This window comes from Rheinheimera mangrovi, assembly GCF_003990335.1.
GTDB lineage: Bacteria > Pseudomonadota > Gammaproteobacteria > Enterobacterales > Alteromonadaceae > Pararheinheimera > Pararheinheimera mangrovi.
In genome coordinates this window covers 2,702,843-2,760,513 of record NZ_CP034683.1, presented here as the reverse complement: position 1 = coordinate 2,760,513, position 57,671 = coordinate 2,702,843, and the positions used below count along the sequence as shown (strand labels likewise).

At 46.5% G+C, this 57,671-nt stretch carries 49 protein-coding genes and 6 tRNA genes (2 of these 55 running past the window's edge); 29 read left to right on the top strand and 26 right to left on the bottom strand.

All coding sequences use genetic code 11. The annotated features are described in order from the left end of the window. The 10 genes from EK374_RS12345 to metK form a co-directional block, all read right to left on the bottom strand. On the bottom strand, nucleotides 1-865 hold the start of the coding sequence (locus EK374_RS12345; RefSeq protein ID WP_127023952.1) for a two-component system response regulator. 1,511 nt of this gene lie to the left of the window's left edge; 865 of the gene's 2,376 nt are visible here — the first part of the coding sequence; it begins with the start codon at nucleotides 863-865; its stop codon lies off the left edge, out of view. 4 nt (nucleotides 866-869) lie between these two features. Then, nucleotides 870-2,678, bottom strand: a complete 1,809-nt coding sequence (locus tag EK374_RS12340; RefSeq protein WP_127023949.1) for a PAS domain-containing sensor histidine kinase — start codon at nucleotides 2,676-2,678, stop codon at nucleotides 870-872. Between the two features lie 135 nt (nucleotides 2,679-2,813). Further along, complete coding sequence (locus EK374_RS12335; RefSeq protein WP_127023946.1) at nucleotides 2,814-3,074, bottom strand: DUF1653 domain-containing protein; 261 nt, start codon at nucleotides 3,072-3,074, stop codon at nucleotides 2,814-2,816. Further along, the gene (gene ruvX, locus EK374_RS12330) at nucleotides 3,064-3,498 is read right to left on the bottom strand and encodes a Holliday junction resolvase RuvX (protein WP_008897896.1); all 435 of its coding nucleotides are present in this window, start codon (nucleotides 3,496-3,498) and stop codon (nucleotides 3,064-3,066) included. Before ruvX ends, EK374_RS12335 begins: the two co-directional genes overlap by 11 nt. Continuing rightward, complete coding sequence (locus tag EK374_RS12325; RefSeq protein WP_127023941.1) at nucleotides 3,498-4,055, bottom strand: YqgE/AlgH family protein; 558 nt, start codon at nucleotides 4,053-4,055, stop codon at nucleotides 3,498-3,500. Before EK374_RS12325 ends, ruvX begins: the two co-directional genes overlap by 1 nt. A 21-nt stretch (nucleotides 4,056-4,076) precedes the next feature. Continuing rightward, nucleotides 4,077-5,045, bottom strand: coding sequence for a glutathione synthase (gshB, locus tag EK374_RS12320; RefSeq protein ID WP_206099197.1), 969 nt, complete (start codon nucleotides 5,043-5,045; stop codon nucleotides 4,077-4,079). A 23-nt stretch (nucleotides 5,046-5,068) separates the two neighbouring features. Then, on the bottom strand, nucleotides 5,069-5,797 hold the full coding sequence (rsmE, locus tag EK374_RS12315; protein ID WP_127023935.1) for a 16S rRNA (uracil(1498)-N(3))-methyltransferase: 729 nt from the start codon (nucleotides 5,795-5,797) through the stop codon (nucleotides 5,069-5,071). Nucleotides 5,798-5,907: 110 nt separating this feature from the next. Continuing rightward, nucleotides 5,908-7,467, bottom strand: a complete 1,560-nt coding sequence (locus tag EK374_RS12310; protein WP_127023932.1) for an AbgT family transporter — start codon at nucleotides 7,465-7,467, stop codon at nucleotides 5,908-5,910. Between the two features lie 368 nt (nucleotides 7,468-7,835). Further along, a protein-coding gene (locus EK374_RS12305) for an IS1182 family transposase (RefSeq protein ID WP_127019037.1) occupies nucleotides 7,836-9,184 on the bottom strand; the annotation gives its coding sequence in 2 pieces (ribosomal slippage) (nucleotides 7,836-8,716 and nucleotides 8,716-9,184; 1,350 coding nt in all). A 130-nt stretch (nucleotides 9,185-9,314) separates the two neighbouring features. After that, on the bottom strand, nucleotides 9,315-10,466 hold the full coding sequence (gene metK, locus EK374_RS12300) for a methionine adenosyltransferase (RefSeq protein WP_127023929.1): 1,152 nt from the start codon (nucleotides 10,464-10,466) through the stop codon (nucleotides 9,315-9,317). A gap of 352 nt (nucleotides 10,467-10,818) precedes the next feature. On the opposite strand from metK, the gene tkt reads away from it, so the two are divergent. The 16 genes from tkt (at nucleotide 10,819) to EK374_RS12220 (ending at nucleotide 22,584) form a co-directional block, all read left to right on the top strand. Then, nucleotides 10,819-12,816, top strand: coding sequence for a transketolase (tkt, locus tag EK374_RS12295; RefSeq protein ID WP_127023926.1), 1,998 nt, complete (start codon nucleotides 10,819-10,821; stop codon nucleotides 12,814-12,816). A 69-nt stretch (nucleotides 12,817-12,885) separates the two neighbouring features. Further along, a complete protein-coding gene (gene epd, locus EK374_RS12290) occupies nucleotides 12,886-13,899 on the top strand; it encodes an erythrose-4-phosphate dehydrogenase (RefSeq protein WP_127023923.1) in 1,014 nt (337 codons plus the stop codon). A 41-nt stretch (nucleotides 13,900-13,940) separates the two neighbouring features. Beyond that, nucleotides 13,941-15,125, top strand: coding sequence for a phosphoglycerate kinase (locus EK374_RS12285; protein WP_127023920.1), 1,185 nt, complete (start codon nucleotides 13,941-13,943; stop codon nucleotides 15,123-15,125). Between the two features lie 138 nt (nucleotides 15,126-15,263). Continuing rightward, nucleotides 15,264-16,328 (top strand): class II fructose-bisphosphate aldolase, encoded by a 1,065-nt coding sequence (gene fba / locus EK374_RS12280; protein ID WP_053424754.1) that lies wholly within the window; start codon nucleotides 15,264-15,266, stop codon nucleotides 16,326-16,328. 241 nt (nucleotides 16,329-16,569) lie between these two features. Next, complete coding sequence (locus EK374_RS12275) at nucleotides 16,570-17,343, top strand: DUF3450 domain-containing protein (RefSeq protein WP_127023916.1); 774 nt, start codon at nucleotides 16,570-16,572, stop codon at nucleotides 17,341-17,343. 6 nt (nucleotides 17,344-17,349) lie between these two features. Beyond that, the gene (locus tag EK374_RS12270; protein ID WP_127023913.1) at nucleotides 17,350-18,714 is read left to right on the top strand and encodes a MotA/TolQ/ExbB proton channel family protein; all 1,365 of its coding nucleotides are present in this window, start codon (nucleotides 17,350-17,352) and stop codon (nucleotides 18,712-18,714) included. Then, nucleotides 18,714-19,238 (top strand): MotA/TolQ/ExbB proton channel family protein, encoded by a 525-nt coding sequence (locus tag EK374_RS12265; RefSeq protein ID WP_127023910.1) that lies wholly within the window; start codon nucleotides 18,714-18,716, stop codon nucleotides 19,236-19,238. Before EK374_RS12270 ends, EK374_RS12265 begins: the two co-directional genes overlap by 1 nt. A 13-nt stretch (nucleotides 19,239-19,251) precedes the next feature. Then, nucleotides 19,252-19,653, top strand: coding sequence for an ExbD/TolR family protein (locus EK374_RS12260; protein ID WP_127023907.1), 402 nt, complete (start codon nucleotides 19,252-19,254; stop codon nucleotides 19,651-19,653). 1 nt (nucleotide 19,654) lies between these two features. After that, nucleotides 19,655-20,266, top strand: a complete 612-nt coding sequence (locus tag EK374_RS12255) for an energy transducer TonB (protein WP_127023904.1) — start codon at nucleotides 19,655-19,657, stop codon at nucleotides 20,264-20,266. Nucleotides 20,267-20,270: 4 nt separating this feature from the next. Beyond that, a complete protein-coding gene (locus EK374_RS12250) occupies nucleotides 20,271-21,536 on the top strand; it encodes a tetratricopeptide repeat protein (RefSeq protein ID WP_127023901.1) in 1,266 nt (421 codons plus the stop codon). 470 nt (nucleotides 21,537-22,006) lie between these two features. Continuing rightward, a tRNA-Ala gene (locus EK374_RS12245) sits at nucleotides 22,007-22,082 on the top strand. A 16-nt stretch (nucleotides 22,083-22,098) separates the two neighbouring features. Then, a tRNA-Glu gene (locus EK374_RS12240) sits at nucleotides 22,099-22,174 on the top strand. A 26-nt stretch (nucleotides 22,175-22,200) separates the two neighbouring features. After that, nucleotides 22,201-22,276: transfer RNA gene (locus EK374_RS12235), tRNA-Glu, on the top strand. A 34-nt stretch (nucleotides 22,277-22,310) separates the two neighbouring features. Continuing rightward, nucleotides 22,311-22,386 (top strand) — tRNA-Glu (locus EK374_RS12230). A gap of 24 nt (nucleotides 22,387-22,410) precedes the next feature. Beyond that, a tRNA-Glu gene (locus EK374_RS12225) sits at nucleotides 22,411-22,486 on the top strand. Nucleotides 22,487-22,508: 22 nt separating this feature from the next. Continuing rightward, a tRNA-Ala gene (locus tag EK374_RS12220) sits at nucleotides 22,509-22,584 on the top strand. 175 nt (nucleotides 22,585-22,759) lie between these two features. Here the strand turns inward: EK374_RS12220 and EK374_RS12215 are convergent. Continuing rightward, nucleotides 22,760-23,344 (bottom strand): arylesterase, encoded by a 585-nt coding sequence (locus tag EK374_RS12215; protein ID WP_206099196.1) that lies wholly within the window; start codon nucleotides 23,342-23,344, stop codon nucleotides 22,760-22,762. A 19-nt stretch (nucleotides 23,345-23,363) separates the two neighbouring features. On the opposite strand from EK374_RS12215, the gene EK374_RS12210 reads away from it, so the two are divergent. Together EK374_RS12210 and EK374_RS12205 are read left to right on the top strand one after the other, a co-directional pair. Next, complete coding sequence (locus EK374_RS12210; protein ID WP_127023895.1) at nucleotides 23,364-24,080, top strand: ABC transporter ATP-binding protein; 717 nt, start codon at nucleotides 23,364-23,366, stop codon at nucleotides 24,078-24,080. Continuing rightward, complete coding sequence (locus EK374_RS12205) at nucleotides 24,070-26,550, top strand: ABC transporter permease (RefSeq protein ID WP_127023892.1); 2,481 nt, start codon at nucleotides 24,070-24,072, stop codon at nucleotides 26,548-26,550. Before EK374_RS12210 ends, EK374_RS12205 begins: the two co-directional genes overlap by 11 nt. Here the strand turns inward: EK374_RS12205 and EK374_RS12200 are convergent. The 4 genes from EK374_RS12200 to EK374_RS12185 form a co-directional block, all read right to left on the bottom strand. After that, nucleotides 26,541-27,434 carry a TIGR01777 family oxidoreductase gene (locus EK374_RS12200; protein ID WP_127023889.1) on the bottom strand — a complete coding sequence of 298 codons (894 nt, stop codon included), beginning with the start codon at nucleotides 27,432-27,434 and terminating at the stop codon, nucleotides 26,541-26,543. The genes EK374_RS12205 and EK374_RS12200 overlap by 10 nt on opposite strands. A gap of 76 nt (nucleotides 27,435-27,510) precedes the next feature. Next, nucleotides 27,511-27,903 carry a lysozyme inhibitor LprI family protein gene (locus EK374_RS12195; RefSeq protein WP_127023886.1) on the bottom strand — a complete coding sequence of 131 codons (393 nt, stop codon included), beginning with the start codon at nucleotides 27,901-27,903 and terminating at the stop codon, nucleotides 27,511-27,513. Beyond that, complete coding sequence (locus tag EK374_RS12190; protein ID WP_127023883.1) at nucleotides 27,900-29,222, bottom strand: ATP-binding protein; 1,323 nt, start codon at nucleotides 29,220-29,222, stop codon at nucleotides 27,900-27,902. Before EK374_RS12190 ends, EK374_RS12195 begins: the two co-directional genes overlap by 4 nt. Next, the gene (locus EK374_RS12185) at nucleotides 29,223-29,900 is read right to left on the bottom strand and encodes a response regulator transcription factor (protein ID WP_127023880.1); all 678 of its coding nucleotides are present in this window, start codon (nucleotides 29,898-29,900) and stop codon (nucleotides 29,223-29,225) included. Between the two features lie 437 nt (nucleotides 29,901-30,337). Here EK374_RS12185 and EK374_RS12180 point away from each other — a divergent pair, with 437 nt between their 5' ends. Further along, nucleotides 30,338-30,652, top strand: coding sequence for a ComEA family DNA-binding protein (locus EK374_RS12180; RefSeq protein ID WP_127023877.1), 315 nt, complete (start codon nucleotides 30,338-30,340; stop codon nucleotides 30,650-30,652). Nucleotides 30,653-30,669: 17 nt separating this feature from the next. Here the strand turns inward: EK374_RS12180 and EK374_RS12175 are convergent, their stop codons facing one another. The 8 genes from EK374_RS12175 to EK374_RS12140 form a co-directional block, all read right to left on the bottom strand. After that, complete coding sequence (locus EK374_RS12175; protein ID WP_127023874.1) at nucleotides 30,670-31,893, bottom strand: EAL and HDOD domain-containing protein; 1,224 nt, start codon at nucleotides 31,891-31,893, stop codon at nucleotides 30,670-30,672. A 144-nt stretch (nucleotides 31,894-32,037) separates the two neighbouring features. Beyond that, the gene (putP, locus tag EK374_RS12170) at nucleotides 32,038-33,531 is read right to left on the bottom strand and encodes a sodium/proline symporter PutP (RefSeq protein WP_127023869.1); all 1,494 of its coding nucleotides are present in this window, start codon (nucleotides 33,529-33,531) and stop codon (nucleotides 32,038-32,040) included. Between the two features lie 166 nt (nucleotides 33,532-33,697). Then, nucleotides 33,698-35,341, bottom strand: coding sequence for a BatD family protein (locus tag EK374_RS12165; protein WP_127023866.1), 1,644 nt, complete (start codon nucleotides 35,339-35,341; stop codon nucleotides 33,698-33,700). Then, on the bottom strand, nucleotides 35,335-37,161 hold the full coding sequence (locus EK374_RS12160; RefSeq protein ID WP_127023863.1) for a VWA domain-containing protein: 1,827 nt from the start codon (nucleotides 37,159-37,161) through the stop codon (nucleotides 35,335-35,337). The genes EK374_RS12165 and EK374_RS12160 overlap by 7 nt, the downstream gene beginning before the upstream one ends. Further along, entirely contained in the window at nucleotides 37,151-38,143 is a 993-nt protein-coding gene (locus EK374_RS12155) for a vWA domain-containing protein (protein WP_127023860.1), read from the bottom strand. The genes EK374_RS12160 and EK374_RS12155 overlap by 11 nt, the downstream gene beginning before the upstream one ends. After that, nucleotides 38,143-38,601 carry a DUF4381 domain-containing protein gene (locus EK374_RS12150; protein WP_127023857.1) on the bottom strand — a complete coding sequence of 153 codons (459 nt, stop codon included), beginning with the start codon at nucleotides 38,599-38,601 and terminating at the stop codon, nucleotides 38,143-38,145. Before EK374_RS12150 ends, EK374_RS12155 begins: the two co-directional genes overlap by 1 nt. Beyond that, the gene (locus EK374_RS12145; protein ID WP_127023854.1) at nucleotides 38,588-39,529 is read right to left on the bottom strand and encodes a DUF58 domain-containing protein; all 942 of its coding nucleotides are present in this window, start codon (nucleotides 39,527-39,529) and stop codon (nucleotides 38,588-38,590) included. The genes EK374_RS12150 and EK374_RS12145 overlap by 14 nt, the downstream gene beginning before the upstream one ends. Before the next feature lie 10 nt (nucleotides 39,530-39,539). Continuing rightward, a complete protein-coding gene (locus EK374_RS12140; RefSeq protein ID WP_127026531.1) occupies nucleotides 39,540-40,493 on the bottom strand; it encodes an AAA family ATPase in 954 nt (317 codons plus the stop codon). Between the two features lie 214 nt (nucleotides 40,494-40,707). On the opposite strand from EK374_RS12140, the gene fadI reads away from it, so the two are divergent. The 5 genes from fadI (at nucleotide 40,708) to maoP (ending at nucleotide 47,456) form a co-directional block, all read left to right on the top strand. Continuing rightward, the gene (fadI, locus tag EK374_RS12135) at nucleotides 40,708-42,018 is read left to right on the top strand and encodes an acetyl-CoA C-acyltransferase FadI (protein ID WP_127023851.1); all 1,311 of its coding nucleotides are present in this window, start codon (nucleotides 40,708-40,710) and stop codon (nucleotides 42,016-42,018) included. Further along, on the top strand, nucleotides 42,018-44,159 hold the full coding sequence (gene fadJ / locus EK374_RS12130) for a fatty acid oxidation complex subunit alpha FadJ (protein WP_127023848.1): 2,142 nt from the start codon (nucleotides 42,018-42,020) through the stop codon (nucleotides 44,157-44,159). The genes fadI and fadJ overlap by 1 nt, the downstream gene beginning before the upstream one ends. 239 nt (nucleotides 44,160-44,398) lie before the next feature. Beyond that, complete coding sequence (locus EK374_RS12125; protein WP_127023845.1) at nucleotides 44,399-46,492, top strand: S9 family peptidase; 2,094 nt, start codon at nucleotides 44,399-44,401, stop codon at nucleotides 46,490-46,492. 187 nt (nucleotides 46,493-46,679) lie between these two features. Next, nucleotides 46,680-46,871 carry a hypothetical protein gene (locus EK374_RS12120; RefSeq protein ID WP_127023842.1) on the top strand — a complete coding sequence of 64 codons (192 nt, stop codon included), beginning with the start codon at nucleotides 46,680-46,682 and terminating at the stop codon, nucleotides 46,869-46,871. A gap of 237 nt (nucleotides 46,872-47,108) precedes the next feature. Further along, nucleotides 47,109-47,456 (top strand): DUF413 domain-containing protein, encoded by a 348-nt coding sequence (maoP, locus tag EK374_RS12115; RefSeq protein WP_127023839.1) that lies wholly within the window; start codon nucleotides 47,109-47,111, stop codon nucleotides 47,454-47,456. A gap of 116 nt (nucleotides 47,457-47,572) precedes the next feature. Here maoP and EK374_RS12110 read toward each other — a convergent pair whose 3' ends face one another. After that, nucleotides 47,573-49,768: a putative bifunctional diguanylate cyclase/phosphodiesterase gene (locus tag EK374_RS12110; protein WP_233280399.1), complete on the bottom strand. Its 2,196-nt coding sequence runs from the start codon at nucleotides 49,766-49,768 to the stop codon at nucleotides 47,573-47,575. A 96-nt stretch (nucleotides 49,769-49,864) separates the two neighbouring features. After that, nucleotides 49,865-52,636 (bottom strand): insulinase family protein, encoded by a 2,772-nt coding sequence (locus EK374_RS12105; protein ID WP_127023834.1) that lies wholly within the window; start codon nucleotides 52,634-52,636, stop codon nucleotides 49,865-49,867. Nucleotides 52,637-52,808: 172 nt separating this feature from the next. On the opposite strand from EK374_RS12105, the gene sixA reads away from it, so the two are divergent. Next, nucleotides 52,809-53,300, top strand: coding sequence for a phosphohistidine phosphatase SixA (gene sixA, locus EK374_RS12100; protein WP_233280241.1), 492 nt, complete (start codon nucleotides 52,809-52,811; stop codon nucleotides 53,298-53,300). Here the strand turns inward: sixA and smrB are convergent. Beyond that, nucleotides 53,284-53,820: an endonuclease SmrB gene (smrB, locus tag EK374_RS12095; RefSeq protein WP_127023831.1), complete on the bottom strand. Its 537-nt coding sequence runs from the start codon at nucleotides 53,818-53,820 to the stop codon at nucleotides 53,284-53,286. The two genes, sixA and smrB, sit on opposite strands and share 17 nt — an antisense overlap. 35 nt (nucleotides 53,821-53,855) lie before the next feature. Here smrB and prmB point away from each other — a divergent pair, with 35 nt between their 5' ends. From prmB to EK374_RS12075, 4 genes are all read left to right on the top strand, one after another. Beyond that, nucleotides 53,856-54,803: a 50S ribosomal protein L3 N(5)-glutamine methyltransferase gene (gene prmB, locus EK374_RS12090; protein ID WP_127023828.1), complete on the top strand. Its 948-nt coding sequence runs from the start codon at nucleotides 53,856-53,858 to the stop codon at nucleotides 54,801-54,803. A gap of 49 nt (nucleotides 54,804-54,852) precedes the next feature. Continuing rightward, on the top strand, nucleotides 54,853-55,950 hold the full coding sequence (gene aroC, locus EK374_RS12085) for a chorismate synthase (RefSeq protein ID WP_127023825.1): 1,098 nt from the start codon (nucleotides 54,853-54,855) through the stop codon (nucleotides 55,948-55,950). A gap of 91 nt (nucleotides 55,951-56,041) precedes the next feature. Continuing rightward, a complete protein-coding gene (locus EK374_RS12080; protein ID WP_206099194.1) occupies nucleotides 56,042-57,205 on the top strand; it encodes an MFS transporter in 1,164 nt (387 codons plus the stop codon). 46 nt (nucleotides 57,206-57,251) lie between these two features. Next, on the top strand, nucleotides 57,252-57,671 hold the start of the coding sequence (locus EK374_RS12075; protein ID WP_206099193.1) for an ATP-NAD kinase family protein. The gene runs 738 nt beyond the window's last position; 420 of the gene's 1,158 nt are visible here — the first part of the coding sequence; the start codon lies at nucleotides 57,252-57,254; its stop codon lies off the right edge, out of view.

Below are 57,671 nucleotides of genomic sequence, written 5' to 3'. Positions count from 1 at the left end.
CTTCCGCAGCACTATAGCCTGTCAGCAGGCTAAAGGCCGGGTTTACCGAAATGACTTCAGCCGCCTCGTCCAATACTACAATAGCCTCAGATGTGGTTTTAAACACAGTGTTAGCCTGGCGTAACTGCAGCTCTTCTTTTTGTTTACCAGTCACATCTCTGAGCAATCCACTGATCAGATGCTGATTTTGCTTGGTCTGAAAATGGCCAAATAATTCAAAGTACTGCAATGGTTTGATGTGAGCTGACATAAAAACAGTATTAAAATCCCTTTTGCGGGCAAAAAGCCGGTTCAGGCGTTGGTGTTCCTCATCGGCAAGCATAGCTTTTAACCGGGCAAGACCGCTAACTGATTGTTGCTGCGATGGCAGATTGTCAGTAAGGCTGCTGTCAATTTCCAGTTCGTCAGTGGATAAGTTCAACTGCCAATGACTCATTTTGGCCGCAGTCAGAGCTTGTTGCAGTTGCTGTTCTGAGCGGCGAACTTTCAGTTCGGCCTGATGCCGGAGCAATGCCATCCGAATGCTGGCATCCAGTTCCCTGCGGTTAAAAGGTTTGATCAGATAGCCATGCGGAAAAGACCTTTCAGCCTGCTCCAGCACATTTTCGTCACAGTAAGCGGTCAGAAAAATCACCGGCACATCCATTTGTTTTTTTAAATGTACCGCCGCTTCTGTGCCACGCATTTTATCAGCCAGTTGAATATCCATCAGTATCAGATCCGGTGGGCACTCTATGGCTTTTGCCACCACATCTTCACCACGAGCTATGGTGCCCGTGACTCTGTGTCCCAAATCTTCCAGTGTGTTTTTTAAATCCAGGGACACCACATATTCATCTTCGACTATCAGAATATTGCTCTGCATACTGTCATTCCTTAGTTGAATAAAAATAAATGGAGTAGTTGGTTCCGCCTTGGCGACTTAACTCCACCTGAGCACCCAACTGGGCAATAAAAGCCGGGATCAGCTGCATCCCTAAGGAGTTGCCCTGACCTAATTCAATTGAGGCTGGTAAGCCTACACCGTCGTCGCCAATTTCCAGCGTCAATTTGTTTGCTGTTTGGGCTAAGGTTAATGTCACCTTCCCTTTTTGTTGTTCGGGAAAAGCATGTTTGATACTGTTGGTCAAAATCTCGGTGGCTAATAAACCGCAAGGAATAGCTTGTTCCAGCGCCAGTACAATCTGCTCGTCCATTTGCACAAAATCAAAAGTGATGAAGTCAGCATTGGTTAGGGTTTGCCTGACTAACTGGCACAGTTGCCGTAAGTAATTTGCCAGAGGTACTGAAGAAAAATCACGCTTTTCGTACAGTAACTGGTGTGTCAGTGCCATAGTGCGAACCCGCAGCTGACTTTCCTGCAGCACTTGTTTTAGCTCGGGTGAGGCACCTCTGGATCGTAAACTTAGCAGGCTGGAGACAATCTGCAGATTGTTTTTCACGCGATGATGCACTTCGTTCAGTAACAGGGTGCGCTCAGCCAGCAGGGCGGTTTTTTCGTCAATAATGCGTTGTAAATTTTGCTGGGCAGCTTTTGCTGCAGATACATCTGTGATGGTGGCCAGCACAGCCGTTTTTTTATCGCCTTCGAGATAGGTAAGACCTATTTCCACCGGAAACTCCGAGTCGTCTTTGCGTTTGGCGTACAGTTCTCTGTGCTGCCCCATAGGCCTGGTGGTAGGGTCGAGCATAAAGCCCTGACGTAATTGGGGGTGATGCTTTTGGTATCGGTCTGGTAACAGAATTTCTATAGGCTGACCTATTAGCTGACCTGTTTCGTAGCCAAACATTTGTAACGCTCTGGTATTGGCCAGCGTAATAAGGCCTTGTGAGTCAATGGATACCAGGCCATCTGCTGTGCTGTCGAATACGCGGCGAAAGCGGGTTTCACTGTCCTGTAATTCTTGTTCGCTGCGTTTTCTGCTGGTGATTTCTATGCCGGAAGGAACCAGAAAACTCAGCTGGTGATGATCGTCATAAACCGGGGCCAGCATAAAGTCGATAATCACTATACTGTCTTTCATCTGAACTGTGATGTCAAAACGGCTAGTGTGGCCAGCTCTGGCATCCACCACTGCTTGTTCTATTCGTCTTGACGATTCAATATCGTGTTGCCACCAAAAACAGTCCCAGAATTTTTTATGGCGAACTTGTTCCAGGGTTAAACCTGCGAGTTCCAATGGCGGTTTATTTGCATCCAGTACAGTGCCATCTGGTGACAAAATACCAACAAAGGTGAACATGTTGTCGAGAATTTTGCGCAACCTGTCCAGGTCATCTTTTCTGGTTTGTTGTACAAACCAGTCCATGGTTCTGTTCAACGCAACCACAGCTATACCGCAGACTTGTTGCTCGGCGTTAAAAAGCGGAATATAAGAGCCTTGCCACTGTGTTACCGCTGTCGTTTCAGTGGTGGTAGCTCCCACATTGAAGTTGAGAATAGCTTTGCCTGTATCCCGCACCTGTTCCAGCAGCGGCATAATAGTACTCGACAAGTCGGGCAATACTTCAGGCACACTTCTGCCCAGGTGCTGTTCAATGGCGACACCATTAAATTCTGCCAGTATGGAGTTAATGCTGACGTAACGAAAAGATGTATCCAATACAGCAATGCCGGTTGGCAGGACTTTGCTGAGCGCATCCAGTGCCAGAGCTTTTAGTTCAGAACTTGATTCCATGTCAGTACACCTTAAATGCTATGTTTTGAACTTAGACACAAGAGCTTGTTTTATCAAGGTGATAACAAAAAACAAAAAAGCCCCGCAGGCGGGGCTCAGTGCTAGTGGCGTTGAGGTGTTCCAGGTTCAGACTGATCAGGAAAGAGGCGGGAACTCAGGTAAATTGCCTAATTCCGCAGGAACTTGTTCTGAGACAAAACTAAAGCGGGGTACCAGTTCACCAGCCACTTCAACATTGCTGATAAACATCTCCAGTGGCCTTACCCACAAGCCAAAGTCGCCGTATAAAGCGCGGTATAACACCAGTTCTTCATTGGTTTCGCTGTGTCGCACCAGTGACAGCACCTGATACAAAGGGCCTTTGTAGTGGCGATAGAAGCCGGTTTTAATCGCCATAAGCGCCGCCATTTTCAAACCAACTTTCTAAAATCAGTTTGGCTGACAAACTATCAACCAACTCTTTACTGAGTTTTTTAAAACCACCTTCAGCAAACAGCTGTGAACGGGCGTCTACCGTAGTTAAACGCTCATCCTGAGTTTTTACCTGCAGGCCATAACGACCATGCAGGCGATTAACAAATTTATGCACGCGGGCTGTGAAAGGCTGTTCAGTGCCGTCCATATTCAACGGCAAACCTACCACCAGGAGTTTAGGTTGCCATTCTTTAATTAGTGCTTCGATTTGATCCCAATTTGGAATGCCGTCCTGAGCTTTCAATGCTTTGAGCATAGTGGCTGTGCCTGTCATGCTTTGACCTACAGCCACGCCGATACTTTTTAAGCCATAGTCAAAAGCTAATACGGTGACGCTACTACTCATCAGGCGTGACCTGCTTCTGAGCTTAATTGCCAGACTTCAATGCCCATGGCATGTGCCGCACCTTGCCATTTTTCGGCATGGCTCATTTCAAAAATAATGTTGTTGTCGGCCGGTATCATCAGCCAGCTGTTTTCTGCCATTTCTTTTTCCAGTTGGCCAGCACTCCAGCCAGCATAACCCAGGGCCAGAATAAACTTCTCCGGCGCGTCTTCTGTGGTGAGTTTTTCCAGAATATCGCGGGAGGTAGTGACCATCAGATCGTTATTTAGCCGCATGCTGCTGGTGTAACCTTCTTTTGGTGTGTGCAGCACAAAACCTCTGTCGCTTTGCACAGGACCACCTGCACATACATGGGCGTTAGCAGCTGTGCATTCTGTATCATGCTCAATCTGAAGCTGGCTTAGCAGTTCAGTGATCTTGACTGGCATAGGGTGGTTAATCACTATACCCATAGCACCTTCCGCATTGTGCTCACAAATATAAGTGACGCTGCGTTTAAACATCGGGTCGTCAAGACCCGGCATTGCAATCAATAAATGATTCTGGAAATTGTCCATATAACCGCCTTAGGACCTGATTTAGTTTTGCTTTGATAACTGATTCTGCTTTAACAGTAGTTCAATCTGGTCAAATAACATGCCAGTGATATTCACTGGAAAGGCTGCTTCAATTTCGCGGATACAGGTTGGGCTTGTGACATTAATTTCAGTCAACCGATCACCAATAATATCAAGACCAACAAAAATCAGGCCTTTGGCTTTAAGGGTAGGACCTACAGCTCTGGCTATAGCCCAGTCGCTTTCTGTTAAAGGACGAGCTTCACCACGACCACCTGCCGCTAAGTTGCCACGGGTTTCACCGCTGGCCGGAATACGAGCTAAGCAATAAGGCACAGGTTCACCGTTCACTACCAGCACCCTTTTATCACCGTCTTTAATTTCCGGAATAAACTTTTGCGCCATGGCATAACGGCTGCCGTGCTCTGTCAGAGTTTCGATAATGACACTGACGTTGGCATCGTCCGGTTTTAAGCGGAAAATCGAGGCGCCACCCATGCCATCCAGAGGTTTTAAAATGACATCCTGCTCTTGCTGATAAAAGGCCTTTAGGCGCGCTGCGTCGCGGGTCACCAGAGTTTTTGGCGTATGTTGTGCAAACCAACTGGTGTAAAGCTTTTCGTTGGCGTCGCGCAGACTTTGAGGTTTATTTACAATCAGCGTGCCTTCATCTTCCGCTCTTTCCAGAATATAAGTGGCGTAAATAAATTCAGTGTCAAAAGGTGGATCTTTACGCATCAAGATCACGTCTAAATCGGATAAAGCGATGTCCTGAGCGCCACCAAAATCGTACCAATGTTCGCCATTTTGCTGCACAGATAACAAACGGGTGCGGGCACGAGCCTGACCTTCAATTAAATACAGGTCATTCATTTCCATGTAATGCAGCTGATAACCACGGGACTGAGCCTGCAATAACATGGCAAAACTGGAGTCTTTTTTGATATTGATGTCCGCGATAGGGTCCATCACTATGCCTAATTTAATCATCTTCACTCCTGCTTGGATCTGCTTCAGGCCAGATCACCAAATTGTAACTGTAATGCGCTGATGGCGGTTAAGGCCGCCGTTTCTGTACGTAATACCCGAGGGCCTAAACGAACGGCCATAAATCCTGCATCTTTGGTTTGGGCTACTTCGGTATCGGTAAAACCGCCTTCAGGACCTATAACTAACCGAATAGCCTGACTACCTGTTATGGTCTTAATGGAGTCTGAAGTCCATGGATCCAAGGTCAGCTTTAAATCTTTTGTCTCTTGTGCCAGCCATTTATGTAGCTGCAAAGCTGAGTGTACAAGTGGCACTACACTACGGCCTGACTGCTCACAAGCCGCTATCGCAATTTTTTGCCATTGTTCTGTACGTTTAGCCAGACGCTCTGCATCCAGTTTTACGCCACAACGTTCAGTAAAAAGCGGGGTGATTTCAGTGACGCCCAGTTCAACCGCTTTCTGGATCACAAAATCCATCCGGTCACCACGGGAAATACCCTGTCCTAAATGCAGTTTGAGGGGAGATTCCACTGGATTATCAGCTGCGCTGATGGCTTTGACCAACAATTGTTTTTTTTCAACAGCAGTGATCACAGCCTGATAATTCTGGCCATCGCCATTAAATAAACAAAGCTCGTCACCTTGCTGCATCCGCAGCACACGGCCTATATGATTGGCACCGTCTTCGGCTAAGGCAAATTCTTGTTGCAGTGGAATGCTACCTGGCTGATAAATTCTGGGAATACGCATAAACATAGCTTCTTAAGCACTTTGGAAAGTGCCTATGGTAGCAGGCAAAAGCAGGGCTGGGTATGGCTTGTGACGCAACTTATAGGTCACAAGCCATTAAAAACGGCAGTTTAAGGTGCAGGGTAGACGTAACTGGCGTCAATGCCTAAAGGGAAACCCAGCATCCAGTACAGTATTAAAAAGCTGGTCCAGCAGATCAGCAAAGCAATTGAGTACGGCAGCATCAAAGCAACCAAAGTACCAATACCGGTGGATTTCACATACTTCTGGCAAAACACTACAATCATCGGGAAATAAGGCATCAGCGGTGTAATGATATTAGTGGACGAATCCCCAACCCTATATGCGGCCTGTGTTAAATCCGGTGATACTCCCAGTTGCATCATCATGGGCACTAATACTGCCCCAATTAAAGCCCATTTAGCTGAGGCAGAACCCAGAACCAGATTCACTACTGCAGTGAGTAGCACTAGCCCCACTAAGTTAATTGCCATAGGAAAAGCCATTTCTTGCAGGAAATTAGCGCCTTTAATGGCCAGTAAAGCTCCTAAGTTGGACTGACCAAATGCAAAAATAAACTGAGCGCAGAAAAACGCCATGACGATGTAGTAGCCCATACCGCTCATTGCTTTACTCATGCCTTGCACTACGTCTCTGTGGTTTTTTACTTTACCTGAAACATAACCGTAGACTATGCCTGGTAGCAGGAAAAACACAAAAATAAGGCCGACTATCGATTGCATCAAAGGGGCTGAAGCGGCAGTCAACTCGCCGGTACTGGCACGCCATGCTGAGTTTTCCGGCAACACGGCAGTCACTAACACTGCTGCTGCAATCAACATAGACAACAACGCATAACGCAAGCCTTTACGCTCGTTTTCATTTAATGGCTCCATGGAAGGCATTTGATCTGGATCGCCATCTACTTTGGTTTGTTGTAAGCGCGGCTCAACAAATTTATCTGTCAGTACCCAGCCTACTATAACAATTACTGCGACAGAGGCCGTGGTGAAGTAGTAGTTGTTTAATTGGTTTATTACCAGACTAGCAGCGGCAGGGTCGGCAGATAAACGGGCTGAGACCTGAGTATAACTAGCTAGTAGAGGATCTAAACTTGAGGGGACAAATAAAGTGGCAGCAAAACCACCGGATACACCGACAAAAGCTGCTGCTATACCTGCAAGAGGATGGCGGCCTGCGGCATAAAAAATCACAGCGCCGAGCGGAATCACCAATACGTAACCGGCATCGACCGCCACATGACTTAAAATACCGACTGCAATAAGCACCGGAGTGAGTAAATGTTTTGATGTCACAGCTAAGATGCTGCGTAACCCTGCATTAATAAAACCCGTGTATTCAGCCACACCTAAACCTAACATAGCGACCAGCACTACACCTAAGGGCGGGAAATTGACAAAAGTGCTAACCATTTTTGCCATAAAATCAGCAAAGGCCGCACCTTCCAATAAGTTTTTTACCTGAAAAGGCTGGCCTGTGCGCGGGTCAATATCTGTGAACGTTACGCCTGATAAAGCCCAGGACAAACCCCAGACAAAAAACATCAGCAAAGCGAATAAGATGGCAGGGTCGGGTAATTTATTACCTATACGTTCTATGGCATTCAGGCTGCGATTGAGCCAGGGGGTTTTTACGGCACTGGACGTCATGGTTACTCCGTGTTGTTTTAGCGTCATCTGCTGTGACTTTTTTAGCCGTTTTACCTTATCCTGCTTTATAGAAACCGTAAATTAAAAAAATCGTCAGGAACGATTTTTAACAGCTTTAGCTGGCCCTTAGGGAGAGCGCCAAGGATGGCGGCGAATAAAAAGGAGAGCATTGCTCTCCTCAGATTAATGACAAACCCCACCTTTTTGATGGGGTTTGTTTTTTTAAGGACTTTTAGCGCGAGTTTTACGACAGTTGACGGCTGAAGCTCGATGACTTCATGACTGAGTGTTTTGGCACGTTGGGTTGTTCTGAAGAGGTCTGGTCGTGTGTCTGTGGTCGATTAGCAGGTGTTTGAAGGGCTTCTTCCTCAGGCGGCCAGTAGCAACGCCATTTTTTTGATGTTTTGCGCGGTGCCTGCCATCAGGCATTGCATTTGTACGTTCTGTAATCCTCTGAAGCGTGCATATCGGTGACCATGATGTTGTTTAGCGTCTGCGAAGCTACGCTCTACCGTCTCTTTTCGTCGTTGGTAGATTTTCTTACCCCAAGCGCTGAGTCTCGTCTGGTTTGCGGCTTCTTTGGCTTGCTCAAACACATGCCGCGTCAACACTTTGGTCTGGTTTTTACTGCGCGTGCATTGTTTGAGTAACGGACAATTCCTGCATATCGCCGGGTCTGATTTGTATTCGTGGTATCCATCACGGTTGGTGGTGCTGTACTGAAGACTCTGACCTTGTGGGCAGAGGTAGCTGTTGCTGTCTTTCTCATAGCTGAACGCACTTTTACGCAGCAGTCCCTTGCCTTTATTCGGTCGACGATACCCCATCACAGGTTCAATCTGGCGCTCTTGAATTAAGTGACACAACATGGCCGTGTTGTAGCCAGCATCTAATCCGACCGCCACCGGGTTCAGGTCAAAACGCTCCAGTTGCCGGTCTAATCGGGCAAGGTAAGGTTGACTGTCGTGCACATTACCAGGGGTTGCAAAGGTATCGGTGATAAGGCCATGTTTGCCGTCGACGGTTCTGTGGTCCAGGTAGAAGAAGCCTTGTGGCTTGCCTTCGCGTGTCATAAATCCACTGTCCGGGTCCGTGGTGCTACTCTTGATAGATTGCAGTTCACAGACCTGTTCTTGCTTCTCCTTCAGCGGCTTTTTTCCGGCGACTTTACGCTCCTCCTCAACCGCTTCATTCAACTGCCTGATGTACGCAGATGTGCTGGCAGACACCAGTTTATTGATGGACTTCCCTTGTTCGCACTGGCTTTTAAATGGGTGCTGTCGGTGTACAGCGTGCGTCCTCCAATCAGATGGCGGGATATGGCCTGCTCCACAATATGGTCAAAGATACGCTGAAATACATCAGTGCCATTAAAGCGGCGGATACGGTTCTGGCTTAAGGTCGAGGCATCCGGCACTTTATCCGTCAGGCTCAACCGTAAAAACCAGCGATAGGCTACATTGACTTCGATTTCCTGCATCAGTCGCCGCTCACTTGGCACACCAAATACATAACCGAGCAGCATGATTTTAAACAGCACCACAGGGTCAATCGCCGGACGGCCATTGTCTTTGCAATAGAGGTGAGCCACTTCAGCGCGGATAAATTCAAAATCAATAGCAGTATCAATCTTACGAACCAGATGGTCTTTAGGAACCAGTTGCTCCAAAGTTACCATCTCAAGCTGATATTGTTGGGGAGATGTGTCTCGTAACATAGATAATCAGTCCTGTGTTGAACTGATTCTATTAGATCAAAGGTCTGGAGCTACGTCCAGACCTTTGTCAGCAGTCTGAGGAGAGCATTGCTCTCCTTTTTTATCAGGTTCTGTCTGTTAAAACAAAAACTTAGATTTTTGCTTCAGAACGCAGAATTTCAGCTTTGTCTGTGTTTTCCCAAGGGAATTCATTACGACCGAAGTGACCGTAGGCGGCTGTAGCGCGGTAAATAGGGCGCTCTAGCTGCAACATCTGGATCAAACCATAAGGGCGTAAATCGAAGTGACGGCGGATTAATGCAATCAGCTGATCTTCGCTCAATTTGCTGGTACCAAAAGTTTCAACACTGATTGAAGTAGGTTCAGCTACGCCTATAGCGTAAGACACCTGAATTTCACAACGTTCTGCTAAACCAGCGGCGACAATGTTTTTTGCCACATAACGGGCAGCGTAAGCTGCAGAGCGGTCAACTTTGGATGGATCTTTACCAGAGAAAGCACCACCACCGTGACGCGCCATACCACCGTAGCTGTCTACGATGATTTTACGACCAGTTAAACCACAGTCACCCATAGGGCCACCAATAACAAAACGGCCAGTCGGGTTAATGAAATATTTGGTTTTATCGCTCAGCCATTCTGCTGGTAACACAGGTTTGATGATGTGTTCCATTACAGCTTCACGCAGATCCGCTGTAGAGATAGTGTCACAGTGCTGAGTGGATAAAACAACTGCATCTATGCCCACTGGCTTGCCGTTTTCGTAAACAAAACTCAGCTGAGATTTCGCATCAGGACGTAACCAGTTCAAAGTACCATCTTTACGCACTTTGGCTTGTTGCTGCACTAAACGGTGAGAATAAGTGATAGGAGCAGGCATTAATACGTCAGTTTCGTTGCTGGCATAACCAAACATTAAACCCTGATCGCCTGCACCTTGTTCGCTTGGATCTTTTTTATCCACACCTTGGTTGATATCAGGTGATTGTTTACCAATTGCACTTAACACAGCGCAGGAGTTGGCATCAAAACCCATATCTGAATGCACGTAACCAATGTCACGGATCGTGTTGCGAGTGATCTCTTCGATATCGACCCAGGCTGAGGTAGTGATTTCACCACCTACTAACACCATGCCTGTTTTTACGAAGGTTTCGCAAGCAACACGGGCTTTTGGATCTTGTTCTAAAATGGCATCCAGTACCGCGTCAGAGATCTGGTCAGCGATTTTATCCGGATGTCCTTCAGAGACAGATTCAGAGGTAAAAATGTGTTGTGCCATTTACGTATTCCACATGTTGGTTGTTATCGCGCCTGGGCGCTGTAATTTGGGGCGGCTATTTTAGTGAAAGCCGCAGGTCAATGCCAGAACTTTCTGCCGCCCGGACGTCTTTAATGCTAAAGCCAGTTAATCTATCGGCAAAGCGGGTTAAAACTTTGCTTTGGTGTGGATTAAAATTTGCGATTTGGCTGATGCTCTGTGAAAATAAGCCCAACTTTGCTGTATCCATGTAAAAACAGAGTTCACCCACTTAGCCGCCACTCCAATAAAGATAGAAAAGAGCAGTGCAAGACTACGGGTAACCCCACCCCTTGGATCAAAGTCATATAAAGTCAATCAAGCAGGAGAGAAGATGCCATCTCGTAAACAACTCGCTAACGCCATTCGCGCTCTGAGCATGGATGCGGTGCAAAAGGCGAAATCAGGTCACCCGGGCGCCCCTATGGGCATGGCAGATATTGCTGAAGTATTGTGGCGCGATTATTTAATTCATAATCCACAAGACCCAAGCTGGGCCAACCGTGACCGCTTTGTGTTGTCCAATGGCCACGGCTCTATGCTGTTGTATTCTCTGTTACATCTCTCTGGCTATGATTTAGGCATTGAAGATTTAAAACAATTCCGTCAATTACATTCCCGCACCCCTGGTCATCCTGAATATGGTTATGCACCTGGTGTCGAAACCACCACAGGCCCATTGGGCCAGGGTATTACCAATGCTGTAGGTATGGCCATCGCTGAAAAAGCTTTAGCGGCTCAGTTTAATAAACCAGGTCATGCCATTGTTGATCACCACACCTATGCCTTTTTAGGTGATGGCTGCTTAATGGAAGGTGTATCGCACGAGGCCTGTTCTTTGGCCGGTACTTTAGGTTTGGGTAAATTAATTGCCTTCTGGGATGACAACGGTATTTCTATCGATGGTCATGTTGAAGGCTGGTTTACTGACAATACACCTGCACGTTTTGAAGCCTATGGCTGGCATGTGATTGCTGGTGTGGATGGTCACGATGCTGCCGCTATTAAGGCTGCTATTGAACAAGGCCGTGCTGTCACAGACAAACCTACTTTAATTTGCTGCAAAACTATTATTGGCTACGGCTCTCCAAATAAATCAGGTTCACACGACTGCCACGGCGCGCCTTTAGGGGATGCTGAAATTGCTGCAGTTCGTGAATATCTGGGGTGGGAGCACGCACCTTTTGTTATTCCAGAGGATATCTATCAAGAGTGGGATGGCAAAGCCAAAGGTACTTCAGCTCAGAACAGCTGGAATGACAGCTTTGCCGCTTACGCTAAAGCTTACCCTGAACTGGCTGCTGAATTTAAACGTCGTATGGCGGGTGATTTGCCTGCTGACTGGCCAGAAAAATCTGCTGCTTATATTCAGCATCTGCAGGATAATCCTCAGTCTATTGCTACACGCAAAGCCTCACAGAACAGCTTAAACGCTTTTGGTCCTTTATTACCTGAGTTATTAGGTGGTTCAGCTGACCTAGCCGGTTCTAACCTGACCATTTGGTCCGGTTCTAAAGGTGTAACAGCGGATGACGCCAGCGGTAATTACCTGTATTACGGTGTGCGTGAATTTGGTATGTCAGCCATGATGAATGGTATAGCTCTGCACGGTGGTTTTATCCCGTACGGTGCTACTTTCCTGATGTTTATGGAATATGCCCGTAATGCAGTGCGTATGGCTGCGCTGATGAAACAACGGGTCATTTTTGTCTACACCCACGATTCAATTGGTTTAGGCGAAGACGGCCCAACTCACCAGCCGGTTGAGCAGTTGGCTTCGCTGCGTGTGACTCCGAATCTGATGAACTGGCGTCCTTGTGATGCAGTGGAATCGGCTGTGGCATGGCAGGCGGCTATTGAACGCACTGAAGGCCCAAGCACCTTAATTTTCACCCGGCAGAACCTGGTGCAACAGCCTCGTACAGCGCAGCAATTGGCTGATGTTCGTAAAGGCGGTTATGTCTTGTTAGATTCTGTGGGCACGCCTGAACTGATTCTGATTGCTACAGGTTCTGAAGTAGAGCTGGCAGTACAGGCTTACCATCAGTTAACTGCTGTGGGACGTAAAGTGCGGGTAGTTTCTGTGCCTTCAACCGACGTATTTGAAGCCCAAAATGCCGAATACCGTGAAGCTGTATTGCCATCAGCCGTCACCAAACGTGTCGCTGTAGAAGCGGGTATAAAAGATAGCTGGTACAAGTATGTTGGCCTGACAGGTAAAATCATTGGTATGGACAGCTTTGGTGAATCGGCTCCGGCTGAGCAGCTGTTCGAACACTTTGGTATAACCACGGCCGCTGTGGTTGCAGCTGCCAACGAGTTATTAGCATAAAAATGAAAAAGGGGCCTTGTGGCCCCTGTTTTTAATCAGTAAATGTGTGAAGCGGGTAATTGAATAGCAATGACCATTAAAGTGGCAATTAACGGCTTTGGCCGTATAGGTCGGAATATCCTGCGAGCCCTGTACGAATGCGGTTTAACAGAACAGGTCAAGGTGGTCGCTATTAACGAGTTGGCTGATGCCAAAGGAATAGCCCACTTATTAAAATACGATACCTCGCATGGTCGCTTTGGTTTTCCAGTTGAGCTGACAGCGCAAGGTTTGCTGGTCAATGGCGATCCAATAGCGTTGTTTTGTCAGGCCGATCCCGCCCAGTTGCCATGGAACGAATTAGACATCGATGTAGTACTTGAATGCACAGGTGTGTTTCATAGCCGTGCAGATGCGCAGCTGCATTTAGACGCTGGTGCGAAAAAAGTACTGTTTTCACACCCTGCAGACGCTGATATTGATGCCACAGTGATTTATGGCATTAATCAGCATTTGCTGACTGATCAGATGACAGTGGTGTCGGCAGGTTCGTGCACCACCAACTGTATAGTTCCGGTGATCCAGGTGCTTGATCAGCATTTTGGTGTCGAGAGTGGCACTATTACTACGATTCACGCCTCAATGAATGATCAGCAGGTGATAGATGCCTATCATACTGATTTACGCCGCACCAGAGCGGCCAGTCAGTCTATTATTCCGGTCGATACCAAATTAGCCCGAGGTATCGAGCGTATCATGCCGCATTTAGCCGGTCGTTTTGAAGCCATTGCGGTGCGTGTGCCGACAGTAAACGTGACAGCTATGGATTTAAGCGTCACTTTGCACCAGGACGTGGATGTCACTCAAATTAATCAGGTGTTGCAGCGAGCAAGGGTAGGGGAGCTGGCAGGTATTCTGGATTACACCGAAGAGCCGCTGGTGTCCGTCGATTTTAATCATGATGCGCATTCGTGCATTGTCGATGGCTCACAAACCCGGGTCAGCCACAAACGTTTAGTCAAATGTTTAGTCTGGTGTGACAACGAATGGGGCTTTGCTAACAGAATGATCGACACCACCCGCGCTATGATGCGGTTTGTCTGAACTTTATTTCATAAAAACTTATAAAATCACAGGAGTCTGGTATGTCAGTTATTAAGATGGCCGATATCGATTTAACAGGGAAGCGGGTATTGATCCGTGAAGATTTAAACGTACCGGTGAAAAACGGCAAAGTCACTTCAGATGCACGTTTAAAAGCTGCTATTCCTACCATCGAATTAGCGCTTAAAAAAGGCGGTAAAGTGATGGTGTGTTCTCACTTAGGTCGTCCTGATGAAGGTGTATACGCCGAAGAATTCTCGATGGCACCTGTGGTTGATTATTTAAATGCCGCTTTATCTGTGCCTGTACGTTTAGTCAAAGAGTACCTGGACGGTGTTGAAGTGAATACCGGTGAAGTGGTGGTGTTTGAAAACGTGCGCTTTAACAAAGGCGAAGGCAAAAACGACGAAACCTTATCGAAAAAGCTGGCTGCTTTATGTGATGTGTTTGTCATGGACGCTTTTGGTACAGCACACCGCGCTCAGGCCACTACTCATGGTGTGGCTCAATTTGCGCCAATTGCTTGTGCTGGTCCTTTGTTGGCTGCCGAGTTAGATGCATTAGCCGCAGCGCTTAAAAATCCGAAACGTCCATTGGTTGCTATTGTAGGCGGCTCTAAAGTGTCCACTAAACTGACAGTACTTGAGTCTTTATCTGGTATTGTCGATCAGCTGATTGTTGGTGGCGGTATCGCTAATACCTTTATTGCCGCTCAGGGCTATCAGGTTGGGAAGTCTCTGGTTGAAACCGACCTTATTCCTGAAGCCAAGCGTTTAATGGCACAAGCCAAAGCCAATGGCGGCTCTATCCCTGTACCTACAGATGTGGTTACAGGCAAAGCTTTTGCCGAAGACACGCCTGCAACCACCAAGTCTGTTGCTGATATTAGCGACGACGATATGGTGTTTGATATTGGTCCTGACAGCAGCGCTGCGCTGGTCGATATTCTGAAAAATGCCGGTACTATTGTTTGGAATGGTCCTGTGGGTGTGTTTGAATTTGCTTCTTTTGAACAAGGTACTAAAGCTTTAGCTCTTGCTATTGCAGACAGTCAGGCGTTTTCTATAGCAGGTGGTGGCGATACCTTAGCTGCTATTGATAAGTATGAATTAGCTGACAAAATTTCTTATATTTCTACAGGTGGCGGCGCCTTTCTGGAATTTCTGGAAGGTAAAACTTTACCAGCAGTGGAAATTTTGGAACAACGCGCTAAAACCACAGCATAAAGCTGTTAAATTACAAATAACTACAAAAAGATAAATGAAGACGACCGCTGTTTCTGTACATTACAGATCACCTCAGGTGACAACAGAGCCAGCGGTTTTAAAATACAACCCTTACCTTACACAAAGAGAGAGGATCTCATGGCTCTGATTTCAATGCGTCAAATGCTGGACCATGCTGCCGAGTTTGGTTATGCAGTACCAGCTTTTAACGTCAACAACTTAGAACAAATGCGTGCCATCATGCTAGCTGCGGATGCGACAGACAGTCCTGTGATAGTGCAGGCGTCTGCTGGCGCGCGTAAATATGCCGGAGCTCCGTTTCTGCGTCATTTAATACTGGCGGCTGTGGAAGAATTCCCGCATATTCCAGTGGTGATGCACCAGGACCACGGAACCTCGGCTGCTGTATGCCAGCAGGCGATTCAGTTAGGCTTTTCTTCAGTGATGATGGATGGTTCTTTAGGAACTGACGGTAAAACACCGATGGATTATGACTACAATGCCGATATAACGCGCCGTGTTGTAGATATGGCGCATGCTTGTGGTGTTTCAGTAGAGGGCGAATTAGGTTGTTTAGGCTCGCTTGAAACTGGCGCAGCAGGTGAAGAAGATGGCATAGGTGCAGATTGCATCTTAAGTCATGACCAAATGTTGACTGATCCGGAAGAAGCGGCTCAGTTCGTCAAAGCGACAGGTGTTGATGCGCTGGCTATTGCTTGCGGTACTTCACATGGTGCCTATAAGTTCAGTCGCCCGCCTACAGGCGATATTCTGGCGATTGACCGTATTAAAGATATTCATGCCCGTATCCCGGATACCCATTTGGTGATGCATGGGTCATCTTCTGTGCCGCAAGAATGGTTGGCTATTATTAATGAGTATGGTGGTGCCATCCCTGAAACTTATGGTGTGCCAGTGGAACAAATTCAGGAAGGGATCAAGTTTGGCGTGCGTAAGATCAATATAGATACTGACTTACGTTTAGCCTCAACAGGAGCTATCCGCCGCTATATGGCGAAAAACCCTGCGGAATTTGATCCACGTAAGTATTTGCAGGAATCAGTCAAAGCTATGACTGAAATTTGTAAGGATCGTTATCTGGCATTTGGTACTGCCGGTAACGCGTCAAAAATAAAAGCCATTTCTCTTGAACAAATGGTGAAGTTGTATGAGTCGGGGAAATTAACGCCGAACATTAAATAAGCAAAAACTTTAATGGATTATTAATACAGGAAAGCTCCTGATTTTGCTTAAGAAAAAATGGGTATAAGCTGCCTTTAAATTGCAACAAAACTGTCACCGTTGACTGTCGTTGTTATATTGACAATCCGCGAGTTTGCTGCAATGATGCGGGCGGTTTACCCTTTAACCGGGTTATCTTTTGTTACAAAAAATAGCCTTTCAAAAACAGGTTACGTTAATCAGCAATTATTGGTTGGGAACTATGTCTAACAATAACATTCGTAAGAGTCTGGTTGCTTCTGCTCTGTTTGGAGCATTCGCATTGGCCAGCACCTCAGTAGCAGCAAATCAGCTGACTGAAATTCAGAAAGCGGGTCAGCAAAACATCCGTGCTTCAGTTCAGTCTCAGGAAAAAATCAACAATATTTTTGACCAAAGTCAGGAACTGTTGGCTGAGTACCGTCAATTAGTTGAACAAACTGAAAATTTAAAAGTGTACAACGACCACGTTGCTAAATTAGTTGCCGATCAAAACTCACAGCTGGCTTCTTTAGATAAGCAAATTGGTACTATCGAAGGTACCAAGCAAGGTATCGTTCCTCTGATGTATCGTATGGTTGATACTTTAGAAGCGTTCATTAAAGCAGACATGCCAATCGACCTGACGAACCGTTTAGCTCGTATTGATCGTTTACGCGCTGTTTTAGGTAACTCAGCAGTGAACACTTCTGAAATGTACCGCCTGGTGATTGAAGCCTACCAAATCGAAAAAGATTTAGGTACAGCTCTGGTGACCTACACGGACAAACTGGCTGTTGATGGTAGCGAAATTACTGTGAACTACGTTTACGTAGGTCGCGTTGCCTTACTGGCTCAATCTCTGGATGAAAAACAAGCCTGGATGTTTAACAAAACTACAGGTCAATGGGAAGCTCTGGGTCAAGAGTACCTGGAATCTACCAAGTTCGCGATTCGTGTTGCGGGTAAACAAGCTGCCCCAGAATTGTTGAAACTTCCAGTGTTAGCAGCGGAGTAAGCATAAATGAAGAAAGTTTTTAAAGGTTTAGTAGTTGCAGCTGTTGTAACTATGTCTGCGGGCGTGTGCTTAACTGCAGCTGCTGATACAGCCAAACTTGATCAATTGTTAGAGCAAGTTAAAAAATCACGTACTGCTGAAGGTAAAATGAACCAGCAACGTGAACAAGAGTTTTTATCTGACCGCGCTGACAAGCAAGCTCTGTTAAACAGAGCAAAAGCTGAATTCGCTGCTGAAGAATCTCGTGGCAAATCTTTAACTCAGCAGTTTGCTGATAATGAAGGTAAATTAGCTGCTAAAGAAGCCGAATTAATTGCTGCTCAGGGTACTTTAGGTGAAATGTTCGGTATCGTTCGTGGTGCTGCAACTGAAACTATCGGTGGCATTGCTACTTCTAACATCAGTGCTCAGTACAAAGGCCGTGAAGAACTGTTAAGAAAACTTGCTGAAGCTAAAGAAATTCCAGAGATCAAAGAACTGGAAGAGCTGTGGATTGCTCTGCAAACTGAAATGACTGAATCTGCCAAAGTATCTAAGTTTGAAGGCAATGTTGTAGGCTTAGACGGTAACGCTGCTACTGCAAGCGTAACTCGTGTTGGTGCTTTTAACCTGATTTCTGACGGTGGCTACTTAGTATTCAATGCTGACACTCAGGAAATGCAGCCTCTGGTTAAACAACCTGAGTCTTACATTGTTGCTGATGCTGAAGCATTTAAAAATGCTGCAGCTGGTGAAGTTAAACCAGTTTATATCGATCCAACTGGCGGTAACTTACTGCGTCTGAAAACTCAGGAAGCTACATTAACAGAACAGTTCCACCAGGGTGGTACTCCAGGTTACGTAATTACTGTATTGTTATTCATCGGTTTACTGATTGGCGCAATTCGTTTCGTATCTCTGTCTGCAGCTTCTGCTGGCGTAAAAGCTCAGTTGAAAAACCTGGGTAACCCGTCAGAGAAAAATGCTTTAGGCCGTATTTTAAAAGTTTACCACGACAACAAAGCTGTTGACGTTGAAACTTTAGAACTGAAACTGGACGAAGCCATTATGCGTGAAACTCCGGATATCGAAAAAGGTATCGGTATTATCAAGCTGATTGCTGCTGTTGGTCCTTTATTAGGTCTGTTAGGTACAGTTATCGGTATGATCGGCGCGTTCCAGGTTATTACCTTACACGGTACTGGCGACCCGAAAATCATGGCTGGTCAGATTTCAATGGCGTTAGTAACAACTGTTCAAGGTCTGTTATGTGCTCTGCCATTACTGTTTATCCACTCTATGTTACAAAGTAAGTCAAACTCAGTCCTGCATGTTCTGGATGAGCAAAGCGCTGGTATCATCGCTGCTCATGCGGAGAAGGAGAAAGCGTAATGCATAGCCTGATAGAGCTTTGGGAATCTGTCAGGGATTTTATCGCAACCGGCGGTGATGTACTTTATATCGTCGCCATAGTGCTCTTCATCATGTGGGTATTGATCATAGAGCGCTTCTGGTTTATTAATCGGGAATTTCCAGTGATGCGTGACAGAATCATTGCTGACTGGAATGCCCGGGCTGATACAACCTCCTGGTATGCGCATAAAATTCGTGATGCGTGGGTGTCAGAGGCATCTACCAAACTAAGTGAGCGGATCGGCGTAATCAAAACTTTGGTTGCCATCTGCCCTATGGTTGGTTTGTTAGGTACTGTAACTGGTATGATCGCCGTATTCGAAATTATGGCGGTGCAAGGTACTGGTAACCCAAGACTGATGGCAGCTGGTATTTCAATGGCAACAATTCCAACTATGGCTGGTATGGTTGCGTGTTTATCAGGTGTATTTGTAACGTCCAAACTGGAAGGTAAGGTGAAGTCAGCAGTTCATGGATTAGCTGACAGTATGCCTCATCATTGATAGAGAGTATTTTATGGCACGTAAAATTAGACGTGAAGCCGAAGAGGCAGCAGTAGATTTAACGCCGATGTTGGACGTTGTATTCATCATGCTGATTTTCTTTATCGTAACGACCTCGTTCGTTAAAGAAGCGGGTATTGATGTTAACCGTCCTAAAGCGGCAAAAGCTCAATCTAAGCCGTCAGCCACTATCTTTATTGCAATCCGTGCAAACGGTGAGATTTGGATGGATAAACGTGCTGTAGACGTTGAGCGTGTTGGTGCAACTGTTGAGAAACTGTTGGCTGAATCGCCTACTGATACAGTAATCATTCAAGCAGATAAAGAAGCTAAGCATGGTATCGTGGTTCAGGTAATGGATCAGATCAAGCTGGCTGGTATCGATAAGATTTCGATCGCTGCGGAGAACAAGTAATATGGTAAGGTTATTACTATCACTGGTAGTTGGTGCGGTAATAACGTTTTTCCTGTATGTGTTGATGGCATTCCTTATAGGTGGGGATGATACGTTCACCAATGCTAAAAAGGATCAAATCGTTATTGAAATTAACTCGACGCCGCCTGAGTCAAAAGCTCAGACTCGTGTTCGGGTACCGCCACCGCCGCCACCAGAGCCTCCAAAGGCTCCGGTTGCAGAGCCTGCTTCAACTGACACTGGTGGAACCATTGGTTTTAACATACCGTCAGTAGATGTAGGTGGTGCGAGTTCAGGCTTAGGTGATCCGTCTTCAGCGATGATGCGTGATGGCGATGCTACTCCAATAGTACGTATTGAACCAAAATACCCGGTACAAGCAGCTCGTGACGGCTTACAGGGTTGGGTAAAAATGCGCTTTACTATTATGGAAGATGGCAGCGTCGGTGACGTAGCAGTTGTTGAAGCTGAACCTAAACGTGTATTTGACCGTGAAGCAATACGTGCACTGAAACGTTGGAAATATTCACCAAAAGTGGTCGATGGTAAAGCAGTTCAGCAACCAGGTATTATGGTTCAATTGGACTTCTCCTTAGATCAATCTGGGGGTTAACACTATGAAGAAAATGACTACACTTACTTCTGCGTTGATCGTACTGGCCAGTTTTGGTGCTACAACTTTAAGTTCATATGCTGTTGCTGCTCCGGATCCTGCAAAAATTGAAGCGCGGAAAAACCGCAAATCAAGCGCTGTAGGTGAAAAAGTTGGTAAGTCTATAGCTAAAGCTTATGAGCTTTATAGTGCAGAGAAGATAAACGAAGCCATCGCTGAGTTGCAGGATGTTGAGTCAAGCAATGAGTTTGACATGGCTTATTTGAATCGTTTTTTAGGCAACATGTGGGCCGCTAAAGACGAGAAAAAAGCTATTGCTTACCTGCGCAAAGCGATGAAGCCAGACGTATTGAGCTTTACTGACCAAGCTGCTGGTTTGCGTTTACTTGCTGACTTATTGTTAAGCGATAAGCAATACGACGAATCAATCAAAACTTATTATCAGTGGATAGATTTCACTGGTGAAAAAGAGTCGAACGTTTATTTACGTATTGCTAGTGCTTACATGGAAATGAAGCAGTATCAGAAGGTAATTGAGCCTGCTGATATGGCTATTGCCATGCAAGATAAAGCTAAGCCAAACGCCGGTCCTTATACGTTGAAGTTTTCAGCTTATTACGAGATGAAAAACAACAAAAAAGCGATCGAAGTGTTAGAGACCACTGTGCAACTTTTCCCTTCGGAAAAACGCTGGTGGACTTACCTGGCTCAGTTTTACAGCATAGAAGAACAGTATGAAAAAGCGCTTGTGACATTAGAAGTTGCAGCTATGCAGGGCATGCTGGATTCAGCCAATGAATTCAAGTTATTGTCTCAGCTGTATTCAAATGCCAACGTTCCATACAAAGCCGGTATCACACTGGAAAAACATATCAAGTCTGGTTTAATCAAAAAAGACAAAAATATGTTGAACAGTATGGCCAGTTCTTTCCAGTCAGCACGGGAAATGGAAAAAGCAGCTCAGTATTATGGTGAGTCCGCTCAGTTGGACAACGATGCTGATGCTTATCGTCGTCAAGGTTCTTCATTGATCCTTGCTGAAAAATACCCTGCTGCTGTAGCAGCTTTGAATAAATCGTTGGATGCTGGCGTAAAAGTCAAAGGTCCTGTGTATTTAGCTTTGGTTGAAGCTTATTTCTACCAGAACAAGTTCAAAGATGCTTATCAGGCAGTGCAAAAAGCCAAAGGCGATCCTAAATACGCCCGTCAGGCTGCTAGCTGGGAAAGCTATATTAAAGAGCGCGCTAGTAAAAATAACGTGAGTCTTTAATCCTTAAAAAAACCCTGCTCCGGCAGGGTTTTTTCTTTGTATAACCCTCCAACTTGAGGCTGTAGCATTCTTGACAGCACTCTCGTCCAAATCATATTTAAAAATATTTGTCCGGCAAGGCCCACCTATTCCCGCTTTAGTCTTATCGCACACAGGGCTGCTAAGCTCCCTGATCTTAAATACTTGTCGAGTGCTTGCAACTCCACTTAATTTAGCGACACATTTCCCGCTACCTTCTTTTTAGTCCTTTTTTTATATCTCTGTTGTGTCGTACCAGAACCTTGAATTAAATCAATTTGCTGACGGAGCAGGGCAGCTATGTTGTGTATTTTGCTGATTGAATAGTCACTTAGTTTAAAAAATACGCGAACGATCAAGGCTTTCTAAAAAACTGTTGACACCTTTGGTCTCGGCCCCTAGAATTCGCCTCGTCTTGTAGGGGATTGCTCAGCAACTTCTGCAATTGGTGTGGGGCTATAGCTCAGCTGGGAGAGCGCTTGCATGGCATGCAAGAGGTCAGCGGTTCGATCCCGCTTAGCTCCACCAAAGATTTTGTTCCAGTGTCCCTTTCGTCTAGAGGCCTAGGACACCGCCCTTTCACGGCGGTAACAGGGGTTCGAATCCCCTAAGGGACGCCAACAAAATCTGACAAACTGACTGTAGTGTCCCTTTCGTCTAGAGGCCTAGGACACCGCCCTTTCACGGCGGTAACAGGGGTTCGAATCCCCTAAGGGACGCCAATAAGTCAGTACAATTTGTGATGTTTATGCGCCTGTCCCTTTCGTCTAGAGGCCTAGGACACCGCCCTTTCACGGCGGTAACAGGGGTTCGAATCCCCTAAGGGACGCCAACATCATATGAAGATCTATCCAGTGTCCCTTTCGTCTAGAGGCCTAGGACACCGCCCTTTCACGGCGGTAACAGGGGTTCGAATCCCCTAAGGGACGCCACTTCAGCGTTACATCTGCAAGTGGGGCTATAGCTCAGCTGGGAGAGCGCTTGCATGGCATGCAAGAGGTCAGCGGTTCGATCCCGCTTAGCTCCACCAAGTTTATAAGCTCCATTTAATTTTATGTTCATGTCAAAAGCTTCAACTTAGCCAGCTAAGCAGCTCGCTGCGATAGTTTTCAAGCCATTTCCAAGATCTCATCTTTACACTTGAACGCCATAAAAAAAGCGGCTTAAAAGCCGCTTCCTGACATTCTTCAAACTTCGTTACATCTTTATTCTAGACTCGACACCAAAGGTAGCATTAAATCTGCGATAACAGGCTGTGCATCCAGGTTCGGGTGTAGCCCATCTGCTTGCATCCATTGTTGCTTTAGGGCTATGGTCTCCATAAAGAAAGGCCAGACAGGTATTTGCTGTTTCTCTGCCACTTTTGGGTATAAATCTGTAAATAGTTTGGTGTAACGTGAGCCATAGTTTGGTGGAATGCGTATTTGCATTAAGACAGCTTTACTTTGTTGCTGCTTTATTTGCGTTATCATCGCATTGAGATTGGTTTCAAGCTGGGGCACAGGGAAACCACGCAGACCGTCGTTGGCACCGAGTTCAATCAGCACGTAATCGGGTTTGTGTTGTTCGAGTAAGGCAGGTAAGCGGGCCAGACCACCACCTGAGGTTTCTCCGCTGATACTGGCGTTGACCAGTGTCCAGTCACTGTCTTGTTGGTCAAGTTTTTGTTGAAGCAGATGCACCCAACTTTGGTGTTGGCTTAACCCATAACCGGCGCTCAGACTATCGCCAAGAATTAACAGCGTTTTGGCCTGCACCGCAGCTGTGGTGATTGACAGGACCAAAAGCATAACGTAGATCAATCGAATCATGAAAACACCTATACCTCATATTGTTGCAAAAGATGTTGTAAAAACAGTTCAGCTTACCGAGTCTGAGCTTACCATACTGCAAGATATCGATCTGACTATCAATCAAGGCGCGACAGTTGCTATTGTGGGTGCTTCGGGTTCCGGCAAGTCTACTTTATTAGGTATATTGGCCGGTTTAGATCAAGCATCCTCCGGTGAAGTCTATCTGGCAGGCCAGCCTTTGCATCAACTGACAGAAGACGAGAGGGCAGAATTAAGAGCCCGCTCTGTAGGTTTTGTGTTTCAATCATTTTTATTGTTACCCAGTCTGACAGCACTGGAAAACGTTACTTTACCTGCTGAACTGGCGGGTATGGCAGATGCCCGGGCTCGTGGTCTGGAACTCTTAGCCCAGGTCGGATTAAGCCACAGAGCCGACTTTTTTCCCAATCAGATGAGCGGTGGTGAGCAGCAAAGGGTAGCGATAGCCCGTGCTTTTATTACCAAACCTGCTGTGCTTTTTGCTGATGAACCTTCAGCTAACCTGGACAGCGCGACGGGCGAGAAAATTGAAGATTTGCTGTTTGAACTGAATAAGCAGCAAGGCACCACCTTAGTGTTAGTAACCCATAATCATGAACTGGCGCAGCGTTGCCAATTTCGATTTCAGATGCATGCCGGCCACCTAACGGCTGATTTGACTCAAGCCACAGAGGGCAAGCGTCATGTGGGGTAAAATCGCCTGGCGGCTGTTCTGGCGTGAATTAAGCCGTGGCGAGTTATGGGTTATCGCCTTTTCACTGTTTTTAGCTGTGCTCACTGTGGTGAGCTTATCCGGTATCACGGAATCGGTTCGTTCTGCTTTGTACCAGCGCAGCGCCAACTTTGTCGCTGCCGATCAAATTCTGCGCTCTAGCGTAGGTTTTAATGAACAGGTTCAACAACAGGCAGACGAGCTTAAACTGCAGTCATCTCGCCAGGTGCAGTTTAACTCCATGTTGTTTGCCAAAGATTTGATGCAGTTGGTGTCTGTTAAAGCCGTATCTGCAGCATATCCATTAAGAGGCGAGCTGATATTAAGCTCGTCGCTGACTGATGCCAAAGCGCTTGTATCCTTGCAGCCGAATCAGTTGTATCTGGAAAGTCGTCTTTATAGTTTGCTGGATATTAAGGTAGGCGACAGTCTGGAGCTTGGCGAAAAAGTATTTACCGCTGCTGGCGTCATTGTTGCTGAACCTGATGCGCCGTTGTCTGTATTTGGCAGCTCGCCACGGGTACTTATGCATTTGGATGATGTGGCCGCAACCGGGATTATTCAGCCTGGTAGTCGGATCAATTACCGCTTGATGTTTGCAGGTTCCCAACAAGACCTGGCATTGCTTGAGACACAAAGCAAAGAACTACTGGGCCCACAGGACAGATGGCAGAAAATGGACAGAGAGTCGGCCATAGGTGGTGCACTGGACAGATCTGAGCGCTTTTTATTGTTATCTGGCCTGTTGGGTATTGTGCTGGCGGCTTGCGCCGCTGCTGTGGCTGCGAATCGCTATAGTCAGCGCCATGCCCGCTCTGTGGCTGTGATGAAAGCTTTGGGCGCAACCACTACCTTGAGCCGGAAGATTTATGGCAGTCATTTACTCTTTGTGGTGATCTTCAGCGTAGGCTTTGGTTTAGTGGCCGGACAGTTATTGGTGCAATTAAGTCAATGGGGCGTCGGATTCTGGATGCCAGAGTATCTGGCTGAATTTAGCTTCCGACCTTTGGGTTTAGGCGTGCTGACGGCTGCTATTTGTGCTGTGTTGTTTTCAGCCCGCCCTTTGTGGCGTTTGGCTGCAGTGCCGGCGCTTAATGTACTGCGGGAAAAGCCGGATCAGATGAAATTTGACCCGGTGCATTTAATCAGCGGTTCAGTCGCCATCTGGTTATTGATGTGGCTCTTTAGTGGTGACATTTGGATCAGCAGCTGGTTGTTTGTGCTCTGCCTGGTGTTTGCCGCTTTATTGATGGGCTTTGCCGCCTTATTGGTTCGGGTTGCCAAACCTATGGCAGCAGGACAAAGCAGTGCGCTACGGCTGGCATTGGCGAATTTACGCCGCAGGTTATGGCCCAATGCGTTTCAGTTGATCACTTTTAGTCTGGCGTTGTTTTTAACTTTACTGCTTTACTTTTTGCGTTCTGAGCTGCTGGACCAATGGCAACAACAGGTTCCTGAAGGCGCACCGAATCAGTTTCTGGTGAATTTAACCGAACAGGACAGAACTTCATTGCAACAACTGGCAGCCGAGCATCAGCTCACCCTGACAGCGTTTTATCCGATGATCAGTGGTCGGGTGCTGGCTGTCAACGGCGAGAACTTTGCCGATGAAGCAACCAAAGAAAAACCTGAACAGCGTCAAGGGGTTGGGCGGGAGCTGAATTTAACCTGGTTAAAGCAGATGCCTGACAATAACAAGCTGGAAAGCGGGCAGTGGTTTACGGCTGACTCCAAAGCTGAAGTGTCGGTCGAATCTCAACTGGCGGAACGGCTGCAGCTGAAGCTAGGCGATATGCTGCAGTTCTCTGTCGGCGGTCAGTTGTTTGAAGCAAAAATCAGCAGCATTCGGAAAGTCGACTGGAACAGCTTACAACCTAACTTTTATATGGTGCTTTCACCTGATCTGATGCAGGGATTTCCTGCCACTTATATCACGGCATTTTATCTGGATATGTCAGAACAGGAACTGTTAAATCAGATAGTTCGGCAATTCCCGACTGTCAGTCTGATTTCAGTCGATACCATTTTAAAGCAGGTGAACGATATTATCAGTCAGGTTTCTGTGGCCTTAACCTTTATTTTGATATTGGTGTTTGCATCTGCAGTGCTGGTGTTGGTCGCGCAAGTGCAGGCGACTTTAGAGCAAAGGGAGCAGGAGCTGGCTATTCTGCGTACCTTAGGGGCTAAGTCGTCTTTCTTAAAAGCAGCCTTGTTGTATGAGTTTGCCGCTTTAGGGGCTTTGGCCGGGCTTTTTGCCACAGTCTTAGCCGAAGTCCTGCTGGCTGTGGTTCAGCAGCAGTTTTTTGATTTACCGTACAGCCCGCACTGGAACTTATGGTGGCTAGGTCCTGTATTGGGAGTTGGCTTAGTCACAGCTCTGGGCGCGTGGCAGGTCAGGGTGCTGTTGAAGATGTCAGGCAGCACCTTATTACGCCGCGCCCTTCAGAATTGAAGAGCGTTTAAGGCATCTTTTAACTGTGGGTAGTGGAACTGAAAGCCACTATCCACTAAACGCCCTGGTTGTACATTCTGGCCAAACAACAAGATGTCAGCCATCTCGCCAAAAGCTAAGCGCAATACAAAAGCAGGCACTTTTAAAGGTGCCTTTTTACCAAAACGTTCCGCCAACAATTGGCTGAACTGTTTATTGCTGACTGGGCGGGGCGCTGTCGCATTAAAAGGTCCACTTAAGTCATCACGCTGTAGTAAGAAGTCAATCAGACGCACCATATCTTCCAGATGGATCCAGGACATAAACTGCTGACCATCTCCAATTGGCCCGCCTAAACCTAATTTAAACAAAGGCAGCATCTTGCCAAGGGCTCCACCTTTACTGCTCAGTACTATGCCAGTACGCAGTAAACAGACTCTTGTGTGTGGGCTTGCAGCACGCTGTGCCAGATTCTCCCAGCGAGCACAAATGTCATGACTAAACTCAGGGTAATAGGAGCTGTACTCTTCTGTGATTACAGTGCTGCTTTGTCGGCCATAAAAACCTATAGCAGAGCCGCTAATGAAGACTGTGGGTGGGGTAGTGCATTGTTGGATTTTCTCCGCCAGTGCTTCTGTGATCTGCCAGCGGCTTTGGCAGATTTTTTGTTTTTGTGATTCGCTCCAACGCCTGTCGGCTATAGGTTCACCTGCCAGATTGATCACTGCGTCAATCTGATTTAAATCTACAGTATCAAGAGTGTGGTGATAGTTGGCGTCAATCGCCAGGATTTCTTTTGCTTTTAAGGATGAGCGGGTAAGGATATGCAACTGGTGTTGGTGATGCCACTGTGCAACGAGTGCTCGCCCAATCAACCCCGTAGCGCCTGTAATTAAAATATTCATGCAATCTCCACTACAATAAGCTACTGAATACAGTCCAGTATAAGTGCATTAATACGGTTGTGTGGCTTAATGTGGTTTAGTCTGGTTTTGCATGAACTTGTTTTAATAACTCAATGCGCTGTTTGATGTGAAACAGCTGACATTGTTTGTAGGTAGTGCTGGCGGCTTTGTTATCCGGTAACAGACCAATAAACTGCCAGCGACAGTCTTGTTCTGTGTACAAGGTAAAAGTTTGACGAGCCTTATTAAATAATTTCAGACCATCCTGACGACCACTACTGGCTGCCTGTTCTTCCAGTTTAAACAAGTGGTTGTTTTCCCACGTGGTTAACTCGCGTCTGGTCTGCTCCAGCTGTTGATCCAGACATTGCATATAGTCGACTTTGTTAAGCGAGCCAGGGTCACAAGCCTGCTGTGCACTAAGAGGAAATACGCTAAAAAACAGAACAAGCAGCGGTAGTTTCATCATTTTAATCCTGACTCCTGAAAGCGAATGACAAACCGTGCTCCGCCTAATGGGCTTTGGGAGACCTGTAACTCACCAGAGTAAGATTTCACCAGCTCAGACACAATGGACAATCCGACACCGTGGCCTTCTTTGTACGTATCCAGTCGGGTGCCTCGCTGAAACAATTCTTCTCTTTTATCCTGTGGAATACCGGGGCCGTCGTCTTCAATATCCAGTTGCAAAGGTTTACCAAAAGCACTGATTTTTACCCGTTGATTACAGGCTTTGCAGGCATTATCAAGCAGGTTACCCAAAATCTCCATTAAGTCTGTTTCATCGCCACGAAACACCACCTGATCGGTGCAGTGAATTTCTATCAAACAGCCTTTATCCCGATAAATTTTGCTGAGCGCTTGTTCCAGCTTATTAATAAGAGGTTTGACTTTAATCTGTTTATGCCACAGATCCTGGCCAGAGCTGGCCGCCCGCTTTAACTGGTGCTCAATCATGCCGGTAATACGGTCAAGCTGTTCACGCAGCTCGGGCTGCTCTGAAAGCTTAGAGGTACGCAATACAGCTATAGGTGTTTTCAAGGCATGAGCCAGATCACTTAAGTGATGACGGTAACGTTGTTTTTGTCTGTTCTGGTTCGCCAGCAGAAGGTTTAAATCTTCTTTAATTTTGTTCAGTTCAGCAGGGTAGTCATGCAGCAGTTGCTCTTGCTGGCCACTTTCCAGTTTATGAATTTCTTTGTCCAACGAGGTTAAAGGTTTGGTGATCCAATAATAAGCTAGCAAAGTTAACCCTATCAGCACCAGTGCAATACCGATAAACCACTGGCTTAAGGTTTTGCGGAAGGATTTCAGCGGCTCCTGCAACAGTTGATCGTTTTGTACCACATGAATAGTCAAGGGAAGGGTGTTGTCGCCTAAATCAAATAACACCGAAAAAGACAAAACCCAGTATTTTTGCTGGTATTGCTCCATCAACACAAATTCATGAGATGCAGGTAAAATCTGATGGGTTGGGGGATCGAATTGTTGGTTAATCGAAGAATCAGACTGCCATAACAATTCGTTTTCGCTGGTAATAAAAGCGGCCAGACCAGAGTCAGGTCGATAAAAATCAGGAGGTAGCAGATTATTACTCAGCTCTACCTTGCCATCAGTTGGGTGGACCTCCGCTAAAATGGAGTACATATGTACTTCAAGTTTTTGCTCAGTACTGGTCAGCAGCTGCGTATAAAAAGCCTGTTCTATTGCAAAAAAAGAACTTGGTAGCAAAAAAAACAGCAAAAACAGGCTAATTATACCCTGGCGAACTTTGAGCGATAACTGCATTTAGCTGACAACCATGGTAAAACGATAACCGCGGCCACGCAGAGTTTCTATGGGTTTTAATTCGCCATCCGGATCGAGTTTTTTCCGCAGACGCAGTACAAAAACTTCAATGACGTTACTGTCTAAATCAAAATCCTGATCGTAAATATGTTCAGTCAGCTCAGTTTTAGAAATCACTTTATTTGGGTTGTGCATAAAGTATTCCAGTACTTTGTATTCATAGGCGGTCAGACTTACTTCTTCCTCACCTAACCAAACTTGCTGGGTTCTGCTATTGAGCTTCACAGGACCAGAATGCAACATAGGATCCGGCTGACCGGCGGCGCGGCGGATTAACGCATTAATACGGGCCAGTAGTTCTTCGGTGTGAAAAGGTTTGGTCAGATAGTCATCGGCTCCTGCATCTAAACCTTCCACTTTTTCCTGCCAGCTGCCACGGGCTGTTAATACAATGACCGGAGTTTTAATTTCATTCTGACGGGCTTTACGAATAAGGCTCAAACCATCCATCTTAGGTAAACCTATATCAATAATAGCTAAGTCATAAGGGTATTCGCTCAATTTAAACCAGCCATCTGCGCCATCATGAGCGACGTCCACGCTAAATTGCTGTTGTACTAAATGTTCACGGATTTGCTCCGCCAATAAACTCTCATCTTCAACAACTAATAAACGCATGGTGCTTCCTTTTTAAAAACAGGCCAAAACAAAGTGGGGTTATGCTAAAACACTCTGTCTGCGGCGGCAATCCTAAACATCAGACAAAACGTTGAAAGTATAAGAACTAAGGTCTGAATTGAGCCTGAACATCTGTTCCATTTCCGCCAGCAGCGACCTATCTTCCGATCGGTTCACTATGCTACGCAGCACAGCGATGAGCTATCTGCCTGTGGTTTCAGCTTGCGGCCGCCTTGTTACAAATTTTGTGGATCAGGGATGATTTAATGTTTAAATAGTGTAAATATAATGATGCAAAATATGGGTTTTTGGCTATCTTTATTGACGAGGTTGCAACTCAAAGTCGTTTTTCGTTTCTGCTTACCGGATTGTAGTTGCTGGCAACAACCTTCAGCGACACAGTGAAGAGGCGAAGAACTGTTAAAAGGAGATAAGTGATGAGAATCGCACTTGTTGCAGCAGTAGTGGCTAGTATGGCCTGTGCAGTGAACTTAACAGTCGCACAAGAACTGGCGAAAGCCCCTTTGTCTGTTCCGGCTGCGGCCAAAGTGGCGGAAAAAGCTAAGCTGAATATTAATCAGGCGTCCATAGAGCAGTTAGTCGCTGTGCCTGGTATTGGTGAAAAAAAAGCTCAGGCGATTAAAGACTACATCAGTGCTAATGGTCCGATCAAAGATCAAAAGCAGCTGACAGAAGTCAAAGGCATAGGTGACAAACTGGCGGCTAAAGTCGCGGAACATATCAGCTTTTAGTTCTGTTCAAGCGCTCGTTAGTTGTCGCCGAGCGCTTTCATTTGTTCGTTGGCCCATTGCACCGCAGTATGATAGGCATCGGGTACTAATTTGCTGTCGAGTTTTAATGATTGAATTAACGCATTGGCATCATCCCAAGCCGCTTGTTCATAAAATTTAATAAGTTGCAGAAATTGAGCCATGGGACCCACACCATCAATCAGCGCATCTTTAATATCTTTGGACAGCGGTAATTTATTCATTACAGAACTCATCGATTCATCCAATATCGCGTCCATCAGCGACATCATGCCGGTTAAAAATGCCTTCGACAGCTCGGCAAAGCCAGCAAGACGCGCGATGTCCTCAGCAAAACGAGCTCTGGTCATCGCCATTCGCATTAATTCTGCGGGTTTGTCGCTGCTGATTTGTGCGGTAAAGAGTACAGATAAAAAGCGCTTCAATTCCGCCTGACCTAACACCACTATGGCTTGCTTAATAGTGGCTATTTCTGCGCGGCGCTTAAATACGGCTGAATTGCTGTAACGAAGTAGCTTGTAGGATAAATGCACATCGCGCTCAAATATGGCGGTAATGGCGTTTAAATCCATTTCTGTTTTAGCTGTCTCGTACAGTAATTCAGCCAGTGTCATTTGGGCAGGAGACAAAGCTCTGCTTTGCATCATTTCAGGACGTGAGAAAAAGTAACCTTGAAAATAATCGAAACCTAAATCCAGCGCTTGTAAAAACTCTTCGTTGGTTTCGACTTTTTCTGCCAGCAGTTTTATATGCGGGAACTCTTCAATGGCTTGTTTGATTTGTAATATGGTGTCCAGACTGGTAGCGCGGAAATCAATCTTGATAATATCAATCAGCGGGTAAAAATGACGCCAAACAGGCTGATGAATGTAGTCGTCCAGTGCTAAAACATACCCTTGAGCTTTTAGCAGTTCGCATTCAGCTAACAGGCGTTTTCCTGGTTGCACTGTTTCCAGTATTTCAATCACGACCTGCTCACAAGGTAGCATCGAAGGGTACTTTTTCAATAGGGAATCAAGCGTAAAGTTGATAAAGCCAGGTTTATCGCCCAAAAACTCATCCAGCCCTAAATTCAGCTGGCTGCCTTCAATCATACGCGAAGTGGCTTCGTTACTGTCGACTTCAGGGAATACGTTGTCCACACCATCCCTGAACAAAAGTTCATAGGCAAACAGGTTTTTATTTTTATCCAGTATAGGTTGGCGTGCAGTATAAAAGTACATAAGTCCCTGAACAGCTAAACAGAAGTCATGCTTCAATGTAGCAAAGATCTGCGTGAAAAGACTATGCTCTTACAGATTTTTTCAAAGATTACAGGGTGAAACTGCGAGGTAACCTGTATTGCTGGTCACCTCGCTGTGGATTCGTTAGTTTTTTTCTAACTTATCAGATACTTGCTGAAACAAATGGCTTACATCAGTGGTAGGTGCGGCGGTAAGCAAACTGACCAGCCAGGTGACCAAAGCAGAGACAAAAACGCCTGGGATCATGGCATAAAGGAAATCATTGAGCTGTTTTCCTTCAATTTGGTAAGGACTGTAAGCCCAAAACAGCACTGTTAAAGCGCCGGCTGCGATGCCTGCTAAGGCTCCCCAATGATTCATGCGTTTCCAGTACAAGCTCATTAGCACCACTGGGCCAAAGGCTGCACCAAAACCCGCCCAGGCGTTTGCTACTAAACCTAAAATGGAACTGCTGCTGTCCAGTGCCAGCAGAATAGCGATAAGAGCAACAACAAAAACTGAAGCACGACCAACTAAAACCTGCAGGCTGTCAGTCGCATTTTTATGTAGAAAAGTTTTGAAAAAATCTTGAGTTAGAGCGCTGGATGTCACCAACAACTGGGACGATATGGTACTCATAATTGCAGCCAGAATGGCCGCCAGTAACAAACCTCCGACAAAAGGATGAAACAGTACTTGTGACAACAGAATAAAAATAGTCTCAGGATCATCAATAGGGGTTTGTGTCTGGTGGGTGTAAGCAATACCAACAAAACCTATCGCCATTGCGCCTATCAGAGAGATGATCATCCAGGACATACCAATGCGGCGAGCCATTTTGAAGTCGCTGACAGAACGTATTGCCATAAAACGCACAATGATGTGCGGCTGGCCAAAATAACCTAAGCCCCATGCCAATAATGAAATAATGCCCAGTACACTGGTGCCTGTGAACAAGTCCAAATGCTTAGGATTAAGCTGCTCTATGATTGTGAACATTTGCGTCGGTTGGTCCAAGGCTCCAAAAGCGACAATAGGGACCATCACCAAGGCTACAAACATAATGATGCCCTGTACAAAATCCGTTCTGCTGACGGCTAAAAAACCACCCAGCAGGGTATAGGCAATAACAACACTGGCAGTAAGAAACAGGCCCAGCTGGTAATCAAGTCCAAACACAGATTCAAATAATTTGCCACCAGCAACCATACCTGACGAGGTATAGAGGGTGAAAAACACTACGATAACCAGAGCAGAAACCAAGCGTAATAATCGACTTGGATCGGCAAAGCGGTTTTCAAGATAGTCGGGCAGAGTGATTGAGTCTTTTGCCAGCTCAGTGTAAACCCGGAAACGTGGCGCCAGCAGTATGTAGTTCAGGTAAGCACCTATAACCAAACCTACACCTATCCATATTTGTGAAATACCAGCGGCGTACATAGCGCCTGGTACACCCATAAGTAACCAGCCACTCATATCAGAAGCACCAGCGGATAACGCTGTAACTCCTGGGCCAAGTTTACGACCACCTAACATATAGTCGGATAAATTGTCGCTGGACTGACGATAGGCATACAAGCCAATTGCCAACATAGAAAGAAAATAAATACCTAAAGCTAAAATGGTGCCGGTGGCCACAGTGATTCCCCTGAACTGTTATTTTTTTAGTTATAAAGTTGCGGCATGCTATCAAGAAGTCTGGCGCAACAGCCAGTGTTTTTAGTCAGATAAACAAGGCTATGCTGCCAACACCTGCCAGAGGTGTTGGCGTTTTACAGAGAGTGCGGTTCTGATCACAAACTTTTTACTCTGGATACAATTCTGGCAGAGCATTTTTATTGTCGGGCTTTTCCAGCGATAGCTTTGACCAACAAATCCACAAGGTTTTACCTTGCCAATTTTGCTGCTCTTTTTGATACAGCTGCTGGTTCAGGAGCTGTAGTTGCTCTGCAAAGGCGTTGTCCTCGCACCAAATGGCTAATTCGCTCAATGAGGCAGGGGCCTTACCAAACTGTTGCTGCGCCCATAGCATCAGCCATTGCCTTGCAGCTGTAGCATTATTACTATGACAAGCTTGTTGTAGTTTTTTAGGATTTGCTTTTGCGACTCCTGAACTATGTGCAGTCATTTTTGCGGCCACAGCCCTTGTGGGTCTGAACCAAAGTAGTAAACCGACAGAAGATAACCAGAGTAAACTAAGCACTGAACTGGTGTAGTTCCACTGCCAGGGGTTGAGCTCTGAAGTTTGTGTTAGTGAACTTTGTACGGGGGGCACAACAACCGCAGTTGCACTTTGCTGCGGCAGTTCAGGGTTAACCTCTACTGTTAAACGCTTTTCCGGTAAGGTTGCATAATTCACTGAATTGGTTTTTTTGTTCCACCAGGGCAGTTTCACTTCAGGCAATACCAGCTCACCTGCTTTATTAGCAACCACGGCCATGCTGAACACTTTTTGTGATACTAGCGTGCCATTGCGTTCTGCTTGTTTGGCATGAGGTTGTTCTTTATAAAGTTTTACACCCTCAGGAGCATCAAGAGCTAGATCGGGTAACTGATGTTCAGCCACATCCAGCGCTGTGATGGTAATAGTGCGGGTGACAGGCTCGCCTTGAGTGAGCTTATCGCTGGCCGGGCTCCATTCTTCATTCAGGCTGACTAAATCCGCGATCAACCAGTCACCCGGGAAATTATCAGGTTTGGCTGCAACTTCAATACTTAGGTCATTCGCAGTGGCACTGACAGCTTTGGTTTGGGCAAAATAATCATAACGGCCTGAGTTTCTGTCGAGCATTTCGCCACTGAGTGTTGAACCAGGCAACAAAAAAGTGCCACTACGCTCAGGAATAAGCCGATACTTACGGGTAAAGGTGCGGTAGCGCTCGCCATTTACCAGCTCGGTGCCTTCTTTGTCTTTGCCCAATTGTTCTATGCTCAGACCATCTACTTTAGGTTCACTCAATGAGCCCCGCTGTAAATCACCCTGGAAAAAGATCTTCACCTCCAGATAGGCGAGTTGTTGCACATAAAGCTGCGTGCTATCCAGACTACTTTGTAAAAACAGCTGAGCGTCATTTGCGGTTTGTGATTGCGCTGAACCTTCTACCACCTCGACTTCGATAGCTGTGGAGCTGATGCCTTCAATCTCAAAAGCCGGAATGCGAAAAGTGCCGCTGCGTTTTGCTTTAAGCAGCAGGCGCCAACTGGTGGTGCGACTGGCCTTGCCGTTGACGATTTGCATTTGCTGGCCGAGCGAAGGGCCCTGCACTATAAAATCTTTGTCCAGTACCGAGAAATCAGGCTGATAAGCCACCTGATCGTCCGCAACCAGCTCAAGTACCGCAGTTTCACCCAATAACAATGGGTTTTTATCTAAAGATACTTTTAATTCAGTCAAAGCCCAAACCGGACTGCTCACTATTAGAAACAGGCATAACCACTGCTTTACCATTCTTCGACAACTCCGGCTGGTGGTTGATCATAACGACGTTTTTGATATTCAATCGCCATCTTGCGACGTAATAACAAAGAGGGATCATCTTGTACTTTGCGTAATAAATTATCCAGCTGCTGACTTTGCTCAGCGTTTGCATTAGGCCAGGCTTCGGAAATTGCCTTTTGCTGCTGGGATTCTTTTGTATCTTTGTGTTCTTCTGTCTGTTCAGCGAGCTGTTGCTGTTCTTGTTGTTTTTGCTGTTGCTCTGTCTGGCTTGGTTGCTGGTCTTTTTGTGAAGCAGCATCATTGCCTTGCTCAGCAGACTGCTGTTCTGATGACTGCTGTGAGGATTGCTCTTTTGACTGCTGTTTTGATTCGGAGCCTTCACCTTCCTCACCAGACTGGTCAGCGGATTGCTGATCTTGCTGCTGGTCCTGTTGTTCGCCTTTACCTTTTTGCTGTTGCTGTTGCTGTTGCTGCTGTTCCAGCGCTTTTTTCACAGCATCCATATTCTGTTGGGCTTTATCAAGCTGTGGGTTTTTTGCCAGCGCTTGCTGATAGGCTTCTATTGCATCCTGATATTTTTTTTGCCGTGCCAGGCTATTACCCAGGTTGTAAAGAGAATCGGCTGTATCCAATTGGCGATAAGACTGCTCTGCAGCGGCATAATCTTCTGCTCTATAAGCCGCATTACCTTTCCATAACGGGTCATCAAAATTCTGCCAGGCGCTCGGGTAATCCCCTTGCTGATAAGACGCTTGCGCTTTTTGTTGTTGCGTCTGCCAGAGGTCACTCCACTCGAAAGCTTCAGCCTTTTGCATAAAAAGTACCAATACAAAGATGGTCAGTGCACCACGTTTATGCAGCCACAAAGCTAAGGGCAGCAACAACCACACCAGATAAACTGCATTGTCCTGCCATTGATCACCAAATAGTTTTTGCTGCTCGGCGCTGTCGGCTTTTTTCTCCAGAGGTTTTAACGCCAGCAGTGCTTCGACATCATTATCTTCAGAGCCTGCCACAGCAAAGACACCGCTTCGCAACTCCGCTAGCTGCTGTAACTGCGCCAGAGGGACGCGGGGCAACACTATAGAGCCCTGGTTATCTTTCAACAGTTCGCCATTGCTTAAACGCACCGGCGCACCTTGGGTGCTACCAAAAGCTAACACAGATAATCGGTGGGGCCAGTTATCCATCAGCTCACGCAGACGGGGATAATCAGATGAAGCAAAGCCGTCGGTAAACAGCACCACATCGCCCTGCACATAACCGCCTTGTTTAAGCAGTTGATCGGCAAGTAGCAAGGCGGCCTCAAGGTTAGAACCTTGCACCGGCATAATATCCGGACTTAATTCAGGCAACAGCAGCCGGACGTTATTGTGATCCTGAGTTAAAGGCGAAATAACAAAAGCATCGCCGGCAAAACTGACCAACGCTAATTCACCTTCTTTTATACCATCAATATAATCCAGTGCTTTAAAGCGCGCCTGAGTAAAGCGGTCTGGTGATAAGTCTGTAGCACGCATCGACATCGACATATCCATCAGAATTACAGTGGCTTTTTTCAGTTGAAACACAGGCTGCGGTAACCGCTGCCAACTCGGGCCTGCCAGAGCTATCACACTAAGCAGCCAGATAATCAACACAAGCCATAACAGCGGTTTTTGCTTTTGTGTAGCCGGAACAGTGAGTAACTCTTTTTGCAGATGCGGTGCTATCCAGTGTTGCCATGCACTTTGCGGTTGGCGCAGTTTGGCGAACAGACCCCAAATCAACAATGTCGGCAGCAGTAACCAGAAATACTCTGGTCTTAACCAATGAAAATCAGCCCACATGTTTTATTCTCCCTGACCATCTGACCTGGCCTAAGGCAAGTAATACAGAACAAAAAAAAGCAGCCAATAAAGGCCAGTGTAAAAGGCTTTGTTGAGGGCGGTAGCTGATTTGGTCGCGCTCAATCGGCTCTAACTGATCCAGCAGCTTATAAATTTGTGCCAGTTCAGCCAAATCACGGGCACGGAAATACTTGCCGCCGGTTTCCTCAGCAATGCGGGTCAGTAATACTTCATCTAAATCCTGAGAAGGGTTAATCAGCTGGCGGCCAAAAATGCTTTGTTGCACCATTTGTTCGGCTCCAACACCTACGGTATACACTTTGACTCCGGCGGCCTTGGCCAGCTGCAAGGCTTCTGTTGGCTGGATCACGCCAGCAGTATTGGCTCCATCACTCAATAAAATCAGTACTTTGTTGGACGTTTCATAAGCATTCAGACGTTTAACGGCCAGACCTATAGCTTCACCTATGGCGGTACGTTCACCGACTAAACCACGCACAGCTTCATCCAGCATGGTTTGAATGGTGGTTAAGTCATAAGTTAAAGGCGTTTGCTGATAAGCGGCGTCGCCAAATAAAATCAGACCAATACGATCGCCTTTACGCTGTTGGATGAAGTTACTGACCACCAGTTTTACCGCTTGCAACCTGTTGATGCTTTGCCCCTGATGCTGCATATCGCTGATATCCATAGAACCGGATAAATCCAGTGCCAACATCAGATCGCGGCCTTGTTGCGGCAAGGTGACGGTTTCACCTAGCCATTTGGGTTGCGTAGCGGCGAGCACCAAAAAGCACCAGCACAGCAGCGCCATTACCGTTTTGACAGAGCGGGGCGCTTTACTGACTAAAGCTGATCCCTGACTACTAGCCTGGATCAAGGCTTTGTGTTTGAGTGGACTACCTTGTTGCTGAGTTTTACGTCGTAGCAACAAAGGCAGAGGTAATAAAATAAACAACCAGGGATAGCTAAATTCAAACATCAAAGCCGCTCCAGCTGTTTGACAGAAACCTTATTCAGCCACTGGGACGCAAACTGCAGGTAAGCACTAAAATCGGTTTGCTCAGACTGCTGCTGGTACAACAGTTTTTGTAAGTCAGGCAAAGCATGCTGTGGCATTTGCTGCTGCAAAAAGTCCTGCCATTGTTTCACCGGCGCAGATAAAACCGGATGTCGTGGGCTGTAGTAACTCACCAGACGTTTTAGCAGTTCATTCAGTTCAGCACTCTGATCTGGCTCTTTAATCAATCGAAATTCTGCTTTGGCCTGACGTAATGGCAAGGCTTTTTGCCATTTTTTCCAGAAAAAACGAAAGCTGTAGGCGAGCAATAAAATCAGCAGTACAGCAAGCAACCACCAGCCCGGAGCCGGTGGCCAGAAGGTGTTTAGTACAGGCTCCTGAATATCAGCTAAAGCCAGTTGGGGTTCAGTGTTCGCCATCAGGCCAACTCCTGTTTAATTGTTCAATCAAAGGCAAAGCAGCACTGATTTCTAAATAGCGACAGTTGAGCTTTTTTAAATTCAATTGCAAGGCTTGTTGCCACTGGAGTTGCTGCTGCTTATAACTGTCTTTTAACACAGAGGACCCTAAATCCAGTGTTTTCAGTTCAACACCATCTGTTACCGCAGCTAAACCTGATGCGGATAATGGCAGCTGCAAATCCAATGGATCAGTGATATGCACACAACGAATTTCATTATGCTGGCGCATCGCCTGTATGTGGCGCAAGCCTTGTGAGTCAAGCGCGCTGAAATCTGAGATCACAAAAATAAGTGCACCAGGGCGGGCTAAACGCCGCATTAAACCTAAAGCATGGTTAATGCTGGACTCTGCAGCCATGCCTTGGTTTTGCTGAATTTTAATCAGTGCATTGAGGTAGCGTAACACCGCCTGACTGCGTGCTGCAGGTTTAAGCTCCAGCAATTGCTGTTCACTGAATACCAGACCTCCGAGTTTGTCGCCGGTTTCACGCACATGCCAAGCCAATAATGCGGCTAAATGTGCAGCCTGCACAGACTTAAGCAGCAGTTTTGTGCCAAATCGCATCGACTCGGACATATCGGTCAGGATAAACACCGGCCGTTCTTTTTCTTCGCGAAATAGCTTAGTGTGTACTTTGCCAGTGCGGGCTGTGACACGCCAGTCGATGGTTCGCACGTCATCACCGGGTTGGTAATGCCGAACCTCATCAAACTCCATACCACGGCCCTTACTGCGGGCCAGATAACTGCCTGCCAGCTTACTTTGAATGGCCATTTTGGGGGCTAAATCCAACAAAGCATGATGGCGCTGATAGGCCAGCAGTTGCGGTAAATCCAAATGGATACCGTCTGTAGCCAGTTGTTCAAGCTGAAGTTGTGTGTTCATCAATAACAAATCAGGCAACCGGAACCAGTTTTAAAATCTCTCTGAGCACATCATCTGTGCTTAAGCCCTGAGCTTCGGCGTCGTAAGTTAAAATCAGACGATGGCGTAACACATTAAAAAATACCGCCTGAATATCGTCTGGTGTAACAAAATCACGGCCGTCCAACCAGGCTTTAGCCCGGGCGCAACGCTCCAGCGCAATACTAGCGCGTGGGCTGGCGCCATAGGCTATCCATTTCGCCAGTTGCTCACTATAGGCTTTGGCATTGCGGGTTGCCATCACCAACTGCACTATGTAGTTCTCCAGGCTTTCGGCCATATGCAGTTTTAAAATATCCTGACGGGCGGCAAAAATATCGGCCTGACTGATAGGGCTTAATTTGGCTTTTTCATGAGATAAGGCTTCGCCCCGGGTTAAACGTAAAATAGCCAGTTCAGTGGCTGCGTCCGGGTAATCCACTTTCAGATGTAATAAAAATCGGTCTAACTGAGCTTCAGGTAAAGGATAAGTACCTTCCTGTTCCAGCGGGTTTTGTGTCGCCATGACTAAAAACAGTTCAGGCAAGGCATAAGTTTTGCGCCCTACGGTAATTTGTTTTTCCGCCATGGCTTCTAATAAAGCCGACTGCACTTTAGCTGGTGCGCGGTTTATTTCATCCGCAAGAATAATATGGTGAAACAAAGGGCCTGCCTGAAATTCAAACTGACCTGTTTCTGGACGATAGATATCTGTGCCTGTTAAATCGGCTGGTAATAAGTCGGGAGTAAACTGAATGCGATGAAAACGCCCTTCAACACCATGGGCCAAAGCATTGACTGCCCTGGTTTTGGCTAAACCCGGTGGGCCTTCCACCAACAAATGGCCATTGGCCAATAAAGCCAACAAAATACCTTCCGTCAGCGCATGCTGACCTAAGACCTGACCGTCCAGATAATCTTTTAACGCGGAGAATGCCTTTACCATAATACTCACTACTGTTTCTAAGTTGTTATTGTCGTCAGCTATTGTTGTTTATTTTCCAAGCAGTTAGCTCTAAAAAAAGCTAGGCTAAGACCACTTGCTTTTATATAAGGTTCAACACCTTTTAAAACAAGTGTTTTAATTTGCCTGATCTCTGGTTACAATCGAATTGTCTACAGGTCAGACCTGTCACGGTAAACACAGAAAGAGGACTTTTATGGCCGCGCCAATACAACTTACCACACGTCAGGGAGACCGTATCGCCATAGTGCGTGGTCTGCGTACTCCATTTGCTAAACAAGCAACCGAATTCCATGGCGTTTCAGCGCTTGAGCTGGGCAAGCTGGTGGTCAACGAACTGCTGATCCGTAGCGAATTGTCGCCCAAGTTAATAGATCAATTGGTTTTTGGTCAAGTTGTTCAAATGCCGGAAGCGCCAAACATTGCTCGTGAAATCGTATTAGGCACTGGCATGAATGTGCATACAGATGCCTTCAGCGTGACCCGTGCTTGCGCCACCAGCTTCCAGTCTGTGGTTAGCGTGGCTGAAAGCATGATGGCTGGTCACACTGAAATTGCTATTGCTGGCGGTGCAGATTCAAGTTCTGTATTGCCTATTGGCGTCAGCAAAAAGTTAGGCCGTGCTTTGGTCGATTTAAACAAAGCCAAAACTTTTGGTCAGAAACTGGCGATATTCCGCCGTTTAGGTTTAAAAGATTTGTTGCCAGTACCACCAGCTGTAGCTGAATACACCACAGGTTTATCTATGGGTGATACGGCCGAACAGATGGCTAAAACTCATGGGATCAGCCGTGCCGATCAAGATGCGATGGCGCACCGTTCACATAGCCTTGCTGCACAAGCCTGGAAAGATGGTCTGTTAAAAGACGAAGTGATGGCTGCTCATATTGAGCCTTACAAAACCTTCCTTGAAATCGACAACAATATCCGGATGGATTCGAAGCTGGAGTCGTACAGCAAATTAAAACCTGTGTTCGACCGTCAGTTTGGTTCTGTCACCGCTGCCACCAGTACGCCTTTAACGGATGGCGCTTCTGCTGTGCTGATGATGACGGAAAGCCGCGCTAAAGCCATGGGCTATGAAGTGTTGGGTTATATCCGAAGCTATGCGTTCGCCGCTATCGATGTCTGGGAAGATATGCTGATGGGTCCTTCTTATGCGACGCCTATCGCTTTAGACCGTGCTGGTTTGAAGTTATCTGACTTAACCCTGATTGAAATGCACGAAGCTTTTGCTGCTCAGGCGCTGGCCAATATGAAAATGTTTGGTAGCAAAACTTTTGCTGAACAAAAACTGGGCCGAGCTGAAGCCATAGGTGACATTGATATGGCGAAATTTAACGTGATAGGTGGCTCTTTAGCTTACGGCCATCCTTTTGCCGCTACAGGCACTCGTTTAATTACTCAGACCTTAAATGAATTAAAACGCCGTGGTGGTGGTATAGGTTTAACCACGGCTTGTGCTGCCGGTGGTTTAGGTGCAGCTATGATCCTGGAGACTGAATAATGAGCCAGCCGACTCTTGATTCAAAGCCAACTTTTAGCTTAAGCATTCGCCCTGATCAGATTGGTGTAATCAGCATGGACGTAGCGGGCGAGAGCATGAATGTGCTCAAAGCCGCATTTGCTGATGAGATCAAATCTCTGCTTGGCGAAATTAAAAACAACAAAGACATCAAAGGTTTAGTTATTATCAGCGGCAAGCCGGATTCCTTTATCGCCGGTGCTGATATTTCTATGCTGGATGGCTGCACTACAGCTCAGCAAGCCGAAGACATAGGTCGTATGGGCCAACTGGTATTTAATCAGCTTGAAGCTTTATCTATTCCCTTAGTGGCAGCTATTCATGGCCCTTGTTTAGGCGGTGGTTTAGAGCTGGCTTTAGCCTGTCATGCCCGGGTTGCGACAACAGACAACAAAACCGTTTTGGGTTTACCTGAAGTGCAACTGGGTTTATTGCCAGGAAGCGGTGGCACTCAGCGTTTACCTCGTCTGGTCGGTATTCAAAAAGCTTTGGATATGATTTTAACCGGCAAGCAGTTGCGTGCTGCTCAAGCAAAAAAGATCGGTTTAGTCGATGCTGTGGTCCCGAAAAGTATTCTGCTGGAAGCCGCTGTACAATTGGCGCTAAAAGGCAAACCAGCTGCACGGGAAGTGAAACTGAACTTTGTCGGTAAAGTGCTGGAAAAAACACCTTTTGGCCGCGCTATTGTGTTCAGCCAGGCTGAAAAACAAACCTTAGCCAAAACTCAGGGTAACTATCCTGCACCGCTGAAGATCCTCAAAGCTATTAAAGCTGGTGTGGACGGTGGTTTTAATAAAGGTCTGGATGTGGAAGCCAAAGCTTTTGGTGAGCTCTGCATGACCAATGAGTCCAAAGCTTTACGTTCGCTATTTTTTGCCACCACTCAAATGAAAAAAGAGACTGGGGCAGGCGATGTTCAACCCCGTAAAGTGCACAAAGCCGCTATTTTAGGTGGTGGTTTGATGGGCGGTGGTATCGCCAACGTGACAGCCACTAAAGCCGGCGTGCCGGTACGGATTAAAGACATCAGCCAGCAGGGTATTTCCAATGCGATGAAATACAGCTACAGCTTGCTGGAGAAAAAGCTGCGTAAGCGATTTGTCACTAAAACTGAAGTGCAAAAACAAATGTCTTTGCTGACTGGTACGACTGACTACAGCGGTTTCCACGATGTGGATTTAGTAGTCGAAGCTGTGTTTGAAGATTTAAATTTAAAGCAGCAGATGGTCGCTGATATCGAAGCCAATTGCTCAGAGCATACAGTCTTTGCCAGTAATACCAGTTCATTGCCTATAGGTCAGATTGCAGCCAAAGCAGCGCGCCCTGAAAATGTGATTGGTCTGCATTATTTCTCTCCTGTGGATAAAATGCCGCTGGTTGAAGTGATAGCCCATGAAAAGACGTCGGCTGAAACCATTGCAACTACTGTGGCTTTTGCCCGCAAACAGGGTAAAACGCCCATAGTAGTGAAAGACGGCGCAGGTTTTTATGTGAACCGTATACTGGCGCTTTATATGAATGAAGCGGCTAATATACTGCTTGAAGGCGAACCAGTTGAAGCGCTGGATAAAGCGCTGGTGAAGTTTGGTTTCCCTGTGGGTCCTATTACTTTACTGGATGAAGTAGGTATAGATGTAGGCGCCAAAATATCGCCCATACTGCTGCATGAATTGGGGGAGCGTTTTGCCGCTCCTGCTGCTTTTGATCGTTTATTGGCGGATGGCCGTAAAGGTCGCAAGACTGAAAAAGGTTTTTACCTGTACGGCGCCAAAGCCAAAGGCAAAAAGCAGGTCGATGCTTCAGTTTATGCAGTGCTGGGCTTAAACCCTGCGGCAAAACTCAGTGGCGATCAAATAGCGCTGCGCTGCGTGGTGCAAATGCTGAACGAAGCAGTACGCTGCTTAGAAGAGGGCATTATCAGCAGCGCTCGAGACGGTGATATAGGCGCCATCTTCGGTATCGGCTTCCCGCCGTTCTTAGGCGGCCCGTTCCGCTATATCGATCAGATGGGTGCCACAACTCTGGTAGCGCATCTGCGTAGCTTTGAGAGTCGTTTTGGCGCACGTTTTGCACCTAGCAAGCTGTTGCTGGAAAAAGCAGAACAAAACACGACTTTTTATTAAGCTCTATTTTGACTTTAAAAAGGCTTCTACCTGTTAGAAGCCTTTTTTGTTTGTGTAATGCTGTCATTTTGATTTTGTGTTGTTTTGTTACATCTTATTCGTCGCATAAGTACGCTCCTGCTGTAGTTGTGAAATACAGGTTGTGTTAACGTTTTGTTGTTTTTAACCAACAAATCTATGCACAAAACAGAGAGAGAAACATGCCCAATCCGGTCCGAATCCTTGGTTATGGAGTTGCTATGCTGACCAGTCTGCATCTTATGGCAGCAATGCCTTCATCTGCTCCCGTAGCGCCAGTAAAACCTTATCTAGTGAAGTCAGAACATGGCGACAGACAAGACCCCTATTATTGGTTGCGGGACGATAAAAGGCAGGCACCTGACGTATTGGCGTACCTGAATGCTGAAAATCAGTATTACCAGCAGTATGCCGATCACTATAAAACCCTGAGTAAAACTCTGGCCGATGAAATTATTGGCCGGGTGAAGCAAGATGACAGTACAGTGCCAGTGAGCAAAGGCGATTATTCTTACTATACCCGCTACGAGCAAGGCAAAGAGTACCCGATTTATGCGCGTAAACCCAAAGCAGGTGGCGCCGAGCAGGTGATGCTGAATGTCAATGAATTGGCCAAAGGCAAGGACTTTTATCAGATAGGTAACTATCAGGTCAGCCCTGATCAACAGTTGCTGGCTTATGCAGAAGATACAACAGGTCGTCGCAACTACAGTATCAAAGTACGAGATCTGCGCACTGGTAAAGATCTAACGACAACCATTACCGGCGCTGAAGCCTCTATCGCCTGGTCGGCTGATAACAGTCAGCTGTTTTATATTGAAAAAGACCCGCAAACTTTATTAGGCACCAAAGTTCGTCGTCATACGCTTGGACAAGCAGTCGACAAAGATGAAGTGCTGTACGAAGAAAAAGACAGCAGTTTTTATATGGGCGTGGGTAACAGTGCAGATGACAAGTTTGTGGTGATTTGGCTTGGCAGCACAGTATCCAATGAAATGCGGGTGCTGAAATCTGGTGATAAACAAGGCAAATTTACCGCTATAGCACCACGTCAACGCGACTTTAAATACGAAGTGGAACATATAGACAACCGCTGGGTGATTATGACCGACTGGGATGCGCCAAACTATCGCCTGATGACGGTGAAGGACGACCAGATTGGGGATCGCAGTCGCTGGCAACCCTTGCTTGCGCATAACCCCGATGTGTTTATTGAATCGTTCCAGCTCTTTACCGACTATCTGGTGATTAACGAGCGCAGCAATGGTCTGGATAGGGTGCGTTTGATGCCATGGTCTGATTTAAGCAAAGCCCAGCATGTAGAATCAGATGAAGCCGCGTATGTAGCAAAAGCCGACAATAACCCAGAGCAAAACAGTCTGTGGTTACGTTACAGCTATACCTCCTTGACGACTCCACCTTCCGTTTATGAAATGCATATGAACACAGGTGAAAAGCGTTTATTGAAACAACAGCAAGTCTTAGGTGGTTTTGATAAAAACAATTATCAGACAGAACGGGTTTGGGCCAAGGCCAAAGACGGGACTCAAATTCCTGTCAGTCTGCTGTATAAAAAAGGTCTGAAAAAAGACGGCACTGCACCTTTGTATCAATATGCCTATGGCTCTTACGGTATCTCCAGTTCACCCTCTTTCCGTAGCACTGTCTTGTCTTTAGTGGACCGTGGTTTTGTGTATGCCATAGCCCATATTCGCGGTGGTCAGGAAATGGGCCGTAGCTGGTATGAAAACGGCAAACTGCTGAAAAAGGTCAATACCTTCACCGACTTTATCGATGTGACTGATTATCTGGTGGCGCAAAAATACGCTGCGAAAGATAAAGTCTTTGCGATGGGAGGCAGTGCAGGTGGTTTGCTAATGGGTGCTATTGCCAATATGGCTCCGGATAAATACCGTGGCCTGGTTGCTCATGTGCCTTTTGTTGATGTAGTCACCACTATGCTGGACGAGTCCATTCCGCTGACCACTAATGAGTTTGACGAATGGGGTAATCCAAAACAAAAAGCCTATTACGACTATATGTTGTCGTATTCACCTTATGATCAGGTGAAAAAGCAGGCCTATCCAGCCATGTTAGTCACTACCGGCTTGCATGACTCGCAGGTGCAGTATTTTGAACCAGCGAAATGGGTGGCTAAGCTGCGTACCGTCAAAACCGATCAGCAGCCTTTATTGTTCCGCACCAATATGGAAGCGGGTCATGGCGGCAAATCAGGGCGTTTTTCGCGCATGATTGAAATTGCCGACGAATACGCTTTTATTTTGTCGTTGTTGCCAGCGACACCCGCTTCTTAAGCTAAAATCCAACACTCTAAAGCTGTAAAAATAGCGGCGCTGCATCTGTGATGTGCGCCGTTTTTTCTTTTTTTGCGCCATGCTTCAGACTTTCGTCGCATCTGTCGGTATTTTTCGCTGTCAGTTGTTTCTTTGTCTGGTATAGTGCGGCGGTTTTTTAAGCAGAGTTACTAAGCAGGAGTTCAGTGTGGTTTTTATCCTGAGTCTTTTATGTCTGAGCAGTGTCAGTGTCTATATTGCGGCTTTACGTGCTGGAATGGCGGCTAAACGCTGGGCTTTGGCGGCATTCTGTTTAGGACCTTTAGTGCTTCCTCTGTTTCATAATCATAAAAGATTAACGTTACGCCGTGCTTTTGGTCGTTTTTCTAATTTCTTTTAACACTGATCCTGCCTCTAGCACCCGACGTATCAAAATTTGCAATTTGGACGGATTAAAAGGGTTATTCGTCAACCAGTTGCGATTGTTTTCTGAACAAAATGCGGCTTCTGTGGCATTCCAAAATCATTTCTTTTGACAAAGCAAAATTTTTGTTTGACGAGTCTGATTTTGTTTACCATACTGCGCACAGTTTGATTCGGATAGCTGTAGATACAACAAAATTAGAGGAAAAAAGTGATGCAGCAAAGTTTTGTCGCTAATCGTCGCTTTTTCGATGACCAGAATTTCCCTAAGGGATTCACCAGGTCCGGGCGCTTTACTCTGGCAGAGGGTAATCTGCTGGAAAAACATGGCAACGCCATGCAGGAACTGGAAGCAGGCTCACGCCAGCCAGTCAATGAAGAAGAACAACGTTTTATCGCTGTTTGCAAAGGTGAACAGGAAGCCGCCAGCCAGTATGAAAAGGTTTGGTTGAAGTACAAGCAACGTTTGCAGGAAAAACGCAAATTCCATACCGTGTTCGGTAAGAAGCGTATTGCAGATGGTGGCGAAGACTTCTCTTTTGTAGATAACGACGCAGATTAAAAAGTAGTACTCTGAAAAGAGGGTTAGTAGAGATCCGGTGCTTAGCACTCGATCTTTACTAACCCTTTTTTTATATTGTGTTATTAATGATCTACAGCCTAAAGATCAAAGCCTTTTTAACCAGGTACAGCCGTCAGTTTTGGTTTTTGTTGTTTCTGTTGTTTTAAGAACAAACCAAAATCATGGGCAGACAAGGGCTTACTGTAGAAATAACCCTGAATAATCTCACAGCGCAGCTGTTTCAGCTGTTGCAGCTGCTCAGCTTGCTCCACCCCTTCTGCGACCACTGTCAGGTTCAGGTTGTGCGCTATGGTCACTATGGTATCCACCATATTGCGGCCACGGGCTGTATTCATATCGTCGATGAAGGCTTTGTCGATTTTCAGTGTATTGAGCGGAAACTGTTTTAAATACGCCAAAGAGGAGTAGCCGGTACCAAAGTCGTCCATCGCCAGATGAATACCCCGGGCTCGTAGCTTCTTCATGGTATCTATCGCCAGAGTGGGCGATTGCATCACTGTGCCTTCGGTGATCTCCAGCTCCAGGTGATAAGAGGGCAGTTCAGAGCGCTGCAGAATGTCGTCTATCTGCTCACATAAAAACGGCAGCATAAACTGCTTGGCTGATAAGTTGACGGCAACGCGGCCATGAAACAGGCCCATATCTATCCAACGCTTGACGTCTTCGCAAGTTTTTTGCAAAACCACTTCACCAATTTCAAGAATTTGGCCTGTTTCTTCCGCCACCGGAATAAAAGAGGCCGGACTGATTAAGCCTTTTTTCGGTGTGATAAATCGCACCAAAGCTTCCATACCCACCAGCTGGCCTGTAACTATGTCCATCTTTGGCTGATAAAAAACCGTGAAGTAGTCTTCTTTTAAGCCATGACGGATCAGGTTTTCTACCTGCAAGCGTTTAACCGCCAGCTTGTTCATGGAGTCATTAAAAAACAGGTAACGGTTGGCGCCTTCATGTTTGGCATGATACATGGCTGTATCTGCGTTTCTTAGCAGAGCCTGCGGGTCGTGGCCATCTTCCGGATACAACACTATGCCAATACTGCTGGTGATGGCCAATTCGTGTTGTTCAATAAAAAAAGGCAGGTTAATTTGCTTTAGCAGGTCTTTGCCCAAGCTGGTGATGCTGTGGATATCATTGGTATTTTCCAGCACCACAGCAAACTCGTCACCGCCTAAACGGTATAACTTAGCTTTAAAACGGGTGAAATGGCTTAAACGTTCGGACAGTTTGCATAACAAGGTGTCGCCGAGTTCATGTCCCAGAGAGTCATTAATTTTTTTGAAGTTGTCTAAATCGAATACCAGAAGTGCGTGCTCTACCTGCTCACGCACCAGCTGCGTTAAGTGACTGGAAAAACGAGCTCTGTTTGGTAAGCCGGTTAAGGTATCAGTATCGGCCAGACGATTAAGCTCAGCTTCGCGTTTTTTCCGCTCGCTGATATCGGAGATCACACCAACAAACTGCTGCACTTGCCCCAGCTCGTCTTTAATCACATCAAAACTCAATTCGGCCTGATAGAGCTCACCATTATGTCTTTTATCTTCAATTTCTCCTGCCCAATAGCCCTGCTCTAATAACGCCTGACGTATTTCATGTAAAAAGCGGGCAGGGTAGAGGGAAAGTTCAAACACGCTATGCAACACAGATTCACGGCTTTTGCCCGTCATGCTGACAAAAGCCGGATTGACTTCTAATAAGGCAAAATGAGTGTCACACACCATCACTGCATCGGAGATATTGTCCAGACAGCGGGCAAATAAGCTTAAGCGCTCTTCGGTTTCTTTTAATTGTTGAATATTTTTTAAGGTGCCAGTCATGCGAATAGCCTGACCTTGTTCATTCAGCTGCACCACTTTACCGCGATCCAGCACCCAGACCCACTGGCCGTTAGCCGCTTTAATGCGATAACTGGCTTCAAATATAGGGGTCATGCCATGCATATGCTGTTGCAGCGAACTGGTCACTCTTTCTACATCCTGTGGATGGATTTCAGAGCGATTCGGCGGGAACTGTTGACTGTCTTCCGGTTTTTCCAGAGGTTGATGCCAGGAGCTGGAACGGTACAATTGACCAGCTTGCATATCCCAGTCCCATAATTCATCGCCACTGCCCCATAAGGACAAACGTAAACGCTCTTCACTTTGTTCCAATTTGGATTGATAGCGTCGCATCCGCACTATGCTCAAATGCGCCAGTGTCAGAGCGACGATAGAAAGGGCGGAGATGATGGTGAGCACATAAGGCTGCAATTGCTCCCAGCCCGTGGCAAACACAGGCAAAGGAACAAGCATCACCAAGCTTACTATCAGTGATAAAATAGGAGTAAGGCGCACAGTCAGACTTTTTTAATGGATGTCAAATCACGGTAACCAATGTTATCCACACTGTCAAAGCCATTCCGATAATAAAGGTAATTTCTCTAATAAATTGAACGGGTTTTGCTCAGTTAAATGGCTATGATCCGGTTTATCTCCTGTAGCCAGGAAAATGGCGTCGTAATCCGGTGCCAGCAATTGATAAAAGAACGCGATAAAATCGTTCAGGCTCAACTGCTCCAACGCAACTTCTATCTGTTCGTTTAAATCAAACCGATGATCACCTTGCCCAATCGCCAGCCAAAGCCGCTTGGCTCTGGCACCTAAGCTGCTGTCGCGCTCTTTTATTTGTGTCGCAAGGCCTTGTTTCATCTGCACAAATTCGGCGTCGTCCAGTTCTTCAAGCTCTGACAAGAAGTTTTTGTAAAAAGCCAAAGTTGCTTTGTATAAGTCGGCGCATGAGGCCGATGGGCTTTGAATATAAAAGGCGATACCAGGCAACAGATTCATCGGCACATAACCAGTGCCGACCAGATATCCCAGTTGTTGTTCTGTACGCAGCACATGGAAGTATTCGGGCGAGAGTAAATGGTTGGCCAGCATAAAAAGCGCCATATCTACAGGGCGTTTTTGTCTGGATGGTAAATAAATCACCAGAGCCTGATCGCTGTGCTCCACTGCCACTTTCACCCATACCGGGCCTATATCCTGAGTATTGTAACGTTGACGGGGCAGCGCTTCACCTTGCTGTTGTTCAGCCAGCCAGAGTTTTAATGACTGAGTTAACTGCTCTGCATCGGATGTGCGCCAGTTGCCCAGCATAAAAGCTTCCAGATGCACTTGTTTCAACAACTGCTGATGAAACTGAAGAAAATCGCTGTAACTTTGTTGCTGTAAGGCTGACGCCAGTTGGTCGATATCCGGATTTAATGGTTGCAATAACGAGGATAATTGGCTGAACAACTTAGATACAGGTTTGTTTTTACTGTGGTTTTGCCAGTGGCGAATCAGTTGGCGTTTAATCTCATCAAAACGCTGTTCATCAAACTGACAAATTGCCATCTGCGCTAATAGATCTGCCACTAACTTAATTTGATTGCCTGCCAGACCACTGCTGTGAAGACTGATGCCATTATGCTGCACATGCAAATGGTAAGTCAGACCTGCTGTAGTGGCGGCATAAAAGCTTTCGTTGATTTGATCCTGAAATAACTCCAGCCATAACCGGCTATTGGCCATTTGAATGACTGAGCTGATGCAATTCGGCAAATTCAACTGCACAAAAATATGGCCTTTGGGTGTCTTAAAATCAGTGTCGGCTTTAAACCACAATTTAAAGCCTGCTTCTTTGGCGACTAATACAGGTTTGGCCATATGATCAGTATCGGCCAGCAAATTCAGTTGAGTCACCAGATAAGGGTTGCTTTGCGGTAGATGGTTGCCTTCAGGCACCTTCGCATGCAAGTAATTATTGATTTGGCTTTGTTGTAAAGGTTGTACGCTATAAGGCGTTTGATACCAGCGTGCTTCGCGGTTGGCCTGGATGTCCGGGGCTATAAACATAACCCTCATATTGTCCGGGCGGAAATGCCCCAACAATTCACGGTAAAGCTGCTCTGGTGGGACATCCATACGGTAGTCGCCATACACATAGTCATCCACCGGGTAATGCTGCATATTCACCGATAAATCGCAAGCACCCTGCAGAGCTGTGCTCGGCTCCTGATACAAGTAGCTCCAGTGCACTAAGCGCTGGCGCTCCAGAAATAAATGTTCTGGAAACGGTGATTGGCGTAGTAATTGTAACTGACCAAACAAGGCTTCAATAATCTGGTCTTTGGCAAACACGCCTTGTTCTGTCAGCTCAAACGACAAAGTGAAATCTTTGTAGTTGCTGCCATCTATACCACCACCAGCACTCAACTGATTCACCCAGCCATGGTCTTTTATATAAGCGAGCAAAGAGCCAGGGCCCTCATCCCCTAACAAATGTGCCAAAAAGGAAATCAGCTTGTATTTGTACCAGGGCTGGATGTCAGGCAATGCAAAACTGGCAACCAGCCGCTGACTGAATTTGTGGGGTTCTATATCCAGTTGCAAAGCCTGATGTTCGGCCAGATACAATGGCTCTGATAAAGGGGCTTTGGCGCAAACATGATTGGGCAAAGCATCAAAATGCTGATGCACTAGCTGTTCCAGTTGCTGTAAAGGTAGCGGCGATACCAGGCATAAAGTCATGCGGCGGGTGCCATATTGGGTTTTAAAAAAATGCTGTACCGCCTGCTGCAGGCTTTGCTCTGGCGTATCGCACAAAGTCAGTAAATTACCCACAGAAAACTTAGCAAAAGGGTGGGCTGGATTTACAGTTTCTTTGTGCACCTGATAAATCCGTCTGCTGTCATCTTTTAATTTTAGTGAAAATTCAGCCTCAATAGCCTGGCGTTCTTTTTCAATATAATCAGCGTGAAACAATGGCGCGCGGAACATATCAGCAAACCTGTCCAAAGCCTGTTCAAAGTAGTCGGTATCTATATCAAAGAAAAAGCTGCTGTGTTCTGTACCTGTCCATGCATTATGGCTGCCACCATGATGATTAATAAAATGTTGGTATTCACCGGCATCCGGGTAGTTTTCAGTGCCTAAAAACAGCATATGTTCGAGAAAATGCGCTAAACCCTGCCGTTCAGCCGGATCGTCAAAATGTCCGACATTCACAGTCAGCGCAGCTGCACTTTTTTCTGCGTCTTGTTGATGCACTAAGAGTACGGGCAGATCGTTAGGTAAAGTCAGTGCCAGGTACTCTCGCTTGTCGTTAGGGCTTTGCATTAACTGGTTTTTTTTCAATTTATGCCTCGTGACGGGAACCCTGAGAATATGGAAGGCAAGGGTTCTTCATAGCGATTAGGAATATAGTAACGCAATTTTATGCTTTATTAGCAGTTACTGTCGGCATTAACTTTCATTATCATAGCGCACTCTTTTCGCGAGCGTCGCGAAGTTGTAACTGGTAGCAACAATGGTTAATTTGGTTATTATGCGGCACGGTGAAGCTGAACCGCAGTACTTGAGCGACAGTGAACGACAATTAACAGCAGCAGGTCAGGCCGAAGTCAGTCAAATGGCTGAATGGCTGCACCACCACTATAGTGCATTTGACCGGATTTTCTCCAGCCCTTATCGCAGGACTCAGCAAACCGCCGCAGTTTTAATGCAAAAAAGGCTGTCGACCCAAGCTGTTGAGCTGAATATGGATCTGGTCCCTGAAGGAAATGCGCAGCTGGTGGTTGATTTTCTCGACCTGCTATACGCTGAAAATCCTCAGGCCAAAATTTTATTGGTCTCTCATATGCCGTTGGTGAGCTTTTTAGTTGAAGCTTTTACCCGCAGTGGCCAAACCCCTATTTTTGATACTGCGGGCGTGGCTTGCATTGAATACCATCCGCATAAAGGTGTGTTATTGGAATACGCCTGTCCCGGCTTGATCCAGCGGGTTAAATCGGTGTCTTAAGCAAAACAAGTAAGGCACCGTCGCGGCCCCATTCTGTTGGGGCTGTATGAAAAGCCCGCACATTTGGGTGTTGCACCAGCCAATTTGGTACTCGTTTTGCCAGAATACCCAAACCTTTGCCATGCACCACACAAGCACAGTTAAAATGCTGTTGCTCACAATAAGCCAATAAACCAGCCAGTTCGGTTTTGGCTTGTAGCTGGGTTAAACCATGTAAATCCAGCACCACGGCCGGGCGGAATTCGCCACGTTTTAATTGCCTGGCTAAAGTGGGGTCATCGCCGCTCTGAACAAATGCCAAAGTGCTGCTGTCGCTGAAAAAACCTTCGTACTGGTCTGAAAAGTAAAACAAATGGCTATCTGGACTGCTATTTGTTAAAGTGGCGGCCATTCTGACCTTGCCGGGTTGGCGGGCAAAAGGTATCTTGTCCTGCTGCAAGGGGCGTGCGCCTGTTACCGAGTCACGGAACAGCTGTTTTTCTTCTTCTGGAAGATCTGGAACTGGTGTTTTTTTTCGCATGCCCGAAGTCTAACCAATCACTAGAGTAAAACACAATGACAGAGCATCAAAGCAGCCATCTGACTGCGGAAATTATCGACGAAGCCATCCGCGAGCTGCATTCTATCCATGACTGGTTACGCTGGTCTGTCAGTCAGTTTAATAGAGCCCACATCTATTTTGGCCACGGTACTGACAATCCATGGGATGAAGCAGCCTTGTTGCTGGCTCATAGTCTGGATATGGCACGAATCACGGAAAACCTGTTGCCGCTGCGTATCACCAGCTCTGAAGCCAAAGTCTTTTGTGATTTGCTGCTGCAACGTATTGAACAACGTATTCCAGCCGCTTATTTAACTCAGCAAGCCTTTTTCTGTGGCTTAAGCTTTTATGTGGATGAGCGGGTGTTGGTGCCACGTTCACCTATAGGCGAGCTGATCAGCCGAAGCTTTGAGCCCTGGTTTAAAGAACATGAACCAGCGCGTATTTTAGATTTGTGTACAGGCTCAGGCTGTATTGCTATTGCTTGCGCTAAACAGTTTCCGAATGCTGAAGTGGATGCGCTGGATATCAGCGAAGATGCGCTGGATGTAGCGATATTTAATATCGAGCAGCATGAGCTGGAGCATCAGGTGTTCCCTATGTTGTCCGATGGTTATGATGCCATCAAAGGTCAGACTTACGATTTGATTGTGACCAACCCGCCTTATGTAGATGCTGAAGATATGGCCGACTTACCGGATGAATACCATCACGAGCCGGAATTAGGTTTAGCTTCTGGCCATGATGGTCTGGAACTGACGCGTCGCATATTGTCTGAAGCGGCAGAACATTTAAATGACGGCGGCTGGCTGATTTGTGAAGTGGGTAACAGCATGGTCGCACTGCAAGAGCTGTATCCAGATTTGCCATTGCAATGGCTGGAATTCGAACGTGGTGGTTTAGGTGTATTTGCCATTAGCAAAGCTGACCTGGTGAAACACCAGGATTGTTTAGACGCCTAGTTTAAAAGTTTAATTTTCAAAAAAATACAAAGATATGCAGGGGTGAAGGATGTCGGGTAATTCTATAGGCCAACTCTTTAAAGTGACCACCTTTGGTGAAAGCCATGGCCCGGCCATTGGTGGCATAGTGGATGGTTTGCCGCCCGGTTTAAAGCTCGATCTGGAACAAATTCAGCTTGAGCTGGACAGACGCAAACCCGGCACTTCACGCTACACCACAGCGCGTCGTGAAGATGACATCGTCAAAATTTTATCTGGTGTGTTTGAAGGCTATAGCACAGGCGCATCCATAGGGTTGCTGATTGAAAACACCGATCAGCGCTCGCAAGATTATTCAGCTATTAAAGACTTATTCCGGCCAGGCCATGCGGATTACACCTACTGGCACAAATTTGGTATTCGGGATTATCGTGGTGGTGGCCGCTCGTCAGCCCGTGAAACCGCGGTTCGTGTGGCTGCAGGGGCTATTGCCAAGCAGTACTTAAAAGCCAAATTTGGCATCGAAATTCGTGGTTATCTGGCGCAGCTTGGCCCAATCAAAGCGCAAAAGCTCGATTGGGATCAGGTTGAGCAAAATGCCTTTTTCTGCCCTGATGTCGATGTACTCGAACAGTTAGATGAGTATATGCGTCAACTGAAAAAAGACGGCGACTCAGTCGGTGCCCGTATTAACGTGGTGGCGTCCGGTGTGCCTGTAGGCTGGGGCGAGCCAGTGTTTGATCGCATTGATGCCGATATAGCCCATGCCATGATGAGTATTAATGCGGTGAAAGCTGTCGAAATTGGTGATGGTTTTGCCGTGGTTGAACAACGGGGTTCTACCCATCGCGACGAGCTGCGCTTAGCTGGCTTTAGTGCTAACCATGCGGGTGGCATTTTAGGTGGCATTAGCTCAGGTCAGGACATTAACGTCAGCATTGCGTTAAAGCCGACCTCCAGTATCAGCATTCCGGGTAAAACTATTACCACCAGCGGTGAAGAAACAGAAATGATCACCAAAGGCCGCCACGATCCTTGTGTCGGTATTCGTGCTGTGCCTATTGCAGAAGCGATGCTGGCGATAGTGCTGATGGATCATTTCCTGCGTCACAGAGCACAAAATGCAGATGTGATAGTAACGACACCAGATATTGCCCGACAGCCGTAACGCTTTGGGATAGAATAGAAACGTCGCTTTATGCGGCGTTTTGTTTTTGTACATCGCGGTGATGTGCTTTTAATTTTGTAGTGGAAATCTGATGAAACTTGCCACCACCCCAGCCCTGGGACTTGCTTACTTTGCGTATTTTGCTGTGTTGGGCATTTTTGTACCTTACCTGCCGATGTTTCTCGATGGCCGCGGTTTTAATTCTCACGATATAGGTTTGTTGCTGGCGATAGTCACCACAGCACGTATTATTGGCCCAAGCCTTTGGGCTATGGTGGTGGAGCGTAAAGGCGACCCCATCAGCGTCATGCGCTTTGGCGCTGTGTTGGCATCCATTGGCTGGCTGAGCAGTTACGTCGATTTTGGCTATTGGCCGCTGGTGTTGGGCCTGGGGCTGTTCAGCTTGTTCTGGACTGCGATTTTACCGCAGCTGGAAGTCAGTGCTTTTCATTATCTGAATAACGACAGCACTGTGTATGGCCGGGTCCGCAGTTTTGGCAGTGTGGGCTATATAGTGGTTGTGATGCTGGGTGGTTTGCTGTTGCAGTATTTTGGCTCTGAATTTTTGCCCTGGGGCGCCACTGTGTTTTTGGCTCTGCTGCTTGGCACTTTGTTTTTATTGCCCTCTTTTACGCTAAAAAACACCGAAGGGCAGGAGTCTATTCGTTTTCGTACGCTGTTTAAGCATCCGGTGTTTTTACGTTTTATGGCTGCGACTTTTTTAATGCAGATCAGTTTTGCGCCTTTTTATGGTTTCTTTATTTTGTATTGCCGCGATTTAGGCTACAGCGGTGTGACCTCAGGCATGATGATAGCTCTGGCGGTGCTGGCGGAAATTATTGCGTTTTTTTATGCAGGTAAAGTACTCAACCGCTTTAGTTACCGTGTACTGCTGACCTTTTGTTATGGTCTTACGGTACTGCGTTGGCTGATTGTGGCTTATCTGGCAGAACACTGGTATTGGCTGGCTTTTAGTATGTTATTTCACGCTGCCAGTTTTGCTCTGGCGCACAGCTGCGCTATGCAGTTTATTCAGAGCTTTTTCGCTCCGGCGCAGCGTAGTCGGGGGCAAGCTTTATATGCAGGTATAGTGTACGGCGGTGGCGGCGCTATAGGGGCCTACTGTGCTGGCGTATTATGGGCGGATGGACCTGGCGCTACCTTAACTTTTGTCAGTGCTGCAGTAGCGGCTTTGGGGGCCACCTTAATGGCATTTTCTTTGCCAAACACTTTACGCCAGCAGCAAAAGCTCTAAGGTTGCATAGAGTTCCTGCTGGGCATAGCTTTGGTAAAAGGCTACAATGCGGCGTTTTTTTTACGCTGTAGAGGATATTGTGGCCAGTCTGTTTCGTTTAGGTTTAATTATCAATCCTGTAGCCGGAGTAGGTGGTGCTGTTGCGCTCAAAGGCAGTGATGGCGTAGTGGAACAAGCTCTGGCTTTAGGTGCAGTGCCTCAGGCGCAGAATAAAACCGCTTTGGCGTTAGAGCAGCTATTAGCTCTGAAAGACAAGTTGCAGATCCTGACGGTCGCTGGCGCTATGGGGGCTGATTTATTGGCTTCTTTGGGTTTTAATTTCCAGGTTTGTTATACCCCCAAATCCAGTCAGACTACTGCTGAAGATACAGAACAAGCTGCTGCTGCTCTGGCCGCGCAGGGCGTAGATTTATTGTTATTTGCCGGTGGCGATGGCACAGCCCGCAATATTTGTGCTGCAGTCGGC

What these genes read in the sequence shown, in the direction of transcription:
- EK374_RS12340 (WP_127023949.1), bottom strand. Translation starts at nt 2,678, where the DNA reads ATGGAATCAAGTTCTGAACTAAAAGCTCTGGCACTGGATGCGCTCAGC.
- EK374_RS12335 (WP_127023946.1), bottom strand. Translation starts at nt 3,074, where the DNA reads ATGGCGATTAAAACCGGCTTCTATCGCCACTACAAAGGCCCTTTGTAT.
- ruvX (WP_008897896.1), bottom strand. Translation starts at nt 3,498, where the DNA reads ATGAGTAGTAGCGTCACCGTATTAGCTTTTGACTATGGCTTAAAAAGT.
- EK374_RS12325 (WP_127023941.1), bottom strand. Translation starts at nt 4,055, where the DNA reads ATGGACAATTTCCAGAATCATTTATTGATTGCAATGCCGGGTCTTGAC.
- gshB (WP_206099197.1), bottom strand. Translation starts at nt 5,045, where the DNA reads ATGATTAAATTAGGCATAGTGATGGACCCTATCGCGGACATCAATATC.
- rsmE (WP_127023935.1), bottom strand. Translation starts at nt 5,797, where the DNA reads ATGCGTATTCCCAGAATTTATCAGCCAGGTAGCATTCCACTGCAACAA.
- EK374_RS12310 (WP_127023932.1), bottom strand. Translation starts at nt 7,467, where the DNA reads ATGACGTCCAGTGCCGTAAAAACCCCCTGGCTCAATCGCAGCCTGAAT.
- metK (WP_127023929.1), bottom strand. Translation starts at nt 10,466, where the DNA reads ATGGCACAACACATTTTTACCTCTGAATCTGTCTCTGAAGGACATCCG.
- tkt (WP_127023926.1), top strand. Translation starts at nt 10,819, where the DNA reads ATGCCATCTCGTAAACAACTCGCTAACGCCATTCGCGCTCTGAGCATG.
- epd (WP_127023923.1), top strand. Translation starts at nt 12,886, where the DNA reads ATGACCATTAAAGTGGCAATTAACGGCTTTGGCCGTATAGGTCGGAAT.
- EK374_RS12285 (WP_127023920.1), top strand. Translation starts at nt 13,941, where the DNA reads ATGTCAGTTATTAAGATGGCCGATATCGATTTAACAGGGAAGCGGGTA.
- fba (WP_053424754.1), top strand. Translation starts at nt 15,264, where the DNA reads ATGGCTCTGATTTCAATGCGTCAAATGCTGGACCATGCTGCCGAGTTT.
- EK374_RS12275 (WP_127023916.1), top strand. Translation starts at nt 16,570, where the DNA reads ATGTCTAACAATAACATTCGTAAGAGTCTGGTTGCTTCTGCTCTGTTT.
- EK374_RS12270 (WP_127023913.1), top strand. Translation starts at nt 17,350, where the DNA reads ATGAAGAAAGTTTTTAAAGGTTTAGTAGTTGCAGCTGTTGTAACTATG.
- EK374_RS12265 (WP_127023910.1), top strand. Translation starts at nt 18,714, where the DNA reads ATGCATAGCCTGATAGAGCTTTGGGAATCTGTCAGGGATTTTATCGCA.
- EK374_RS12260 (WP_127023907.1), top strand. Translation starts at nt 19,252, where the DNA reads ATGGCACGTAAAATTAGACGTGAAGCCGAAGAGGCAGCAGTAGATTTA.
- EK374_RS12255 (WP_127023904.1), top strand. Translation starts at nt 19,655, where the DNA reads ATGGTAAGGTTATTACTATCACTGGTAGTTGGTGCGGTAATAACGTTT.
- EK374_RS12250 (WP_127023901.1), top strand. Translation starts at nt 20,271, where the DNA reads ATGAAGAAAATGACTACACTTACTTCTGCGTTGATCGTACTGGCCAGT.
- EK374_RS12215 (WP_206099196.1), bottom strand. Translation starts at nt 23,344, where the DNA reads ATGCTTTTGGTCCTGTCAATCACCACAGCTGCGGTGCAGGCCAAAACG.
- EK374_RS12210 (WP_127023895.1), top strand. Translation starts at nt 23,364, where the DNA reads ATGAAAACACCTATACCTCATATTGTTGCAAAAGATGTTGTAAAAACA.
- EK374_RS12205 (WP_127023892.1), top strand. Translation starts at nt 24,070, where the DNA reads ATGTGGGGTAAAATCGCCTGGCGGCTGTTCTGGCGTGAATTAAGCCGT.
- EK374_RS12200 (WP_127023889.1), bottom strand. Translation starts at nt 27,434, where the DNA reads ATGAATATTTTAATTACAGGCGCTACGGGGTTGATTGGGCGAGCACTC.
- EK374_RS12195 (WP_127023886.1), bottom strand. Translation starts at nt 27,903, where the DNA reads ATGATGAAACTACCGCTGCTTGTTCTGTTTTTTAGCGTATTTCCTCTT.
- EK374_RS12190 (WP_127023883.1), bottom strand. Translation starts at nt 29,222, where the DNA reads ATGCAGTTATCGCTCAAAGTTCGCCAGGGTATAATTAGCCTGTTTTTG.
- EK374_RS12185 (WP_127023880.1), bottom strand. Translation starts at nt 29,900, where the DNA reads ATGCGTTTATTAGTTGTTGAAGATGAGAGTTTATTGGCGGAGCAAATC.
- EK374_RS12180 (WP_127023877.1), top strand. Translation starts at nt 30,338, where the DNA reads ATGAGAATCGCACTTGTTGCAGCAGTAGTGGCTAGTATGGCCTGTGCA.
- EK374_RS12175 (WP_127023874.1), bottom strand. Translation starts at nt 31,893, where the DNA reads ATGTACTTTTATACTGCACGCCAACCTATACTGGATAAAAATAAAAAC.
- EK374_RS12165 (WP_127023866.1), bottom strand. Translation starts at nt 35,341, where the DNA reads ATGGTAAAGCAGTGGTTATGCCTGTTTCTAATAGTGAGCAGTCCGGTT.
- EK374_RS12160 (WP_127023863.1), bottom strand. Translation starts at nt 37,161, where the DNA reads ATGTGGGCTGATTTTCATTGGTTAAGACCAGAGTATTTCTGGTTACTG.
- EK374_RS12155 (WP_127023860.1), bottom strand. Translation starts at nt 38,143, where the DNA reads ATGTTTGAATTTAGCTATCCCTGGTTGTTTATTTTATTACCTCTGCCT.
- EK374_RS12150 (WP_127023857.1), bottom strand. Translation starts at nt 38,601, where the DNA reads ATGGCGAACACTGAACCCCAACTGGCTTTAGCTGATATTCAGGAGCCT.
- EK374_RS12145 (WP_127023854.1), bottom strand. Translation starts at nt 39,529, where the DNA reads ATGAACACACAACTTCAGCTTGAACAACTGGCTACAGACGGTATCCAT.
- EK374_RS12140 (WP_127026531.1), bottom strand. Translation starts at nt 40,493, where the DNA reads ATGGTAAAGGCATTCTCCGCGTTAAAAGATTATCTGGACGGTCAGGTC.
- fadI (WP_127023851.1), top strand. Translation starts at nt 40,708, where the DNA reads ATGGCCGCGCCAATACAACTTACCACACGTCAGGGAGACCGTATCGCC.
- fadJ (WP_127023848.1), top strand. Translation starts at nt 42,018, where the DNA reads ATGAGCCAGCCGACTCTTGATTCAAAGCCAACTTTTAGCTTAAGCATT.
- EK374_RS12125 (WP_127023845.1), top strand. Translation starts at nt 44,399, where the DNA reads ATGCTGACCAGTCTGCATCTTATGGCAGCAATGCCTTCATCTGCTCCC.
- maoP (WP_127023839.1), top strand. Translation starts at nt 47,109, where the DNA reads ATGCAGCAAAGTTTTGTCGCTAATCGTCGCTTTTTCGATGACCAGAAT.
- EK374_RS12110 (WP_233280399.1), bottom strand. Translation starts at nt 49,768, where the DNA reads ATGCTTGTTCCTTTGCCTGTGTTTGCCACGGGCTGGGAGCAATTGCAG.
- sixA (WP_233280241.1), top strand. Translation starts at nt 52,809, where the DNA reads ATGGTTAATTTGGTTATTATGCGGCACGGTGAAGCTGAACCGCAGTAC.
- smrB (WP_127023831.1), bottom strand. Translation starts at nt 53,820, where the DNA reads ATGCGAAAAAAAACACCAGTTCCAGATCTTCCAGAAGAAGAAAAACAG.
- prmB (WP_127023828.1), top strand. Translation starts at nt 53,856, where the DNA reads ATGACAGAGCATCAAAGCAGCCATCTGACTGCGGAAATTATCGACGAA.
- aroC (WP_127023825.1), top strand. Translation starts at nt 54,853, where the DNA reads ATGTCGGGTAATTCTATAGGCCAACTCTTTAAAGTGACCACCTTTGGT.
- EK374_RS12080 (WP_206099194.1), top strand. Translation starts at nt 56,042, where the DNA reads ATGAAACTTGCCACCACCCCAGCCCTGGGACTTGCTTACTTTGCGTAT.